Genomic DNA, 54986 nt, shown 5'->3' on the forward strand with positions numbered 1-54986 from the left:
CTCAGACATCACCTACGCAACGAACAACGAACTCGGCTTCGATTATCTGCGCGACAACATGAAGTACGAGCGCGGCCAGATGGTGCAGCGCGGCCACTTCTTCGCCATCGTCGACGAAGTGGACTCGATCCTCGTCGACGAGGCGCGCACGCCGCTGATCATTTCCGGCCCGCTCGACGATCGCTCCGACCTTTACACGACGATCGACGCCTTCATTCCCATGCTGGAGGAGGCGGACTACGAGATCGACGAGAAGCAGCGTTCGGCGAACTTCTCCGAAGTCGGCACGGAGAAGCTGGAAAACCTGCTGCGCCAGGCGGGGCTTCTCAAGGGCGAATCGCTCTACGACGTCGAGAACGTCGCGATCGTCCACCACATCAACAACGCGCTGAAGGCCCACAAGCTCTTCACCCGCGACAAGGACTACATCGTCCGCAACGACGAGATCGTCATCATCGACGAATTCACCGGCCGCATGATGCCGGGCCGGCGCTATTCGGAAGGCCAGCACCAGGCGCTGGAAGCCAAGGAAAAGGTCACGATCCAGCCGGAAAACCAGACGCTGGCCTCGATCACCTTCCAGAACTACTTCCGCATGTATTCCAAGCTCGGCGGCATGACCGGCACGGCGTCCACGGAAGCCGAGGAGTTCGGCAACATCTACGGCCTCGACGTCGTGGAAGTGCCGACCAACCTGCCGATCCAGCGCCTCGACGAGGACGACGAGGTCTACCGGACGGTCGAGGAGAAGTACAAGGCGATCATCCAGGAGATCAAGGACGCCAAGGAGAAGGGCCAGCCGGTTCTCGTCGGTACGACCTCGATCGAGAAGTCCGAGTATCTCGCCGAGCGGCTGAAGATGTCGGGCTTCAAGGATTTCCAGGTTCTCAACGCCCGTTACCACGAGCAGGAAGCCTATATCGTTTCGCAGGCCGGCGTGCCGGGTGCCGTGACGATCGCCACCAACATGGCCGGCCGCGGTACCGACATTCAGCTCGGCGGCAACCTCGAAATGCGCCTGGAGCGCGAGCTTGCCGAGATGGAGCCGGGTCCGGAGCGCGATGCCAAGCGCGATGCCATCGTCGCCGAGGTGAAGAAGCTGAAGGACCAGGCGCTCGCCGCCGGCGGCCTCTACGTCCTCGCCACCGAGCGCCACGAAAGCCGCCGCATCGACAACCAGCTGCGCGGCCGTTCCGGCCGCCAGGGCGACCCGGGCCGTTCGAAGTTCTTCCTGTCGCTGCAGGACGACCTGATGCGCATCTTCGGCTCCGAGCGCATGGATTCCATGCTGCAAAAGCTCGGTCTCAAGGAAGGCGAGGCGATCGTCCATCCCTGGATCAACAAGGCGCTGGAGCGCGCGCAGAAGAAGGTCGAGGCGCGCAACTTCGACATCCGCAAGAATCTGCTGAAATATGACGACGTGCTGAACGACCAGCGCAAGGTCATCTTCGAGCAGCGCATCGAGCTGATGGACGGCGAGAACCTCTCCGAAATCGTCGGCGACATGCGCCACGAAGTGGTGGAGAACCTCGTCCGCCTGCACATCCCGGAAAACGCCTATGCCGAACAGTGGGATGTCGCGGGCCTCAAGAAGGGCGTTCTCGAACAGCTCAATCTCGACCTGCCGATCGACGCCTGGGCAGCCGAGGAAGGCATCGACGAGAAGGACATCCTGGAGCGCCTGCACAAGGCGACCGACCAGGCTGCCGCCGATCGCGCGGAGCGTTTCGGCCCCGAGATCATGACCTATGTCGAGCGCTCCGTGCTGCTCCAGACGCTGGATCATCTCTGGCGCGAGCACATCGTCAACCTCGACCACCTGCGCTCCGTCATCGGCTTCCGCGGCTACGCCCAGCGCGATCCGCTGCAGGAATACAAGGCCGAGGCCTTCGAGCTCTTCCAGGCGCTGCTGGCGAACCTGCGCCAGACGGTCACCGCGCAGTTGATGCGCGTCGAACTGGTGCGCCAGGCCGCCGATGCTCCCGCGCCGGTTCCGCCGGAGATGGAGGGCCATCATATCGACGGCACCACCGGCGAGGACGATTTCGGCGACGGCAATGGCGGCGGCTTCATGGCCGTCGGCGTGTCGCCGGAAAATCGCGATCCGAACGATCCGGCGACCTGGGGCCGCGTGTCGCGCAACGAGGCCTGCCCCTGCGGCTCGGGCAAGAAATACAAGCATTGCCACGGCGCCTTCGAGCAGGCCTGACCGGCTGCGGGAGCAAGTGGCGCATAGGCTATGAACCGTCGCCCATCCTCCAACGTCATGCTCGGGTCAGGCCCGAGCATGACGGAAGAGAGGTATGCGGCTCTTGATTCGCTCCCTTTGAATGCCGCCCCCGGGCGGCATTTTCTTTAAGGGCGCGGCCCCCGCCATCCAACCGTTTGTTAACCCTGATCTGACAAGACTGATCCTCGTTCAGTTCTGCGTTGCATACGGGTTCCTGTGTTGATGGCGGTCATTCAGTCGGCGGAGAAATTGCTGCCATCGGCCCTGCGCGGCAAGGCGGAGCCGCTGGTGCGCGCGCTCGGAACGATCCTCGTCAGCGACGATCCCCGCAACCTTGCCCAGCGCATGGCGCTCATCACCTTCGCCATCCGCGTCATCAATGCGGCGATCGCCTTTCTCTCGCAGATCATCCTCGCCCGCATGATGGGCGAATTCGAATACGGCATCTTCGTCTTCGTCTGGGCGCTCGTCGTCATTTTCGGCGACATGTCCTGTCTCGGCATCCACACCACCGTCGTGCGCTTCCTGCCCGACTATGCGGGGCGCAGCGCGCATGCGGAAATCCGCGGCCTCACCTCGACGGCCCGTGTCTTCGCCATGCTGTCCTCGACGGCGCTGGCGGCCATCGGCCTCCTCGCCCTCTGGTTCTTCCATGACGGTTTCGCCGACTACTATGTGGTGCCGCTTTTCGTCGGTCTCTTCTGCATGCCGATGATCGCGCTCGGAGACGTGCTCGACAGCACGGCGCGCGCCCATAGCTGGGCGGTGGTGGCCCTCAGCCCGACCTATATCATCCGCCCGCTGCTGATCCTCGTCTTCATGGTGCTGGCGGTTTTCCTGGACGCGCCGCACACCGCGCTCACCGCCATGGTCGCCGCGCTCGCCGCCACCTACCTTACGACCGTCGTGCAGTTCTTCAACATCCTGCGACGGCTCAGCAAGCGCTACGTCAAGGGGCCGCGCAAGCTGGAATTCTCCCTGTGGATCAAGGCGGCGCTGCCGATCTTCCTGATCGAGGGCTTCGGCTTCCTGCTCACCAATTCCGACGTCATCGTCGTCGGCCTCTATCTCGACCCGGAAAGCGTCGCCATCTATTTCGCCGCGGCGAAGACCATGGCGCTGGTGCATTTCGTCTTCTTCTCGGTGAAGGCCGCGGCCGCACCGCGCTTTTCCGCGCTGTTTTCGGCCGGCGACCGGCTGGCGCTGGCGCGCTTTGCCGGCGAGACGGTGCGCTGGAGCTTCTGGCCGTCGCTGGCCGTCGGGCTCGGCGTGCTGGCGCTCGGCCATTTCCTGCTGTCGCTGTTCGGTGCCGCCTTCACGGCCGGCTACAGCCTGATGTTCATCCTCTTCGTCGGCATTCTCGCCAAGGCGCTGATCGGGCCGGGCGAGGTGCTGCTCACCATGGCCGGCCAGCAGAAACTCTGCGTCGTCGTCTATGCCGTGGCGCTGGCGGCGAATATCGGCTTCAACGTCACGCTCATTCCGCTTTTCGGCCTGACGGGCGCGGCGGCCGCCACCGCCGGCGCCATGATCGTCGAGGCGCTGCTGCTGCACCTCGTCGTGCGCCGGAAACTCTCCATCATTCTCTTCGCCTTCGCCAATCCGGTGCAGGCAAGCCTTGCCAACGGGATGGACCGCCATGACCGATAGCCACGGCTTCGACCACACGATCGCGGCAGGCCGCGCCCAGGCCGCCATTCCGCCCGCCCTGCCGCATGCCCCGCCGGCGGACCAGCGCCTCGCCGTCGGCCGCCCCGGCCGGTCGCTGGCGCTCTATCCGGCGACGGCCGGCTATGAGCTGCAGCAGGAACTCGATTTCCTGTCGAACCGCGTCATGGAGCCGAACGTCTTCTTCACCGGCCGCTTCCTCGCGCCCGCCATGCCGCGCCTGGAAGACCGCACCGTGCGCCTTTCCGTGCTGCGCGACGAGGGCGCCGGGCGCAGCCGCATGCGCTTCCTCATGCCCTTCTCCATCGAGAAGCCGGGCTTTTCCATCGGCTCCAGCATCCTGCGCGCCTGGTCGAACCCGTTCGGGCCGCTCGGCACGCCGCTCGTCGATGCCGAGGATGCCGCCGAGACGCTCGACAATGTGCTGGAAGCCCTCGGCGGCACCGGCAGCGGCCTGCCGGGCATCCTCGTCCTGCCGGACCTGCGCCTCAACGGCGCCTTCGCGCAACTGATGCGCGCCGTCGCCATCGGCCGGAACCTGCCGGTCACCGTCACCGATACCTATCGCCGGCCGATGCTGGAGAGCCTGCTCGACGGCCAGACCTATCTGCAGCAGGCCATCTCGCCGGAACATTTCCGCGAGTTGCGCCGGCAATGGCGCAAGCTCGACGCGATGGGCGCGCTTTTCTACAACGTCGCCCGCCAGCCCGCCGATATCCGGCTGCGCATGGAGGAGTTCCTGTTGCTCGAGGCTTCCGGCTGGAAGGGCCGCGGCCGCACGGCGATGATCAACGATCGCTACCGTGCCGCCTTCGCCCGCGAGGCGGTCAGCAACCTTGCCGAGACCGACGGCGTGCGCATCCACACGCTCGACCTCGACGGTCGCGCCATCGCCTCGATGATCGTCTTCATGATGGGCGGCGAGGCCTATACGTGGAAGACGGCCTATGACGAGGAATATGCAAAGTTCTCGCCCGGCAAGCTGCTGGTGGCGGAACTGACGGAGTGGCATCTCGACGACGCCAATATCACGCGGTCCGATTCCTGTGCGGTGCCGGATCATCCGGTCATGAGCCGCTTCTGGGAAGAGCGCGAGGACATGGGCACGCTCGTCGTCGGCCTGCAGCAGAACCGTGACCGCGACGTGCGCCAGGTGGCGACGCAGCTCCACCTCTATCGCAACACGCGCAATGTCGCGCGGCTGCTGCGCGAGAAGATCCGCGCGCTCGCGCGCCGCTGAGGCCATTCCGGCCCGGTTCAATATTCGAAAGCGCTAAGGAACTAGGCGGCGAACGGCGTTTCCTCCGCCGCCCGCTTGCGCAGGAGGTGGCGGATGACCTTGCCGGAGGTCGTCAGCGGCAAAGCATCGACGAAATCCACCTCGCGCGGATACTCGTGCATGGAGAGCCGCGACTTCACCCAGTCGCGGATATCGCTGGCCAGGGCGTCCGAGGGCGCGTTGCCGGGGCGCAGCACCACATAGGCCTTGACGATTTCCGTGCGCACCGGATCGGGCTTGCCCACGGCGGCGGCGAGCTGCACGGCTGGATGGCCGGCCAGGCAATCCTCGATCTCGCTCGGCCCGATGCGGTAGCCGGAGGAGGTGATGACGTCGTCGTCGCGGCCGAAGAAGGTGACGTAGCCCTCCTCGTCCATGCGGCCGAGATCGCCGGTCGTCATCCAGTCGCCAATGAATTTTTCCGCCGTTGCCTTCTCGTTCTTCCAGTAGCCGAGGAACATGACGGGATCGGGCCGTTTCACCGCGACCTGGCCGACGGTGCCGCGCGGCATTTCCCGGCCGTTCGCATCGATGATCGCCACCACATGGCCGGGCACCGGCTTGCCGATCGGCCCCGGTCGGGACACGCCGAGCTTGCCGATCGAGCCGAGCACGATGTTGCACTCGGTCTGGCCATAGAACTCGTTGATGGTGATGCCCAGCGTGTCGCGCACCCATTCCCACGTCTCGCGGCCGAGCGATTCGCCGGCCGAGCCGATGGTGCGCAGGTTGAGCCGGTATTTTTCACGGGGGTTCGCCACCGTTTTCATCAGCCGCAGCGCCGTCGGCGGGATGAAGGCGTTGCGCACGTCCATGTCCTGCATGATGCGATAGGCCATGTCGGGATCGAATTTCTGGCCCGGCGAGGAGACGACGGGCACGCCGAGCAGCAATGCCGGCAAGAGCACGTTGAGAAGCCCGCCCGCCCAGGCCCAGTCGGAGGGCGTCCAGATGCGGTCGCCCGGCTGCGGCAGGAATTCGTGATGCATCTGGAAGCCCGGCACATGGCCGAGCAGCACGCGATGGCCGTGCAGCGCGCCCTTCGGCGGGCCTGTCGTGCCCGATGTGTAGATCATCATGGCCGGATCGTCCGGGCCGCTGTCGACGGCCGCGAAGGGGCCGGCATGGCGGGCGACGAGGTCCTCGAAGGATTTTGCCGCGGCGTCTGTGCCCGGCTCGGTGGTGATCACCAGCGCAAGCGTCGGCAGCTCCGCCCGGATCGGCTGCAGGCGTTCCAGGCCGAAGCGATTGGTGACGATCGCCTTCGCCTCGGCATTCTTCAGCCGGAAGGAGAGCGCATCGGCGCCGAAGAGCAAAGCGAGCGGCAGGGCGATGGCGCCGAGCTTGTAGATGGCCAGATGGGATATGACCGTCTCGAAACCCTGCGGCAGCAGGATGGCGACGCGGTCGCCGGCCTTCACCCCTTCCGCAGCAAGCGCGGCGGCGAAGGCGTCCGACCGGGCCGCGAGCGCGCCATAGGTGAGGGAGAGCGGCGGGGCGTCCGGCCGGAAATGCTCAAGACAGATCCGGTCCGGCGCGCGTGCCGCCCAGGCATTGGAAACCGCGGTGCCGATGTTGAAGCGCTCGGGGATCTGCCAGTGGAAATCCCGATACAGCGCATCATAGGTCGATCTTTCGGCGAGCATCCGACGTCACTCCAGTTTGCTGCATTGCACCTAGCATTCCGGAGGGGCCGCCGGCAATGGCGGCTTTTCGCTGAAGTCAGAGCCAGGAGAGGCGGTTGTCCACCTCGCTGACTTCCTTGATCGCGGCGGCGACCGTCGTTGCCCGTTCCGCCTCCTCGGCGGAGCCGACGCTGCCGGAAAGGATGATCCGTGTGCCCTTGCAGGTCACGGTGATGTCGGAGGCGTCCACGTCGCCGGCGACGGACAATGCGTCCGCCACCTTCGTCTCCAGCCAGGCCGGGTGGGGTCCGTCGAAATGCTCGGGCGGTTCGCCCTTGAACGTACCTTCCTTGAAGACCATGTCGCACTCCTCTTGCTCGGCTTCCGCAGGGAAACGCAGGGTGAGCCTATTTGTTCTTTGTCGCTGAAGGAAGACGGGCGTCGCTCGACATCGACGGCCTTGCCCCCAAATGGTTGAGACCCAAGAGCGTGCACATCGCTCTCGGGTCCCCCTCCGCAACCACATCCGGGGGTGTCTGTCGTTGCATCGCGTAAATGCGGCCGTGCAAAATTTGTTCCTGCTAAAAAGCAAATTTTTTGAAGGGCTAGACGTGTTACAGGCAACCTTTGGCGGCCTCTCCTTCTTCAGTGCAGCGACGAATGCGGCAGATCGATCTCGCAGGACGTGCCCTTCCTCGTGCGACCTAAACGATGCTTCATTCTTGACTCTTTGAGGACGCGTGGCAGGTTGCCTGATGACGAAGAAACCAGAAAACCGCTACGACAGGCGTGAGGACGGCACGGGCATGAGCACTAAGGCCGACATCGACGCCCTCCAGCTTGAACTCTGGGCCACGCAATACTGGATGAAATACCTGTATGTCGCCCAGGCCAAAGGCGAGCGCATGCGGTCGGCCGACATTCTCGACCTCATCGAGGAATTGAAAGCGACCGCGCCGTCAGACGAGGCGGACCGCTTTCCGGTCTGTGAACGGGTGGGGCTGGAGATCGCCGCCCTGCTGAGAAAGGCGGGGAATTGAGAGCCTTCCACTCTTCTCCTCGCCGCTGGCTGGCCGTTGGTTTGCTGCTTGGTGCCATGCTCGCAATCGGTCTCTCGATTGGGTTGCCATGAGCCAAAGGATCGACTTCACCTTCAAGCTGTGCCGGGCCGCGGAGGCTATCTGACGTGTTGCGTAACCTCGACTTCAGTTCATGGCACAGCGTCCTTGTGACATTGATCGGGCTCGCTCTCTTCACCCTGATCAGCATAGGCATCCGCCTGATCATGATGTTCACCATCCAGCAGCGCAGGGAACGGGTGAACCGCCAGATCAACGAGCGCCTGAAAACCCTCATTGCCGCCTACAAGACGTTAGGCGGCTCATTCACGGGCAACCTTGCCGTCAATCCCACCCATCTGCGCGACCTGCGCCAGCGCTCGGCGCCGATGAGCGAGCCGGAAACTGCGGAATTTCCGGCCGAGGGCATAATCGCCAGTTCGGAACGTAGCCGCCGCATCAGGGATGATGTCGAGGCGGCTCTTTCCGATATCATGCTTCTTGGGACCGAAGAGCAGGTTAGACTTGCGGAAAAGGCGGCGCGAGAACTCGTTGCCGGCCGGCCAGTGCATACCCAAGATCTCGTCGTGTCACTTCGCGCCTTCATCCGTGAGGCGCTCGATCTCGATCCGGTTCCGGCCGACGTGGCCATCCCGATGCAAGGCCCTGCACGCCCCTCATCTGGGGGAGGCCGCGCCAAAGGGGAGCGCGGGAAGGAAGGGGGCCGCGGAGGCGGCGGCGGTATGGGAATGGGCGGTGGAACGGGAGGAGGATCTGGTATGGGTGGCGATGCCGACGATGATCACACGGCGCCAGGTCGGCATGGAGTAAGATGATGCGCGATCATATGGGAGAAGCGTGAACGCCGAACCCATCGCCAGACGGAAGAGGACGACGTATCGGAGCATTTCCGCTTTTCTTCGAGCCGCGAAAACGCTCTAATTTTTTGTTTTAACGCAATTCCAGACGCAGAACCGCTTCGCACTTTTGCTGGAATTGCTCCAGGGTAGCTGAACGTTGCGGATTTTCCTCGGGCTCATCGCCATCATCGTTGGTGCCATTGTGCTGGCCATCCTGACAGTCGATTCCTGGCTTGTGATCGGAGAGCGTGCCCAGGGCGGACACGCGCCCCGCACCGCTGCGGAACAGACTGCGGCGGAAGAGCGCGCCAAGGCCAGCCAAGCTGAGGCAATCAAGGCTGCGGACGAGGCAATGAATGCGATAGACGGTCACGTCGAAGACGGAATGGCCGGACGCAAGGGGACGGCGCATTGAGCGCTAAGCGGCGGGTCTCCCGCATTGCGGCGTTCATGGCGCCACCGGGCGTCGCTCACCGGCCACGTAACCTCAAAAGAAGCCATCCGCTACACGAAAGCAGCCGAGCAAAAACGACTCGCCAAGGCAGCAATAGACCTCATCGGCCGGCTAGACGAGGAGGATGCGGGTGAGGACGAAACCGAGAACAAAAGTGTCCAGAAATAAGGACTGTGCTTCCCTGACGGGCGAAGAAAGCCCAAAAAACAAGGAAAAACCACGCGGTTTTCGCTGTTGGTGCCCCATGCCGGAATCGAACCAGCACTCCTTTCGGAACTCGATTTTGAGTCGAGCGCGTCTACCAGTTCCGCCAATGGGGCACGGCACTTGCAGCCATCGCCGTTTACACGAAGCATCCGTGGGCGGCAACCGGCAAATCCCCCTTGCGTGGACGATCACTTGTTTGTGCGGGTGATTTACAACGCCGCCTCACCTGATAGAACTCGGCGCCGTTTCGTCGGCATCCTCGCCGGCCCGATTGGATGATGCTGATGACCGCACCTCTCGACCTTTCCCGCAGGATTTCCGCAGGTCTCCTGACGCTCGGCATGGCGGCGACCGTGGGTGGGGCGCTCGGCTTCGAGCATATCGGCGGCTACATTCCCTGCGCGCTCTGCCTGTTGCAGCGCGATCCCTATTATTACGGCATTCCGGTCGCGATCGCCGCGCTGCTGTCGGCGCTTTTCGGCGGCCCGGCCTGGCTGACGCGGCTGCTGCTCGCTGTCGCAGGCATCATGATGCTCGTCGGCGCCGGCATGGGCGTCTATCATGCGGGCGTGGAGTGGGGTTTCTGGGAGGGGCCTGCGACCTGCGCGACCTCGGCGCAGGGCGTCACGCAGAATGCCGGCGATCTCCTCGCCGACCTCAACGCCAAGCACGGGCCGTCCTGCACGCAAGCGTCCTTCCGTTTCCTCGGCCTGTCCTTCGCCGGCTGGAATGTGATCGCAAGCCTCATCCTCGCCGCGATCGCCTTCTCGGGCGTGCGGTCGGCGAAAGCCTGATATCCCCGCAACCCGGTCGCAAATGCCTATGGGTGCCGCAAAAACGCCTGGCGTTTCTGCGGTTCCGGCATCAGGGCTGCAGTTCGACGTCCCAGTAGAGATAGTCCATCCAGCTTTCGTGCAGATAGTTGGGTGGAAACAGTCGCCCGTTGTTGTGCAGATCCTGAACCGTCGGATGGTAGGGCTTCTGATGCGGGTGCATGCCCGCCTGCTTCGGCAGCTTGCTGCCTTTTCTCAAATTGCACGGGGAGCAGGCCGCGACCACGTTGCACCATGTCGTCTCGCCGCCATGGGCGCGCGGGATGACATGGTCGAAGGTCAGGTCGTCCGGCGACCCGCAGTACTGGCATTCGAACTTGTCGCGCAGGAACACGTTGAACCGGGTGAAGGCCGGGTGGCGTGACGGCTGCACGTATGTTTTCAGGCACACGACGCTCGGCAGGCGCATCGTGAAACTCGGGGACGATACCGAATGGTCGTATTCGGCGATGATGTTTACACGGTCTAGAAACACGGCCTTGATCGCGTCCTGCCAGGACCAGAGCGACAAGGGGTAATAACTCAGCGGCCTGTAGTCAGCATTCAGTACAAGGGCTGGCAGGGCCTGTGGTGAAACAGAAATCGTCAAGGGCTTCTCCTGATCGATTCGGCATCTGCCCTTCTATATTAGGCCCGTTGTTACAGCATTGTGAAGCGGGAAAGGAAAAGCGAAAACAAGCTATTTCGCGAAGGCTCAGCCTTCGAGCACCGGCGCCGCCTCGCGTCGCATCTCCCGCGAATAATAGGCCCAGAACAGCCGGGCCGAGACGCCGCGCCAGGGCGACCAGCCCTCCGCGATCCGGTCGAGTTCCTGCGGGCTCGGGCGCACGGCAAGGCCGAGCGCATGGGCGACCGCATTCTGCAGCGCGATATCGCCGGATGGGAAGATATCCGGATGGCCGCCGCAAAAGAGCAGGTAGACATCCGCCGTCCAGCGGCCGATGCCCTTGATGGCGGTCAGCCGCCGCGTGGCCGCCGCCGCTTCCATGCGGCAGACGGCGTCGAGGTCGAGTTCGCCGCGATCGACCACCTCGGCGGCGCGGCGCAGCGTCTCCGCCTTGGCGCGCGACAGACCCACCGTGCGACAGTCCTCGTCGGACAGGGCGAGGATGTGGTGGGGGGTGATGTCGCCGGCCGCCTCCTCGAGCCGGTGCCAGATGGCATCGGCGCTGGCGCGCGAGACCATCTGTGCGACGATGATGCCGGCAAGGCCGCGATAGCCGGGCGAAAGGCGCCGCAGCGGCACGGGGCCGGCCTTGTCGATGACGGTGAAAAGACGCGCGTCGAGCAGGGCGAGATCGACGAGACCCGCCGCGACATCCGCATCCGTCCTGATCATGTGCAACTGCATTTTCCCGAGTGGCCTCGACCCTTGCTGCCACGGCAACCCTTGCGCCTCAGGTCCCTGATTTTCCGCATGCCGTTGTCGCAAAACCGCTGCGCACCTTTGTGCGGCATGCTTTATTGGCGTAACGCGCCTCTTCATGCCAGAAGACCTCATGCACACCGCTTTGTCAAAAAATCGTGTCTTCCGGTTCGCACCCAGCCCGAATGGCCTCCTGCATCTCGGTCATGCGCTTTCGGCGATGCTCAACCACGAGCTTGCCGCGGCCTGCGGCGGGCGGTTCCTGCTGCGCATGGAAGACATCGACCCCGCCCGCTCGCGACCCGAATTCGAGCAGGCGATCTATCGCGATCTCGCCTGGCTGGGCCTTGACTGGGAAAAGCCGGTGCGGCGCCAGTCGGAGCATCTTGCCTTCTACGGCGCGGCGCTGGAGCGCCTCACGGCGATGGGCGTGCTCTATCCGGGTTTCCTCAGCCGCGGAGAGGTGAAGGCGCGGGTTCTGGCGCAGGAGGCTGCAGGTGGAACCTGGCTGCGTGATCCGGACGGGGCGCCGCTCTATCCGACGGAAGAGCGCTCGCTCGACCGGAACCTGGCGCTCGGCTGGATCGCGGCGGGGCGGCGGCATGCCTGGCGGCTCGACATGGAGAAGGCGCTGGCGCTCGTGCCGGAGGCGCTCACCTGGTCGGAGGCGGGCGAGGGGCCGGACGGTGAGACGGGCGCCGTCGTGGCGCGGCCGGAGCGCTGGGGCGACGTCATCCTGTCCCGCCCGGATGCGCCGGCGAGCTACCACCTTGCCGTGGTGCTCGACGATGCGGCACAGGGCATCACCGACGTGGTGCGCGGGCAGGATCTGTTTCATGCGACGGCCTTGCACCGCCTGCTGCAAAGCCTGCTCGGCCTGCCGGCGCCTTGCTATCGTCACCATGGGCTGGTGCCGGGGCCGGACGGGCGAAAGCTTTCCAAGAGCAACGAGGATACCGGCCTTGCCGCCTACCGGGAAAGGGGCGTGTCACCTGCCGGCATTCGCGCCCTGCTCGCGGGCTATGGCTTCGTCCTCCATTGAATCCTCCTCGGGTTGCGGCTGCTTGCGCACGCCGCGGATCCGGTCGAGGATCACGTGCTTCACCCGGTACTTCATCAGCGCCGCGTTGATTTCCGCGCCGATGATGAAGATCGCCCCGACGATGTAGAGAAAGACCAGCGCGATCATGATCGAGGCGAGGCCGGCATAGGTCGAGACGTAGTTGGCGAAGGTGGCGAGGTAGGAGGCGAAGGCATAGGCGCCGATGCCCCAGGCGATCAGCGTCACCAGGATGCCGGGCAGCACGTCGGCGATCTTGCGCCGGCCGGCGGGCAGCCAGAGATGGGCTATCAGGAGGCCGACGAGCAGCACCAGGACGGTGCCGAAGAGCCCCCAGCTTTCCACCCAGGAATAGACATAGGTGAGCCAGGGCAGCCAATCGCCCGTTGCCCGCACCGCAAGGGGCGCTGCCACGAGCACGATGCTGAGGATCGCCAGCGCCAGCACGCCGGCGATGACGAAGCCGAGGCTGGCAAGGCGCGTGACGTACCAGTAGCGTGTCTCGGCCACCCGGTAGGCGCGGTTGAGCGAGACGCGCAGCGCCTCCACGCCGTTCGAGGCGAAATAGGCGGCGGCGAGCACGGAGACCGTCAGCAGGCCGCCGCGCGGAATCGTGAGCACCGCCACCACCTCGCGCGAGATCGGCGCGGCGATCGATTCCGGCCAGGTATCGAAGATGAGGTGCACGGCGGTTTCGGCGAACTGGTCGGCGCCGAGGAAGGAGCCGAGCGCGGTGCCGAAGATCAGGAAGGGGAAGATGGCCAGCAGCGTCGACAGCGCGACATGGCTTGCCATCGCCCAGCCGTCGTCTTCGGAAAAGTGCCAGATCGCATCGAAGACGACCTTGTAGGCAAGGCGGATGGCGGTCGGCATCGGCAATCTCGTCCCTCGCGGCCGTCTCCGGCCGTCTCTTGCATTGTCTGCCCGGGTATAACCCCTTACATCGGGATCGGTTCAGGGGGGACCCGGATTCAATGGTCTGTCACGCGCCCGCGCATCGGGAACGACATGCGGCGCGCTGGTGGTGAATATGGGAAACACGAACGGATTTGTACAGGAAACCGCCATGCCTTCTTCAAATGCCACAACGCCGCCGAGCATCATCGTCACGGGATGCTCCTCGGGCATCGGCGCCCATTGCGCCCGGGCGCTGAAGGCGGAGGGCTGGCGGGTCTTCGCGACGGTGCGCCGGCAGGAGGATCTCGCGAGCCTTGAGGCCGACGGCATCGAGGCGCTTCTGATGGATTATACGAAGCCCGACACGATCGCCGCGCTTGTCGAGACGGTGCTGGCGCGCACTAGCGGCCGGCTGGATGCGCTCTTCAACAACGGCGCCTATGGCCAGGCCGGTGCCGTCGAGGACCTGCCGGTCGAGGCGCTGCGGATGCAGTTCGAGACCAATGTCTTCGGCTGGCACGACCTGACGCGGCGGGTGATCCCCGTCATGCGCCGGCAGGGTTCTGGGCGCATCGTGCAGTGCTCGTCGATCCTCGGCATCGTGCCCTATCGCTGGCGCGGCGCCTACAATGCCTCGAAATTCGCGCTCGAGGCCCTGTCGCTGACGTTGCGCATGGAGCTTGCGGGTTCGGGCATACATGTCAGTCTCATCGAGCCGGGGCCGATCGCCTCGCGCTTCACGGCCAATGCGCTGACGCATATCGAGCGGAACATCGACCTCGAAAATTCCGTGCATGCGGACGAGTATCGCCGCCAGTTGCAGCGGCTGCGCGGTGAGGCAAAGCCCGCGCGCGGAAAGCTCGGCCCCGAGGCGGTGCATGCGGTGCTGCGCCACGCGCTGACGGCGAAAACGCCCCGGCCGCACTATGTCGTGACGACGCCGGCCAAGCAGGGCGTGCTCCTGAAAAAGCTGCTGCCGGCGGCGCTCTTCTACCGGATCATCGGCAGGCTCGGCTGACGCGGCGCGGCGTCGCAGGGTTTCAGCCTGCAAAAAGCGTGCACTTTGCGCGAAATGCCCTATGTGAATAGGGCTGACGGAAATCAAATCGGATCGTTGCATGTCTTCCTTCCTCACCTTCATGACCCTGCTCGTCATGGGCCTCGTCGCCATCGTGCTGGTGCGCGGTCTCGTCAACATGGCCAGGGGCGGCAGCGGCAACACGTCGAACAAGCTGATGCAGCTTCGCGTGCTCTTGCAGGCGATCGCGATCGTCCTCATCATGCTGACGCTCTGGATCACGGGCGGCGGGCGCTGAGGGGAACATGGTCAAGCTCAACAAGATCTACACGCGCACGGGCGACGACGGCACGACCGGCCTCGTCGCCGGGCCGCGCCGCAAGAAGCATGACCTGCGCGTCGAATCCTATGGCGAGGTGGACGAGGCCAATTCCTGCATCGGCCTGGTGCGCCAGCATCTTGCCGATCATCCCGAACTCGACGCGATGCTGGTGCGCATCCAGAACGATCTCTTCGATCTCGGCGCGGACCTCGCGACGCCGGAGACCGGCAGGAAGCTCGACTACGAGCCTCTGCGTATCGCGCAGGTCCAGGTGGAGCGGCTGGAGCGGGAAATCGACCTGCTCAATGCCGATCTTCAGCCGCTGCGCTCCTTCGTCCTGCCGGGTGGCGTGCCCGCTGCGGCTGCGCTGCATCTTGCACGCACCGTCGCGCGCCGGGCGGAGCGGCGCATCGTCGCCCTGCAGGATATCGAGGGCGAAGCGGTCTCGGCTGCCGCCGCGGCCTATATCAACCGGCTCTCCGATTTCCTCTTCGTTGCCGCGCGCTGGGTCAACGACAAGGGGCGTACGGACATATTGTGGGTTCCGGGCAAGAACAGGTAAGCTCGCTTCCAGACGCCTTGGGGAAGGGGATTCATGTTCATACCGCTGCACGACGCGAACGCCCTCAAATACATCAAGGTGCAGTATGTCACGATCAGCCTGATCGCGATCAATGTCGCGGTCTGGCTGGTGACCGGACTTGCCTCGACGCAGGCCTTTTCCGATGCGACGGTGGTCGGCCTCGGCTATATCCCCGCGGTCGTCTTCGATTTCGCCGACCTGGAGCCGAGCCTCGTGCTGGTGCCGGAGGATGCGACCTATATCACCTATGCGTTCCTGCACGGCGATTTCATGCATCTCGCCTCGAACATGCTGTTCCTCTGGGTGTTCGGCGACAATGTCGAGGATGCGCTCGGCCATGTCCGCTTCCTCCTTTTCTACCTGCTCTGCGCGGCGGCCGGCGCGCTGGTGCACGGCCTCGTGCAGCCGGATTCGGAGGCGCCGCTGATCGGCGCCTCGGGGGCGATCTCCGGCGTGGTGGCGGCCTATTTCCTGCTGCATCCGAAGGTGCGCGTCTGGGTGCTGGTGTTCTTCCGCATTCCCCTGCCGCTGCCGGCGGTCATTCCGCTCGCCTTCTGGATCGCCCAGCAGTTCTACATGCTGGTGGTCGACAGCGACAGCGGCGTTTCCTGGGGTGCCCATGTCGGCGGCATCCTCGCGGGCGGGCTTCTCGTGCTCGTGCTGCGGCGGCGGGGCGTGCCGCTGTTCGACCGGACGATCGTCACGCCGAAGGCGGTGCGGCATGTCGAGGCGACGCCCGTCGCCACCGAGGAGACGGCCGCGCGCCCCTCCGCGCGGCCGACCCATTGGGGACGATGAGCGTGCCGTGATGGGAAAATTGACGTGAACGTAAAGGTAATTTATAACCTGCCCGTTTTCACGCCGGGAGGGGTCGTGGCGCATTGTAATTGGGAAAAAAACGCGTATCGATGTCGCCAACCGACAATCAGGGCGCCTTTGAAAGGCGCATTTTCCCTCGCGGGCATTTGAAGGAAGGAAGCCATGAAGATCCTGGTCCCTGTAAAGCGGGTCGTAGACTACAACGTTAAGATCCGCGTGAAGGCGGACGGCTCGGGCGTCGAGCTTGCCAACGTGAAGATGTCGATGAACCCGTTCGACGAAATCTCCGTGGAAGAGGCGCTGCGCCTGAAGGAAGCCGGCAAGGCCGAGGAGGTCGTCGTCGTCTCCATCGGTCCTGCGAAGGCCGAAGAGACGCTGCGCACCGCGCTCGCCATGGGCGCCGACCGCGCCGTGCTGGTCGAGACGGACGATGCCGTCGAGCCGCTCGCCGTCGCCAAGATCCTCAAGGGCGTCACCGAGGCCGAACAGCCCGGCCTCGTCATCGTCGGCAAGCAGGCGATCGACGACGACAGCAACCAGACCGGCCAGATGCTGTCGGCCCTGCTCGGCTGGGCGCAGGCGACCTTCGCCTCCAAGGTCGAGATCGGTAACGGCTCGGCCCAGGTCACCCGCGAAGTCGACGGCGGTCTCCAGACGATCGACGTGAAGCTTCCGGCCGTCGTCACGACCGATCTTCGCCTCAACGAACCGCGCTATGCCTCGCTGCCGAACATCATGAAGGCGAAGAAGAAGCCGCTCGACAAGAAGACGCCGGCCGACTTCGGCGTCGATACCGCCCCGCGCCTGAAAGTGCTGAAGACCGAGGAGCCGTCCGGCCGCAAGGCTGGCGTCAAGGTCAAGTCGGTCGCCGAGCTGGTCGAGAAGCTCAAGACCGAAGCCGGCGTGCTCTGAGAACGGAAAGGGAGAACTAAACCATGGCCATTCTTCTTCTGGCAGATCACGACAACGCCCACCTTTCCGACCAGACGGCAAAAGCGCTGACGGCGGCATCGAAGATCGGTTCCGACGTGCATGTGCTCGTCGCCGGCAGCAATGCCAAGGCTGCGGCCGAACAGGCGGCAAAGCTGTCGGGCGTATCCAAGGTGCTCGTCGCCGACGACGCCAGCCTTGCCAACAACCTTGCCGAGCCGCTGGCCGCCCTCATCGTCTCGCTTTCGGGCAACTACGATGCGATCGTCTCGGCTGCGACGTCGGTCGGCAAGAACGTGCTGCCGCGCGTCGCCGCCCTTCTCGACGTGGCGCAGGTCTCGGAAATCGTCGAGGTCGTCAGCCCTGACACGTTCAAGCGTCCGATCTATGCCGGCAATGCCATCCAGACGGTCCAGTCCACCGACGCCAGGAAGGTGATCACCGTGCGCACGGCCTCCTTCGCCGCTGCCCCCGAAGGCGGCAGCGCCTCGGTGGAGACCGTTCCGGCCGCTGCCGATCCGGGCCTCTCGACCCACGTCCAGGACGCGCTGTCGTCCTCCGATCGTCCGGAGCTGACGTCCGCGAAGATCATCATCTCGGGCGGCCGTGCGCTCGGCTCGTCGGAGAAGTTCCAGGAAGTCATCCTTCCGGTTGCCGACAAGCTGGGGGCGGCTGTCGGCGCAAGCCGCGCTGCCGTCGATGCGGGCTACGCGCCGAACGACTGGCAGGTCGGGCAGACGGGCAAGGTCGTCGCCCCGCAGCTCTACATCGCCTGCGGCATCTCGGGCGCGATCCAGCACCTTGCCGGCATGAAGGACTCGAAGGTGATCGTCGCGATCAACAAGGACGAGGAGGCGCCGATCTTCCAGGTCGCAGACTACGGCCTCGTCGCAGACCTCTTCGAGGCCCTCCCGGAACTCGAAAAGGCGCTTTGAGCCGGCTTCGGCCTGGTTTTTGCGACGATGATTTCACTGGAAAAATGCGTCGCGGCGCTTTATCACTTCACCGGGCCGGCTCGACCGGCCCGGTGTTTTTCTGCCTGCGCGTAGGGGCGCAGACGCTGTGATGGGGCGATTGGCGCTATGATCAAGAACGTCGGTATTGTCGGTGCGGGCCAGATGGGATGCGGGATCGCGCACGTCTCTGCCATGGCCGGATACAAGGTCCATATCTACGACCTGTCGCCGGAGCGCATCGAGACCGGGCTCGCCACGATCAACGGCAACCTCGCCCGCCAGGTTTCCTCCGGCAAGATGACCGACGAGGAGCGCAAGAGCGCGCTCGCCCTGATCAAGGGCTCCGCCGACATCAACGACCTCTCCGACGCCGATCTCGTCATCGAGGCGGCGACCGAGGACGAGACCGTCAAGCGCAAGATCTACGGCCAGGTCTGTTCCGTGCTGAAGCCGGAAGCGATCCTTGCGACCAACACGTCCTCGCTGTCGATCACGCGGCTTGCCTCCGCAACCGACCGGCCGGAGCGCTTCATGGGCATCCACTTCATGAACCCGGTCCCGGTCATGAAGCTGGTCGAGCTCGTGCGCGGCATCGCGACCGAGGAAGGCACGTTCGCCGCCGCCAAGGAATTCGTCGCCAAGCTCGACAAGACGATCACCGTCGCGGAGGATTTCCCGGCCTTCATCGTCAACCGCATCCTGCTGCCGATGATCAACGAGGCGATCTACACGCTCTATGAGGGCGTCGGCTCGGTGGAGGCCATCGATACCGCCATGAAGCTCGGCGCCAACCATCCGATGGGCCCGCTGCAGCTCGCCGATTTCATCGGCCTCGATACCTGCCTGTCGATCATGCAGGTCCTGCATGACGGGCTCGCCGACTCGAAATATCGTCCGTGCCCGCTGCTGGTGAAGTATGTCGAGGCCGGCTGGCTCGGCCGCAAGTCCGGCCGCGGCTTCTACGATTATCGCGGCGACGTCCCGGTCCCGACACGCTGAGCAGCGGGACATTCCCCGAGCCCGGCCTTTCAGGGAAAAATGTTTCGCCTGCCGCAGGCGCCGCGGCAGGCCATGCCTCGGATCGAGGCCGGCCGGTCGCTATTGTCTGCCCGAATTCAGGTTCCATTCGGGGTTTTTCAGATGAAACGTTTGCTCCTTCTCGGCGTGGCTCTCCTCGGCCTCGCCGCTCCGTTCTCCGCGCAGGCCGCCGACAAGCTGCTCAATGCCTCCTATGACGTGGCGCGCGAGCTTTTCGCCGCCGAGAACGAGGCCTTCGTGAAGGCGCATCCGGGCGTCACCGTCGACCAGTCGCATGGCGGCACCTCCAAGCAGGCGCGCGCCATCGTCGAGGGCCTCGAGGCCGACGTGGTCACCTTCAACCAGGTGACGGACATCGACTTCCTCGTGAAGAACGGCTTCGTTGCGGAAGACTGGCAGCAGAAGTTCCCGAACGGCGCCTCGCCCTTCTACTCCTTCCCGTCCTTCCTCGTTCGCGCCGGCAATCCGAAGAACATCAAGGACTGGTCCGACCTTGCCCGTGACGACGTGAAGGTCATCTTCCCGAACCCGAAGACCTCGGGCAACGCGCGCTACACCTATCTCGCCGCGACCGCCTATGCCAAGGAGGCGTTCGACAACGACCCGGTCAAGGTCGAGGCATTCGTCACCAAGATCTTCGACAACGTGCCGGTCTTCGACACGGGCGGGCGCGCGGCGACGACGACCTTCGTCGAGCGCGAGATCGGCGATGTCATCATCACCTTCGAGGCGGAGACCAAGTCGATCGCCAAGCAGTATGGCGAGGACAAGTTCGAGAACATCGTGCCCTCCGTCTCGCTGCTCGCCGAATTCCCGGTCGCCATCGTCGACAAGGTGGCCGACGCCAAGGGCAGCCGGGATCTTGCAAAGTCCTATCTCGACTTCCTCTATGCGCCGGAAGGCCAGAAGATCGCCGCCGAATTCGGCCACCGCGTCCTTGACGAGACGGTCGCCGCCGAGTTCAAGGACCAGTTCCCGCAGATCCGCCTCGTGAATGTCGACGATGTCTTCGGCGGCTGGAAGAAGATCTCCGAGGAGCACTTCGCCGAAGGCGGCACGCTGGACAAGATCTACGGCAGCCGCTGATCCATCGACCTTCGATTTATCGCAACCGGCGGCCGCAAGTCCGCCGGTTGTGGCATGAAAGGTGTCCGCGCGGTTCCCGGCGGAAACAGCGTTTCACGCTTTTCATGACATTGCCTGAGAAAGGAAGCGCCTCTTGAGACGGCGTGTACTGCCCGGATTGCCGCTCGCACTCGGCATCACCCTCGTCTATGTGGCGATCATCGTCGTGCTGCCGCTGGCCGCGCTCGTCTTCAAGGCGGCGAGCCTCGGGCCGGAGGATTACTGGCGCATCGTCTCGTCGGACCGCGCCGTCGCCAGTTACCGCGTCACGGTGCTCTGCGCGCTGGCGGCCACCGCGTTCAATCTCGTCTTCGGCCTGTCGCTCGCCTGGGTTCTGGTGCGCTACCGCTTTCCCGGCCGCCGGCTGGTCGATGCGCTTGTCGATCTGCCCTTCGCGCTGCCGACGGCCGTCGCGGGCATCGCGCTCACCACGCTTTTCGCCACCAACGGCTGGTTCGGCGGGCCGCTTTCGCTTCTCGGCATCAAGGTCGCCTATACGCCGCTCGGCATCATGGTCGCCATGAGCTTCACCAGCATCCCCTTCATCGTGCGCACGGTGCAGCCGGTGCTGGAGGAGCTGGATCCGGCGCTGGAAGAGGCGGGGCAGACGCTGGGGGCGAGCGACCTGTCGATCTTCACCGGCGTCATCCTGCCGCTCCTGGCGCCAGCGCTTCTGGCCGGTGTCTCGCTCTCCTTCGCCCGCAGCCTCGGCGAGTTCGGCGCCATCATCTTCATCGCAGGCAACCAGCCGTTCTCCACGGAGATCACGGCGCTGCTCGCCTTCATCCGGCTGGAGGAATACGACTACCCGGCCTCCGCCGCGATCGCCTCCGTCATGCTGCTGACGGCCTTCGTCATGCTGGCGGTCACCAATCTCATGCAGGCCCGGGCCCTGCGCTACACGGCAAGGGGCTGAGCATGGCGCATCCTGGAAAGGGCAAGCCGCCCCGCGTCGGCGACAATCCGGTCTTCCGCCGCACGCTTCTCGCCTTCGTGCTCGTGCTGGTCGCGCTGATGATCGTCGCGCCGCTCGTCGTCATCGCCGTCGAGGCCTTCTCGCGGGGCGTCGGCTATTTTGCCGCCTCGATCGCCGATCCGGATACGCGGCACGCGATCCTGCTGACGGTCGTCACGGCGCTGATCGCGGTGCCGGTCAACACGGCCTTCGGCGTTGCGGCGGCCTGGGCCATCACCAAGCACGATTTCCGGGGCAAGCGGCTGCTCACCGTCGTCATCGAGCTGCCGTTCTCCGTGTCGCCCATCGTGGCGGGCGTCTCCTATCTCTTCGTCTACGGCCTGCAGGGCCTGTTCGGCCCGGCGCTGCAATCGGCGGAGATCAAGATCCTCTTCGCGCTGCCGGGCATCGTGCTGGCCAGCATGTTCGTGACGGCGCCCTTCGTGGCGCGCGAACTGATCCCGCTGATGCAGGCGCAGGGGCGCGATCTGGAGGAGGCGGCGACGTCGCTGGGGGCGAGCGGCTGGCGCACCTTCGTCTCCGTCACGTTGCCGAACATCAAGTGGGCGCTGCTCTACGGCGTCGTGCTCTGCAATTCGCGCGTGATGGGCGAGTTCGGTGCCGTCTCCGTCGTCTCGGGCAATATCCGCGGTCAGACGAACACGCTGCCGCTGCATATCGAGCTGCTCTACCACGACTACAACGCGGCCGGCTCCTTTGCCGCCGCATCCATCCTCGCCGGCCTTGCCATCGTCACGCTCATCGCCAAGGTGGCGCTGGAGCGGCAGGGCGCGGGCCGCGTCCAGCGCCCCTCTCAACTGGCCGGCGCCGACAGCATCACTCCGGAGGTAAAGCCGTGAAGATCCGCCTCGACAATGTGGTCAAGGAGTTCCAGACCTTTCGCGCCGTGCACGGCGTGTCGCTCGATATCGAAAGCGGCGAGCTGGTCGCGCTGCTCGGCCCGTCCGGCTCCGGCAAGACGACGATCCTGCGCATGGTCGCCGGCCTCGAATATGCCGATGGCGGCGCGATCTATTTCGGCGAGGAGAATGCGACCGACATTCCGGTGCGCGAGCGCGGCGTCGGTTTCGTCTTCCAGCACTATGCCCTCTTCCCGCACATGACCGTCGGCGAGAACATCGCCTTCGGCATGAAGGTCTCCAAGGTCAGGCGTTCGCCCGAGGCGATCACCAGACGTGTTGCCGAACTGCTCGATCTCGTGCAGCTCGGCGGCCTCAAGGACCGCTTTCCCGGCCAGATCTCCGGCGGCCAGCGCCAGCGCGTGGCGCTCGCCCGGGCGCTCGCCGTCGATCCGCGCGTGCTGCTGCTCGACGAGCCTTTCGGCGCGCTCGACGCCAATGTGCGGCGGGACCTGCGCCGCTGGCTTCGGAAAATTCATGACGAACTGGGCATCACCACGCTCTTCGTCACGCACGACCAGGAGGAGGCGCTGGACCTTGCCGACCGGGTCGTCATCCTGAACAAGGGCAAGATCGTGCAGGAGGGCACGCCCGAGGCGGTGTGCCGCAATCCGGCCGATGCCTTCGTGATGAACTTCCTCGGCGATGCGAACCGGCTTGATGCCGATATCCGCGGTGGCAAGGCCTATGTCGGCGACGTGGCCTTCGAGGCGGGCGGCGTGGCGGATGGCAGCGGCCAGATCCTGTTCCGCCCGGCCGACGTCACCTGGCGCGAGGACGGGCACGGCATCGCCGCGAGGATCGTGCGGGTCATCGACCGGCCGGATTCGCGCCGCGTGCTGGCGCTGACGGGCAGCGGCCAGCCGGTCGAGTTCGACACGGCGCCGGAATTCCCCCACCGCAAGGGCGAAGCGGGGTTCCTCGACATCCGACGGCCGCGCGCCTATTCGGCGGCGTAACCCCCTTCTGCAATGCCGGCCATCTCCCTCTCAAGGGGGAATCGACAAGAGGCCCGCGCTTAAGTTCCCGGCGCCGCCAGCGCGGCGTTGATCAGCGCCTTGGCGTCGTCGCTGTCCCAGGCGGCGGGGCCGTTCATGGCCGAGATCAGGCAGCCCTTGTCGTCCATCAGCAGGGTGACGGGCAGGCCGAAGGCGAGGCCCTCCTTCTTCAGCGTGTTGAAGACGCCCATCGAGGCATCGCGGTAGTAGCCGAGTTCGTTGACGCCCGTCTCGGTGAGGAAGGCCTTCGGCTTCTCGTCGTCGCCGGTGTCGATGTTGATCGCCACGACCTCGAACCTGTCGCTGCCGAGCTCCTTTTCGAGCGCGTTGAGCGCCGGCATTTCCTCGCGGCAGGGCACGCACCAGGTGGCCCAGAGGTTGACGAGCAGCGTCTTGCCGGAAAAATCGGCGATCGTCTTCTTCTTGCCGTCGGGGCCGTCGAAGACGAGATCGGGCAGCGGGCGGTGCTCGTCCACCGTGCGCATGGCGGCGACCTGGCCCCTGGAAAAGGGCGTCAGGGCCTCGGCCTTCGCCGCGGCGGCCGCGCAGGCGGCGGGATCGGCGGAAGCGACCGCGCCATTGCCAGACAGGCTTTCCTTCACGTATATCGCAGCACCACCGGCGAGAAGTCCGGCGAGCCCGGCAATGGCGATGAGCTTTCCTGCCGGCAGGCCGAGTTTCTTCTTCACTGTCATTTCATTCTCCAGGACGGGACCCATGGCTGACGGCACTTCCGAGACGAAATCCTCGAACCAGATGTGGGGCGGCCGTTTCGCCTCGGGACCGGATGCGATCATGGAGGAGATAAATGCCTCCATCGGCTTCGACAAGAAGCTTTATGCCCAGGACATCCGCGGCTCAAAGGCGCATGCCGAGATGCTCGCCCATCAGGGCATTATTTCGGCGGACGATAAGGAAAAGATCGTTCACGGTCTCGACACGATCCTGTCGGAGATCGAAAGCGGCAGTTTCGAGTTCTCCCGCCGGCTGGAAGACATCCACATGAATGTCGAGGCGCGGCTGGCGACGCTGATCGGCCCCGCGGCCGGCCGCCTGCACACCGCCCGCTCGCGCAACGACCAGGTGGCGCTCGACTTCCGCCTCTGGGTGAAGGAAGAGCTGCAGAAGACGGAGACGGCGCTGGCGGGTCTCATCGCGGCCTTCCTCGATCGTGCCGAGGAGCACGCCGAGACCGTCATGCCGGGCTTCACCCACCTGCAGACCGCTCAGCCGGTGACCTTCGGCCACCATTGCATGGCCTATGTCGAGATGTTCGGCCGCGACCGCCAGCGCGTGCGCCACGCCATCGAGCATCTAGACGAAAGCCCGATCGGTGCCGCCGCGCTCGCCGGCACGGGCTACAATATCGACCGGCACATGACGGCGAAGGCGCTCGGCTTCCGCGAGCCGACCCGCAACTCCATCGATACCGTGTCGGACCGCGATTTCGCCCTCGAATTCCTGTCGATCGCCGCGATCGCCGGCGTTCACCTGTCGCGCCTTGCCGAGGAGATCGTCATCTGGTCGACGCCGCAATTCGGCTTCATCCGCCTGTCGGATGCCTTCTCCACAGGCTCCTCCATCATGCCGCAGAAGAAGAACCCGGATGCCGCCGAGCTTGTGCGCGCCAAGACCGGCCGCATAAACGGCTCGCTGATCGCGCTCCTGACGGTCATGAAAGGCCTGCCGCTCGCCTATTCCAAGGACATGCAGGAAGACAAGGAACAGGTCTTCGACGCGGCCGAGAGCATCGAGCTGGCGATTGCCGCGATGACCGGCATGGTGCGTGACATGACGATCCGCACCGACAGGATGAAGGCGGCGGCCGGGTCCGGCTATTCCACCGCCACCGACCTTGCCGACTGGCTGGTGCGCGAGGCGGGGCTTCCCTTCCGCGACGCCCACCATGTGACGGGCCGCGCCGTGGCGCTGGCCGAGAGCAAGGGCTGCGACCTCGCCGACCTGTCACTTGAGGAGCTGCAGGCGATCCACGCTGCCATCACCGCCGACATCTTCAACGTCCTGACGGTCGAGGCCTCGGTTGCGAGCCGCAAGAGTTTCGGGGGCACCGCGCCCCTGGAGGTGCGCAAGCAGATCGCCTGGTGGCGGCAGCGGAACTGATCCGGCCGCTTGCAGGACTCATGAACAGAATCAGGGTGCACAAGGGCGGGCGAATTCGCTAAGGATGGTGCCCACTCGATCACCGGCATTTCCAGGGAACGCTTATGACACGCATCGATATCGGCAGGCTGGCTTTCGTGCTCGGCCTTTCGGCAGCGGTTCTTGCCGGCTGCGGCCGCAAGGGCGATCTCGACCTGCCGGGCGGCGCGCAGCCGGTCTACAAAACCGTCGACGGCAAGAAGGTCGAGCAGGTCGAAGACAAGCCCTTCATTCTCGACCCCCTTCTCTGAAGGATCAGCACTGTGAACCATTTCGAGCATCGCGACGGCATCCTCCATGCGGAGGACGTGCCGATTCCCGAAATCGCCAAGGCCGTCGGCACGCCCTTCTACGTCTATTCGACGGCGACGCTGGAGCGCCACTACAAGGTCTTCTCCAAGGCCTTCGACGGCGTCGATGCCATGGTGTGCTATGCCATGAAGGCGAATTCGAACCAGGCGGTGCTGAAGACGCTCGCCCGGCTCGGCGCCGGCATCGACGTGGTCTCGGAGGGCGAGCTGCGCCGGGCGCTGGCCGCCGGTGTTCCCGCCTCGCGCATCATGTTCTCCGGCGTCGGCAAGACGCCGCGCGAGATGGATCTGGCGCTTGAGGCCGGCATCTACTGCTTCAACGTCGAATCCGAGCCGGAACTGGAGGTGCTGAACGCGCGCGCCGTGAAGGCCGGCAAGGTGGCGCACGTCTCCTTCCGCATCAATCCCGACGTCGATGCCCGCACGCATGCCAAGATCTCGACGGGCAAGAAGGAAAACAAGTTCGGCATCTCCTGGGAGCGCGCCCGCGCCGTCTATGCCCGTGCCGCCAGCCTGCCGGGCATCAAGGTGACCGGCATCGACATGCATATCGGCAGCCAGATCACCGAGCTGCAGCCCTTCGAGGACGCCTTCAAGCTCTTGCGCGAACTCGTCGACACGCTGCGCGCCGACGGTCACACCATCGATCACGTCGATGTCGGCGGCGGGCTCGGCATTCCCTACAAGACGGACAATGCGCCGCCGCCGTTGCCGGATGCCTATGCCGAGATCGTCAAGAACCAGCTCAAGGGGCTGGACTGCAAGATCGTCACCGAGCCCGGCCGGCTGATCGTCGGCAATGCCGGCATCCTCGTCACCGAGGTCATCTATGTGAAGGATGGCGGTGAAAAAACCTTCGTCATCGTCGATGCGGCGATGAACGATCTCATCCGCCCGACGCTCTACGAGGCCTGGCACGAGATCCAGCCGGTCGTCATCTCCGCCGCCAGTGCGCCGCGCATCCGGGCGGACGTGGTAGGCCCGGTCTGCGAGACCGGCGACTATCTGGCGCAGGACCGCGAAATGGCGCAGCCGAAGCCCGGCGACCTCATCGCCGTCGGCTCCGCCGGCGCCTATGGCGCCGTGCAGGCCGGCACCTACAACAGCCGCCTGCTTGTGCCGGAAGTGCTGGTCAACGGGTCCCGGTTCCACGTCGTGCGGCCGCGGCTTACCTATGATGACCTGATCGGTCTCGATTCGGTGCCGGACTGGCTCGTCTGACCCCGGAAGCGCTAAAACCGGCCGCCCGCGCGATCACGATTTTGCGCGTGCCCTCGTCTTCGCCACAAAGCATGTTATCTTTTAGCGGTGACAACCTGCAGCGGAGAGCGGCAACCGATGGCGATTGACACGCGAGGACAACGCGAGAAGGAGGCGACCGGCAATCCGGTGGCCCGCCGGCTTGCGGGAAAACGCCTTGCCGCCCAGGCCATTCTCTATCTGGAAGCGCTCGCCCCGCGGGTGCTGCCGATCCTGCTTCTTGTCGCCGCTTTCCTGGCGCTCACCTGGTTCGGCTATTTCCGCCATGTGCCGGCCTGGCTGCATCTTGCGACGCTCGCCGCCTTCGCGCTCGGCCTTGTCGGCCTGCTCGTCCGCCTGCGCGGCATCGACTGGCCGTCGACCGACAGGGCCTATCGCATGCTGGAGGCGCGCAATGCGCTCGCCCACCAGGCGATCCGCGTGCAGGACGACCGGCCGGCCGGCGGCGGTGCCGTTGCCGAAGCGCTGTGGCACGAGCACCAGGCGCGCATGGCGCGGATGATCGGCGCGCTGAGGACGGGCACGCCGGAGCCGGACATCGCCCGCCATGACCGCCATGCCTTGCGTGCCGTGCCGCTCCTCCTCGTCGCCATCGCCTTTGCCTTCTCCTATTCCAACCGCGGCGGGCTTCTGACGGATGTGGTTACCGTTCGCGCACCCGCCGAAACCGCGCCGGACGTGCGCATCGATGCCTGGGTGACGCCGCCGGCGCATACCGCGCGCGCGCCCGTCTTCCTCACCGGCAACACGCAGGGCCAGCCGGGCGAGGCCGACAAGGACGAGATCCGCATTCCGCAGTTCAGCGAATTGACCGTGCGCGTCACCGGCGGCAGCGGCGATGAACCGGTGAGCTATCAGGTGACCGGGGAAGCCGCGGCCACGGCCATCCGCCCCGAGGCGGACAAGCCGAAGGACGAGAAGGCCGAGGGTGCGAAGGCCGAAGCCAGGGTGCCGGTCGCGGTGGCCAATGGCGCCAAGACCATGCGCTACAAGATCCTGAAGGACGGCACGCTCTCGGTCGCGGGCCAGACCTGGACCTTTGCGGTCATTCCGGATCGCGTGCCGGAGATCGCCTTCGACGGCATCCCGAAGAAGACCGTCGCCTCGGCGCTGGAGATCAGCTTCATCGCCAAGGACGATTACGGCATCCAGGAAGCCCATGCGGAGATCGTGCCGGTCGAACAGCCGAAGGATGCGCGCCCGCTCTATCCGCTGCCGGAATATAGGCTCGACCTGCCGCGCCGCGCCGCGCGCGATGCCAAGGGCACGACGAGCCGCAACCTCTCCGAACACCCGCTTGCCGGCAAGCGGGTGAAGATCACGCTCGTCGCCAAGGATGCCGCCGGGCAGGAGGGGCGCAGCCAGCCGGTCGAGATGATCCTGCCGGCCAAGACCTTCTTCGAGCCGCTCGCCGCGGCCGTCGCAGAGCAGCGGCAGGTCTTCGCGCTCGATGCCAACCAGCTTCCGCATGCGATTGCGCTCAATGAGGCGCTGACGATCCGGCCGGAAGAGACGATCCCCAACCTCACGCATTACCTGCTGCTGCAATCGGCCAATGCGCGCATGAAGCTTTCCCGCTCGGATGACCAGATGCGCGAGACGGCGGACTATCTCTGGGAAATCGCCCTCGGCATCGAGGACGGCAACCTGTCGCTGGCCGACCGCCGGCTGCGCGAGGCGCAGAAGGCGCTCTCCGAGGCGCTGGAGCGCAACGCCTCCGACGAGGAGATCGCCGCGCTCATGAAGGAGCTGCGGGAGGCGATGCAGGCCTATATGGAGGAGCTTGCGCGCCAGGCGGCCAAGAATGGCCAGATGCAGCAGAACGCCCAGCAGCAGGGCCAGATCCTGCGCCAGCAGGATTTGCAGCGCATGATGGACCAGATCGAGAATCTCGCCCGCTCCGGCGCGCGTGACCAGGCCCAGCAGATGCTCTCCGAACTGCAGCGCCTGATGAACAACCTTCAGGCCGGCCGGCCGCAGCAGGGGCAGCAAGGCCAGCAGAACGACGCGATGCGCCAGCAGATGGACAAGCTCGGCCAGTTGATGCAGCAGCAGCAGAAGCTGATGGAGCAGACCTTCCAGTTCGACCAGGCGCTGCGCGACCGCCAGCAGCGCGGCGATCCGATGCCGGGCGAGGAGGGCGAACAGCAGCCGGGCGACAACGGCGCCGGCCAGCGGCCCACAGACCAGATGACGGCCGATGAGCTTCGCGAGGCGCTGAAGAAGCTTCAGGAGCAGCAGGACGCGCTGGGCAAGCAACTCGGCGAGATCCAGGAAGCGCTGAAGGGCATGGGGCTGGAGCCCGGCGAAGGCTTTGGCCAGGCCGGCCGCGAGATGAAGGGCGCTTCGGAAGCGCTCGGCGAGGGCCAGGGCGATTCGGCCGTCGGCAGCCAGGGCCGCGCGCTGGAAGCGCTGCGCCAGGGCGCGCAGAACATGATGAGCCAGATGCAGGCCATGATGGGGCAGGGCCAGGGACCCGGCGAAGGCATGCCGCAGGCCGGCCGCAACGGCCGCGATCCGCTGGGCCGCGAGCGCACCCTCAACGGGCAAGGCCCGGATTTCGGCGGGCCGACCAAGGTTCCGGAAGAGATCGATATCCAGCGGGCGCGCGAAATCCTGGAAGAGATCCGCCGCCGTCTCGGCACCGGGTCGGCGCCGGGCTTCGAACGGGATTATCTGGAGCGGCTGCTCGGGATCCGCTGAGGCGCGGTCAGGCCGCCAGCGCCGTCGCCACGGCGCGGCGGATGTCCGGCAGGCTGAAGGGCTTGCTCACCACGTCGACGATCTTCGAGGCGAGGTCGTCGGCCCGCTCGCGCTGCTCGGCATAACCGGTCATCAGCAGGATCTTCAGCGCCGGATGGGCGGCGGACGCCTTGTGGGCAAGCTCGATGCCGTCCATCACGGGCATGCGGATGTCGGACAGGAGGAGATCGAAGCCGCCCTCCGTCAGGGCATCGAGCCCGGCGGCACCGTCCGGCGCCTCGACGGTCTCGTGGCCGTCCATGCGCAGCGCCCGCGCCACGAAGGTGCGGAGCGAATCCTCGTCCTCGGTGATCAGGATCTTGGCCATCGGTTCCCCTTTCGGTCCGTTCATCCGGCCTTGTTCCAAAGCGCTGCCGATTGAGGGCAATGGAACAGGAAGCCGAGCGGCAGACCGATTCTCCGGTGCCGCTCCGTGAACGAAAAGACCAGACTTTCCTTGTCGATCGGTAAACGACCGATGGGGGAATCTGCGGTCAGGGCGGTGTCAGGCGTCCGCGTCGCCCGTCACGACGCCGACGAAGGGCAGTTCGCGGAAGGCATAGGCGACGTCCATGCCGTAGCCGACGACGAAATGATCCGGGCATTCGAAGCCGACATAGTCGGCCTCCAGATCGGTCTTGCGCTTCTCGCGCTTGTCGAGCAGCACGGCGATCGTGACGTTGCGGGCGCCGCGCTCATACATCAGCTCCTTGGCGAAGCTGAGCGTGCGGCCGGATTCGAGGATGTCGTCGATCAGCAGGATATCGCGGCCGTGCACGTCGCTGTCGATGTCCTTGATGACCTTCACGCCCTGCGAGACGGTGCCCGCGCCATAGCTCGACAGCGTGATGAACTCGACTTCCGGGGCAAGGCCGGCCGCATGGAGAGCGCGGGTGAGGTCGGCTGCGAAGATGAACGAGCCCTTGAGCACGGCGATGACGAGAAGGTCCTTCGTCGGGCCGCTGGCGATATCGGCCGCCAGTTCTTCGTTGCGCTTGGCGATCGTAGCGGCGTCGTAGAGCGTTTCGATCTTCTTTCCGCGGACAATCTGCATCGCGAGGCGGCTCCTTGGTCGTGGGCAAGTCCGGCAAATCTCTTGGTTCTGCGTGCGGAATTGCGGGAAACAAAGGAGCCGATTAGCACAGTCAGCGGGCGGGCGCACCCTCGGCGGCGAGCGAAACCGAGACTTTCGGCACTTTTCCGCCGCTGTGCGGAATGCGCAACGCGAAGGTCTCGCTGGCCCCCGGGGCGAGCGTCGCGGTTTCGAGCGCAAGACGATGACGGAGCGTCTTGTCCGCGCCTTCGAAGACGATGTCGACCGGCGGGACGGCGGCAACGGCGTCGCCGCCATTGGTGAGGCGGCCATAGACGGCGAGCACCTTCATGCCGTTGCGGTCGTCGACCGTGGTGATGACATCGGCGATGCGCAGTGTCTCGCCCGGTTCGCCCGTGGGAAGCGCCGCCTTGAGGGCGGAAAGGCCGCCGGCATAGGCGAAGACGACGATGAACGCTGCCGTGACGAGGCCGGCGAAGGCGCGGCCCGGAAGCAGTTGCAGGCCGGCCTCGCAGAGCCGGGCGCCGGCTGCGGCGATGCGAAGCGGCAGAGGATGCGGCTGTGCCTCGGCCGGCTTGGGCCGGATGGGACGATGATTGTCGTTGGAGGTGCGGGCGGCGGTGCTGCGGATGACGACGAAATCGGCGTCGACCACTTCGAGGCGCGCCGGGAACGGCCTTGCGCTCCTGCGGGCCGGCGTCTTCGGTTCCGGCGGCAGAAGGTCGATCCGGCCTTTCGCCTCGCGTCTTGCTCTGAAGGCGTTCATCGCGACCTCCTCGCTTTACCAGCGCCCTTCCGCGCAAATCATCGGCGAAAAGTCGGGCATTGAATGAAATCCTTACCAAACGTAAACCATACTGGTTAATGCTTCGGAAACCCGACCGTGAAAGAGCCGTTTTCCTGTGCGACCTCGCCAGCGGACCTGCTTCGGCGGGCAAGGGTAACCCGCTTCTAGAACCGGATTGATCATTGATTCACTTCGAGAATGTCGGACTGCGTTATGGGATGGGCCCGGAGATTCTCCGCGACCTGACCTTCGATATTCCGCGCCGGTCCTTCCAGTTCCTGACCGGGCCGTCCGGCGCCGGCAAGACGACGCTGCTGCGCCTGCTCTTCCTCTCCCTGCAGCCGACGCGCGGCATCATCCGCACCTTCGACCGCGAAATCTCGGCCATCCCGCGCGACGAGCTGCCGATGCTGCGTCGGCGCATCGGCATCGTCTTCCAGGATTTCCGCCTGCTCGATCACCTGACGACCTATGAGAACGTCGCCCTGCCGCTGCGCGTGCGCGGCAAGGAGGAATCGAGCTATCGCGCCGACGTGCTCGAACTCCTGAAATGGGTCGGGCTGGGGGAGCGAATCAACGTCCTGCCCCCGGTGCTGTCGGGCGGGGAGAAGCAGCGTGCGGCCATTGCCCGCGCCCTCATCGACCGGCCGGAACTGCTGCTCGCCGACGAGCCGACCGGCAATGTCGATCCGCCGATGGCACGGCGGCTGCTCAGCCTCTTTCTCGAACTGAACCGGCTCGGCACCGCCGTGGTGATCGCCACGCACGACCTCTCGCTGATGGACCAGGTGGAGGCGCGACGCATGATCCTCTCGCAGGGGCGGCTCGACATCTATGACTGACGCGCCCCGTGAGACCACCCAGGAGGCCCAGCCCGCCCGCCGGCCGGAAATGAAGGTGCGCCCGACGGCGCCCATCGTGCCGCCGGCAAACGTCTCCGGCAATGCGCTGATGCTCGTCATCGCCATCATGGCCTTCCTCGCCTGCCTCACCTTCGGCGCCGTCAGCATGGTGCGGGCGACGGCGGCGAGCTGGCAGAGCCAGATCTCCCGCGAGATCACCATCCAGATCAAGCCGGACGACGATCTCGACATGGAGAAGGCGCTCACGGAGGCGCGCGACCTCGCGCTCACCTTCTCCGGCACGCGCGACGGCACGATCGTCGACAAGGCGGCGACGGCAAGGCTGCTCGAACCCTGGCTCGGCGAGGGGCTGAACATCGATGAATTGCCGGTGCCCCGCCTCGTCATCGTCACCATCGACGAGCAGGCCCCGCCCGATTTTTCGGCGATGCGGGCGGCGCTGGCCGAGAAGATCCCGACGGCCTTCCTCGACGATCATCGTACCTGGGTCGACCGTCTCGTTGCCATGGCGCGCACGACGGCCTTCATCGGCACGGGCGTGCTGGTGCTGGTCTTTTCCGCCATGGTGCTGACCGTCATCTTCGCGACGCGCGGCGCGCTTTCCGGCAACCGGCACATCGTCGAGGTGCTGCATTTCGTCGGCGCCGAGGCCAGTTTCGTCGCCTCCGAATTCCAGAAGCATTTTCTGAAGATCAGCCTGAAGGGCTCGGTGGCCGGCGGGTTCCTGGCGGCGCTGTTCTTCGCCGTTGCCGGTTTCTGGCAGGGGCGCTCCATCGCGACGCCCCAGAGCGACCAGGCGACGGCGCTGTTCGGCACCTTCTCCATGGGGGCCACGGGCTATCTCGGCATTGCCGGAACCATCGTCGTCATCGCGCTCCTGACCACGCTGACGGCCCGTTTCACCGTCATGCGGACCATCCACGAGATCGACCAGATCCGTTCCGATCCATCGCGTACCGACCAGTTGCCCGACCCATGACGTGGGCCGGACGAACCGTCGCAGCGAAACGGACTATCCGTTGCCGCAATCGCGTTTTATGGACGGAATCATGAACGCGCTTGAACGGGGAAAGCCGGATGTGCCGCAGGGCGCCCGGTCTGACGGGGCAGGGCGGCGGCGCAAGGGCCCCGTCCGCCTCGCCGTGCGCGTGGTTCTCGCGCTCCTCCTGCTAGCCGCCGTGGCAGGCACGGGCGGCTTCCTCTATTTCGCCGAAACCGTCGCCGCGCTCGAAGCGCCGAGCGATCCGAAGGCCGATGCCATCGTGGTCCTGACCGGCGGCTACCAGCGCATCGACCGGGCGATCGACCTTCTCAAGCAGGGGGCCGGCGAGCGGCTGCTGATCTCGGGCGTCAACCCGGCGACGAGCGGCAACCAGCTTCGCAAGCTCACGCAGAGTTCCTCCACGCTTTTCGAATGCTGCGTCGACATGGGCTACGAGGCGGTGGACACGATCGGCAATGCCAACGAGACGGCGCGCTGGATCAGTGATCACCAGTTCCGCCGCGTGCTCGTCGTCACCAACAATTACCACATGCCGCGCAGCCTGCTGGAGCTGAAGGTCAGCGATCCCAGGACTGAGTTCATCGCCTATCCCGTCGTCAATTCGGACCTGAAGAACGGCAACTGGCTACGCCAGCCGGGCATCATGAAGGCGATGCTGTCGGAATATATCAAATACAGCTTTGCGCATATCCGCGCCTTTGCCGGCGCACGCAGCTGGTCCGGCCTTCGTGGCGACATGGCAGGCCTTTCCGGCGGTTGAGCACCGCGGCGGGAGTCTCCTTTCAGGCCCTTTATTTTCCGCATCTCGTCATTGCAAAACCGCACACACTTTTGCGCGACACGGTTTTGAATATCGTGTAGGGCGAAGAAACGCGTCCCGCTGACAGGCTGCCCGATGATCGTTTTCCGTTCCGTGCTTTTCAATGCCCTCTTCTACTTCAATCTCATCGTGCAGATGATCGTCATGACGCCGGCCTATTTCCTGCTGCCGCGCAAGAAGGCCTACGGCATCGCAAAGAACTGGGTGAGGAGCAACCATTGGCTCTTCGAGGTGATCGTCGGCACGACCTTCGAGATCGAAGGGCTGGAGAACATCCCGAAGGGCGGCTACATCTTCGCGCCGAAGCACCAGTCCTTCTGGGATGCCTATGCACTGCTGCCCTGGCTGGACGATCCCTTCTACATCCTCAAGCGCGAACTCACCTGGATCCCGCTCTTCGGCTGGTATCTGAAGAAGCAGCGCATGGTGCCGGTCGACCGCAGCGCGCGCGGCAAGGTCATGGCCGCGGTCATGCAGCGCACCAAGGACGAGATGAATTCCGGCCGCCAGCTCATCATCTATCCCGAGGGCACGCGCCGCCCGCCGGGCGCCACGCCGGAATACAAATACGGCATCGCCCGGCTCTATCGCGATCTGCAGGTGCCGGTCGTGCCCGTCGTCATGCATCCGGGCCTGTTCTGGCCGCGGCGCAAGTTCATCCGCTATCCCGGGCACTTCAAGGTGCGCATCCTGCCGGCGATCGAGCCGGGCATGGATCCCGACGCCTTCCTCGCCCATCTCGTCGAGGTGATGGAAACGGCGAGCGACCGGCTGCTGGTGGAAACCGCGGCGGCGAACCCGAACCTGCCTTTGCCGCCGACGGCCGAGCGGCGGCTGGCGGAGCTGAAGGCGCATGCCGCCTGATCAGGCGGAGCTTCGTGCGTGGAGGTTTTCCGCGGTGCGGCCGACATCCTCCAGCCAATGGTCGCGGATGCCCATTTCGCGCAGATGCGCCAGCGTGTTGCGCACATAGTCGATATTGTGGCCGGACTTGCCGACGGCGGTGCTGACGGTCGCGGCCGCCTCCTCGATGGAGAGCGCGCCGGCGAACTGGTGGTGGGCGCGGTCGCAGATATAGGCGAGCGTCGAGACCCGGCGGCCGTCGCCGAGCGTCGCGGCGAGCGTGCGTTCCTTGTAGACATGGGTCACCAGCTCCCGCTCGCGCAGGTAATCGACCACCGCCTCCCGGCTTGCGGGCGCGATGCGGAAGGCGACGCCGCGGCAGGAGCCGCCGCGATCGAGGCCCAGCACGAGGCCGGGTCTCGCCTCCGTGCCGCGATGGACCCAGGAGCGCACGCAGAGCGAACGGCGGAAGCCGAAGAGATGGGCCGGCTGCTGTTCCTCGAATTCGAAGCCCGGATTCCACATCAGCGAACCGTAGCCAAAAACCCAGAATTCGTTCATATCCACCGTCACCTGGACCATCTCTCAAAAAGCCGCCGCAATTGCCGGCTTTGACGCGCTTGCGGGCAAATCATGTCCGCCACCATTGGAGAACAACATGGCATCGTCAAGCCGCGCCGGCACGTCCGGCGTCACGCGCAAACTCGTCCGGCTCGCCGTTGCCGTCGTTCTCGTCGCCGTGCTCTATACGGGCGGATGGTTCTATGCCGCAAGCTGGCTGAAGGACACGCTGGACCGGCAGCTCGCCGCGTCCGCGCAAAGCCTGCATTCGGCCTCGTGCCGCAACCTTTCCGTCCGCGGCTTCCCGTTCCGCATCGGCCTTTTCTGCGATGCGGTCGACATCGACGACCGCCCGACGGGCCTGTCGGCGACCTTCGGGGCGCTGCGCTCGGCCGCGCAGGTCTATCGACCGGGTCATGCGGTGATCGAACTCGACGGGCCGGCGCAGGTGCGCGTGACGCCCGATCTCGTCTTCGATGCCGACTGGGACCTCCTGCGGGCGAGCGGCACTGCCTGGACGAACGGGCTCGACCGTGCCTCTGTCGCCTATGACGGGTTGAAGGGTCGGCTCAACGTGCCCTCGGAAGCCGTTTCGCTCGGTCTGACCGCTGCCCATGGCGAAAAGCATATCCGCCAGTCCGGCGACGCGCTCGATGTCGCCGCTTCCTTCGACGCGCTATCGCTCGATCTTGGCGACCGGGTGCTGCCACCGCTTAACGTTTCGGCCGACATGACGATTGCCGATGCGGCGACGTGGATTTCCGCCGAGGGCCCGCCGGCCGGTGCGCCGCTTGGCGCAAATGTGGAACTGCGCCGTCTGTCGCTCGATCTCGGCGACGGCAAGGTGGCGACCCTTTCCGGTCCGCTCAAGGTGGGCGACGACGGTTATCTCTCTGGCACGCTCGATCTCGACATTGCCGGCATCACGGTGTGGCGCGACCGGATCTCCGAGGCATTCCCGGAAATCGCGGCGACGGCGGCGCAGGTCGCGCAGGCGGTCGAGGGCCTGTCGAAGGGCGGCGACCGGGCGGTGGTGAAGCTCAACGTCCAGGACGGGACGGTCTATCTCGGCCTCTTCCCGATCGCGTTCATCCCGCCGATCTGATCTCAGTTCTTCCTGTCGGCGACCGGCCGGCCGAAGTTCGGCGCGGACGTGTCCTGGCCCGCATCGATGATCGAGCGACGGATGGCGCGGGTGCGCGTGAAGAGGTCGAAGAGCTTCTCGCCGTCGCCCCAGCGGATGGCGCGCTGCAGATAGGCGAGGTCCTCGGAAAAGCGCGCCAGCATCTCGAGGATCGCATCCTTGTTGTGCAGGCAGACGTCCCGCCACATGGTCGGGTCCGAGGCGGCGAGGCGGGTGAAATCGCGGAAACCCGAGGCGGAATATTTGATGACTTCGGATTCCGTCACGGTCTCCAAGTCGTCGGCCGTGCCGACGATGTTGTAGGCGATGATGTGCGGCAGGTGCGAGACGATGGCGAGCACCTTGTCGTGGTGTTCCGTATCCATCTCGTCGACCTTGGAGCCGAGCGCCTCCCAGAAGGCGGCGAGCCGGCGCTTGGCCTCCTTGTCCGTGCCGTGCACGGGGGTGAGGATGCACCAGCGGTTCTGGAACAGCTCGGCGAAGCCGGCGTCCGGGCCGGAATGCTCGGTGCCCGCCAGCGGGTGGCCGGGGATGAAATGCACGGTCTTCGGCATGTGCGGCAGCATCTGCGCGACGACCGAGGCCTTGGTGGAGCCGACATCGGTGACGATGGCGCCGGGCTTCAGATGCGGGGCGATGTCCTCCGCCACCTTGCCGGAGGCGCCGACGGGCACCGAGACGATGACGAGATCGGCGCCCTCGACCGCCTTGCCGGCGTCATGGACGTAATCGGTGCCGAGCTCGAGTTCGCGGGCACGGTCGAGCGTCTCCTGGCTGCGGCTCGAAATGGTGACGGCCTTGGCAAGGCCCTTCGCCTTGACGGCGCGGGCGATGGAGGAGCCGATGAGCCCGATGCCGATCAGCGCGATCTTGTCGAAATGTCCGTCCGTCATGCCCTTCGCCCTTCGTTTCCGCTTGGGCCCGCTCTAGCGGGCGGGCCGGCATTTGTCGAGGGGATCAGCGCGGGGCGCGCTCGCGCGTCGTCGGCACGCCGTGCGGGGCGAGCACCGGCACGAAGACGCGGCGCGAGGCGCGGGCGGCGACGGGCAGGCCTTGGTAGAGCCGCTTCTGCGCCTCCACGATGATGACGCCGGAGAACATCGGCCAGAGCGTGCGCCCCAGCCGCTCGAAGGCGCCGCGCAGTTTCTGCACGCTGCGCAGCTTGGAGGGCGGGAAGAACAGCGCTTCGGCCGAGGCGCCGGGCGTGAAGTTGGTCTCGCGCAACAGCGCTGTCAACTGGCCGCGCGAATAGGGCCGGCCGGAGCCGAAGGGCGTGTGCTCCATGCGCGCCCAGACGCCGCGCCGGTTCGGCACGACGATGACGAGCCGCCCGCCCGGGGCCAGAACGCGCCAGAGTTCTTTCATCGTCTCGCGCGGGTTTTCCGCAAATTCCAGCGAATGCACCATCAGCACGCGGTCGACCGAGGCATCCGGCAGCGGCAGTTCCTCGTCGAAGACGAGGGCCGTGGAGGAGAGCTCGCCCGGCGGCCAGTTCACCGCACCCTGGCCGGCCGGCATGAAGGCGAAGGTGCGCTCCGTATCGACGCGGAACCGTTCCAGATAGGGCACGGCATAGCCGAGCCCGACCAGCCGCTCGTCCGGCAGGCGTGCCCAGAGCGAGGCGAGCGCCATGGCGATCGAATGGTCGGCGAGGCGCCCGAGCGGCGAGTGATAGAATTCACGAAGGTCGACGATATCGGCATGCATGACCTGAATGTGCGCGACGGGCCGGTGGACTTCAAGGCCGATTGCCTTACATTCCCGCCGACCGCCCGCCAATGCGATGAGGAATGCGCCATGACCCCGCTGGAAATAGACCTCTTTCCCTGCCGCAGCGACAATTTCGGCGTGCTGCTGCACGATCCTGTGACGGGGGCGACCGCGAGCATCGATGCACCGGAGGAAAAGCCGATCCGCGATGCACTCGCCCGTCGCGGCTGGACGCTCAGCCATATCTTCACGACGCATCACCACAACGACCATGTCGAGGCCAATCTCGCGCTGAAGGACCGCTTCGGCGTCACGATCATCGGGCCGGCGCGTGAGACGATCCCGGGTATCGACCGCAAGGTGGATGGCGGCGACAGTTTCGACTTTGCCGGCAGGCCTGTCGAGGTCATCCTGACGCCGGGGCATACGGCGGGACATATCTGCTTCCATCTGCCCGGGGAAAGGCTGCTCTTTGCGGCCGATACGCTCTTTGCGCTCGGCTGCGGCCGGCTCTTCGAGGGCACGCCGGCGCAGATGTGGCAATCGCTCGAAAAGCTCGCCGCGCTGCCGGAGGAGACGATCGTCTATTTCGGCCATGAATACACGCTCTCCAATGCGCGCTTCGCCATAACCGTCGATCCGGACAATGCCGCGCTCGCAAGCCGCGTGGCGGAGATCGAGTCGCTTCGGGCGGCAGGCGCGTTCACCGCGCCGACGACCATCGGCCTCGAAAAGGCGACCAACCCCTTCCTGCGCGCTGCCGATCCGGCGATCCGCCGTCATCTTCGCATGGAAAAGGCGAGCGACGCCGAGGTCTTTGCGGAAATTCGTGCGCGCAAGGACCGGTTCTGATGACGCCGCAGGATATCATCGCCCGGCTCGGCATGGAGCGGCATCCGGAAGGCGGCTGGTATGTGCAGACCTTTCGCGACACGGCGGGCGGGACGCGGGGGCATTCGACGGCGATCTTTTATCTGCTGGAGCGGGGCGAGCGCTCGCACTGGCATCGGGTGAGGGATGCCGTCGAGGTCTGGCATCATTATGCCGGTGGGCCGCTGGCGCTGTCGGTGAGCGATGGTGCGGAGCGGGCGGCGGTGCAGGTGCTGGGGCCGGATCTTGCGGCGGGCGAACGGCCGCAGGTAATCGTGCCGGCGAACTGGTGGCAATCGGCCGAACCGCTCGGCGCCTGGACGCTGGTCGGATGCACGGTCTCGCCGGGCTTCCTCTTCTCCTCCTTCGAGATGGCGCCGCCCGGCTGGGAACCGGGCGCCTGATCAGGCCGGGCTTGTCGCCGCCTTGCGCAAGATCATGTCCTTGGCGGCGAGGATGGCCCCGCCCGTGACCAGCAGGCAGGCAAGGCCGATGCGCCAGGACGGTTCGGCAAAGCCGGAGAGAATCAGCACGAGCGTCGAGAGCAGCGGTGCGGCATAGCTGGCCGCCCCGAGGATCTGGATGTCGCCGTTCTTGACGCCGAAATCCCAGGCATAGAAGGCCGCGCCGACGGGCAGGAGGCCAAGGCCGGCGACGGCGAACCATTCGAAGCCCGTTTGCGGCCAGACCGTGGTTTCCAGCATCAGGTGGCAGGCAAGCGAGAGGAGGGCGGTGGCGAGGCAGAAGCCGGTCACCACATCCGTCGAGACCGCCTCGAAGCGGCGGGTGAGCAGCGAATAGCCCGACCAGGTGAAGGCGCAGAGGAAGGCCGCGCCATAGCCGAGGAGATAGGCATCGTCGAAGGCGAAGCCGTTGCGGCCGACGATGAGCACCGTGCCGCCGAGGCCGAGGAACGCGCCGACGACATGGTTCCATTTCAGCCGCTCGCCCGGCAGCAGCGCCGAGCCGACGACGATGAGCAGCGGCCAGAGATAGGCGATGAGGCCGGCTTCCACGGCCGGCGCGTTGCGCAGCGCGGTGAAATAGAGGAAGTGGTAGCCGAAGAGGCCGAGAATGCCGGTGAGCCAGACCTTGGCCGGCTGCCGCAGCAGCCTGGTGCGCTCGGGCCGGGCGAGGAGCACGAGGATGCCGGGCAGGCTGCCGATCAGGAAGCAGACGGCGGAGAGCTGGAAGGGCGGCATCTTGCCGGAGGCCGCGGTAAAGAGCGCGAGCAGCGACCACATCAGGATCGCCGAAAAGCCAATCAGGGTCGCACGCGTCTTCAAGGCCGATCACTCCCGCCGGTCTGCCGACGGGCCGGGCGCGTCAGCCGCCGAAGCGCGTGGCCGAGACGGTGACAGGGCCGAGCTTGGTCGGAATCTGTACATAGACCGGAGCATATACCTTCGCGCCCTCGGCCTTGGCAAACCAGATTTCCATCGTCTGCAGCTTGCGCAGATATTCCACGTCGTCGCGGCCCTTGCGATAGCCGGATTTCGGCACGAAGCGGATGCCGCAGACGACGACCTCGCCCTCGAAACCCTTGGTGGAATAGGGCTTGGTGCCCTTGGAGCTCAGCTTCAGGTCGAGGCGGCTCTCGCCGTCGAAGATCGGCAGCGTCTTCGGGCAGACGCGGCTTCCCTCCGGGATGATGAGGCCGGAAATCGGGTCGAGCACGGCGCGCATGTCGGCGGTGGAGACGGGCACCCAGTTCTTCGGCTTGCGCCGCGGTGGCGTCATGCTGGCGGTGATGACATTGCCGTTGTGGAAGGTGACGTCGATGGCGCGGCTGCGCTTGCCGCTCTTGTAGTTCACCGAATAGTTGGTGGCGTGCAGCCGGCCGCGGCTCACGGTGCCGGAGACCGAGGTCGTGCCCTTGGTGCTCGAGAAGATATCGGCAAGGCCGGCCGATTGCAGGCTGCCGGAAATCGTGTAGCGGTTGCCGTTGAAGGCCGAGCGGAAGGTGGCGGTGGCCACCGGCAGGCCGGACAGGCGGATGCTGTAATCCGTGCGATGCTCGATTTCCGCCGACGAAAGCGGCGTTGCGCCACCCGCAAGGGCAAGCGACATGACAGCGCCAGCAACCCAAACCCGCCTGCTCATCTTCACGACTCCCATTGAGACGCTCCGCCTAGTCTGCCATTGCGGCGATTCTACGCCGCGGCAAAAGTCCGTTCCACTTGCTCTTGCCTGCAAATCATGGCCTTTGGCAACTGAATTCAGGGTGAACGGCAGGTTTGGCTTGACGTCGGCGCCGCCTGTGACTATAGAACCGCGACTTTCCAAAAAGGCCAGACGGACTGCGGCCGGTTTCGGTGCCGGAAACGTATTGTCCTGAACCAAGAAAAATAGGTGTACCATGTCCCGTAGTTGCGAATTGACCGGCAAGGGCGTCCAGTCGGGCAACAATGTGAGCCACGCAAACAACAAGACGAAGCGCAAGTTCCTGCCGAACCTGTGCAATGTCACGCTGATTTCCGACGCCCTCGGCCAGCGTTTCCGTCTTCGCGTTTCCGCTGCTGCCCTCCGCTCGGTCGAGCACCGCGGTGGCCTCGACGCCTTCCTGCTGAAGGCCGAAGAGAACGAACTGTCGATGCGCGCTCGCCTGCTGCGCCGCCAGATCGCCAAGAAGACCGCTGCAGCCGCCTGATCCAAGGCGTCACGTCAGACCGTTTCATTGAGGCTTGACCGGGTCCCGGGCAGGCCTCAATGCTTTGCGCTAAAACGCAATTCCTGCGGAAAGCCGCTTTTCCCGGAATCGCCTCATCCCTCCAACTGGTGGCATCACCCAGGATAAAAAAATGCTCGCGAACCGCATTACCCTTCTCTATGTCCTCCTGATGACGGCCGTGGTCGTCGCCTCCAACGTGCTGGTGCAGTATCCGCTTTCGGGCGTGCTGCTGGGCATCAACCTCGGCGACCTCCTGACCTATGGCGCCTTCACCTATCCGGTCGCCTTCCTCATCACCGACCTCACCAACCGCCAGTTCGGCCCGCGTGTCGCGCGCCGCGTCGTCGCCGCCGGTTTCGTCGTGGCGGTGGCCTTCTCCTTCGCCGTCGCCTCGCCGCGCATCGCGATCGCATCCGGCTCGGCGTTCCTCTTCGGCCAGTTGCTCGACATCTCGGTCTTCAACACGCTCCGCCGGCAGGCCTGGTGGCGCGCGCCGCTGATCGCCTCGCTGATCGGCTCGCTGCTGGATACGATCCTGTTCTTCTCCTTCGCCTTCGCGCCGGCCTTTTCCGTCTTCGGCCCGAACGATGCCTTCGCGATCGAATGGGCGCCGATCCTGGGCGTTCTTGCCGCGGAAGCCCCGCGCTGGATCTCCTGGGCGCTCGGCGACTTTTCGGTGAAGGTTCTGGTCGGCTTCGTCATGCTGCTGCCCTATGGTGCGCTGATGAGCAAGCTGAAGCCGATGCCGGGCGTCGAAAAGCTGGCCTGAGAAGAAAAGGCACGGCCGGCAGGCGGTTCAGGTTGACGCCTCGCCCCACCCGCCGCCGTCACCCCTCGGCCTTGAGCCGAGGGGCCTATCGCCGCCTCCGGAACGCGAATACCCAGGCTCAGGGCCAGGCTTATGACGGAGGGGTGGCGGTGGTCCTACTTTCCCGGTGGCAGGCGGAATTCGAGCATCAGGTTGCGCTGGAGAATCGAGTGGTTGTCGTCGGAGACGACGATCAGTCGGATATCGTCCTCACCCATCACCACGACGTCCAGCCCCTCCATATTGTCGATCTGGTGGCTGAGGTCGACGTCGATCAGCACCTCGCCATCGACCACCGCGCCGGGGCGGATACTCTCGCCGTCGATGCGGCGGATGCGCATGCCGACGCCGTCGGAGAGCCGGAAGCGGCGTTCCAGCAGCAGGAGGTCGCCATTCGGCAGGAAGGCACCGTCGGTGATGTCCCAGGGGTCGTTGCGCGTGACAGCGAAGGTGCCGGCGCGCGGGCCGCCGAGCACGGCGGCGAAGACGTTGCCGTCGGGATCGAGGCTGCGTTCCGTGACGGTGACCGGCACGGCGCCGAGCGGCCCCGCCTCCGGTGACATCGCCAGCGTCTCCATGCCGCGGTTGCTGCGCAGCTCGCGCCGGGGGAAGGGGAGCGGCAATTGGCGCGCGGGCCTTGCGTCCATGAAGCCGGGGTCGGGATAGGCGTCGATGCGGTGGACGTTCTCGAAGCTCACCAGAACCTCGCCCTCGCCGAGGGCAAGGCCCTCCGCATCCATCTGGTACTTGACGTTCTCGTCCTGGCCTTCCTCGTTGAGCATCGAGCGTATGTTGAGATCGGCAAGGCCGCTCAGGCGGCCTTCGGCGTCCCGCTCGATGCGGCCGGTCAGCCAGTGGCCGGTATCGAGCACGGCGACGAAATCCTGCCGGTCGGCGCGGAAACGGATCGCCGAGACGGCGCCGAGCAGGGGATTGCTGGACGAATAGCTGATGCCGCCGAGGAATTCGAGCTTGCCGAAGATGCGCTGGTCGGAGCCGAAGGTGAAGTGCGTGATGGCGCGGCTGGTGACGGGAAGCGCGACGCCCTCCGCCGTCGCAGACCCCGGCAATGGCAGCGAAAGCGCTATGGTGACGGCGAGAAGAGGGAGGCCTCGCAGAAGGCTCCCTATGCGCCGGCGTCGCGCCGGCTCAGCCGGCACGGCGTCGGCCGGCGGGGCGTCGGCTGGTGGCCTCGTCGGCGAAGAGCGAGGCGAGCTGTTCCGTCATCGCGCCGGCCAGTTCGTCGGCGTCGACGATCGTCACGGCGCGGCGGTAGTAGCGGGTGACGTCATGGCCGATGCCGATGGCGAGAAGTTCGACCGGCGACTTCGTCTCGATCTGCTCGATGACGGCGCGCAGGTGCCGTTCCAGATAGTTGCCGGGGTTCACCGAAAGCGTCGAATCATCGACCGGCGCGCCATCCGAGATCATCATCAGGATGCGGCGCTGCTCAGGGCGGGCCAAGAGGCGGTTGTGCGCCCAGATCAGCGCCTCGCCGTCGATGTTTTCCTTGAGCAGGCCCTCGCGCATCATCAGGCCGAGATTGCGCCTCGCGCGCCGCCAGGGGGCGTCCGCGCCCTTGTAGACGATGTGGCGGAGGTCGTTGAGGCGGCCGGGGGATTGCGGCTTGCCGCTGCCGAGCCATTTCTCGCGCGACTGGCCGCCCTTCCATGCCTTGGTGGTGAAGCCGAGGATCTCGACCTTCACGCCGCAGCGCTCCAGCGTGCGCGCGAGAATATCGGCGCAGGTAGCGGCGACGGTGATCGGCCGGCCGCGCATGGAGCCGGAATTGTCGATCAGGAGCGTCACGACCGTATCGCGGAAGGTCGTGTCCTTCTCGCGCTTGAAGGAGAGCGGCTGCATCGGGTCGATGATGATGCGCTGCAGGCGGGCGCTGTCGAGATAGCCCTCTTCGAGGTCGAATTCCCAGGCGCGGTTCTGCTGCGCCATCAGGCGGCGCTGCAGGCGGTTCGCCAGGCGGCCGACGGCGCCCTGCAGATGGGCGAGTTGCTTGTCGAGGAAGGCGCGCAGGCGATCAAGCTCCGCCTCGTCGCACAGCTCTTCCGCCGTGATCATCTCGTCGAATTCCTCGGTGAAGACCGTGTAGTCGACCTTCTCGTTGAAATCGCTGAAGGGATGGTTCGGGCGGCGGACCTCGCCGGGCGTCTCGCTGTCATCGCCGTCGTCGTCGACGAGATCGTCGTCGGAGATTTCCGCGCCGTCCATCTCGCCTTCGTCCATCTGCTCGTCGGACGTCTCGTTCTCGTCGTCGGGCGCCGCGTCGTCGCCGGCGTCCTCCTGGCTCTCGTTGTCTTCCTGCTCGTCGCTGCGCGGCTGGTCCTCGTCCTCGGGCGTCTCCGAATCATCCGGTTCGGTTTCGTCCTCGCCATACTGTTCGGCGACGTTCATCGAGGCGAGCATGTTGCGCACGACGCGGGAGAAGGCCTGCTGGTCGTTGATGGCGGCCGAAAGCCCGTCCATGTCCTTGCCGGCCTTGTCGGTGATGAAGTCGCGCCAGAGATCAAGCACCTTGCCGGCGGAGGCCGGTGGGGCCTGGCCCGTCAGCTTCTCGCGCACGATGAGGGCAACGGCCTCTTCGAGCGGCGCATCGGCCTGGCGGGTGATCGCGCCGAAATTCGCCTTGGCGTATTTCTCCGTCAGCATGGTGGTGAGGTTCTGCGCCATGCCCGGCATGCGGTTGGAGCCGATGGCCTCGACGCGTGCCTGCTCGACCGCGTCGAAGATCGCGCGGGCGTCGGCCCCCTGCGGCGACATGGTCGCATGGATGCGGGCATCATGGCAGGCCTTGCGCAGCGCCATCGAATCGCCGAGGCCGCGGGTGATCGCGACTTCGGTGGGCGAGGGGCGCTTCGTCAGTTCCGGCAGGCGGATGCGCTCGCCGGTCATGCCGGGGCGCTCGTTGGCGAAGGAAACCTCCACCTCCGCATCGCCGGCGACGGCGCGCACGCAGCCCGTCACCGCGCGGCGGAAGGGCTCCATGTCGACCACGCCGCCGGGCCTCGGCTTCGAATTGTCTCCGCGAGCTGCCATGCGCTTTTCCCGGGCCTCAGGCCGTCGCCTCCAGCACGATGTTGGCGGCGCTTTCCTTCAGCTCGACGCCGAAGGCGCGCTGGTAGAGTTCCGCGACCAGCGTGCGTTCCAGCTCATCGCACTTGTTGAGGAAGGTGACGCGGAAGGCGAAGGCGAGATCGCCGAAGATCTCGGCGTTTTCGCCCCAGGTGATGACGGTGCGCGGGCTCATCACGGTGGAGAGGTCGCCGTTGATGAAGGCGGCGCGGGTGAGATCGGCGACGCGGACCATGCGCGAGATCGTGTCGCGGCCGTCCTTGCCGGCGGCAAGGCGTTTCACCTTGGCGGCGACGATGCTGACTTCGTTGTCGTGCGGCAGGTAGTTCAGCGTGGTGACGATCGACCAGCGGTCCATCTGCGCCTGGTTGATCTGCTGCGTGCCATGGTAGAGGCCCGTCGTATCGCCGAGGCCGACCGTGTTGGCGGTGGCGAACAGGCGGAAGGCGGGGTGCGGGCGGATGACGCGGCTCTGGTCGAGCAGCGTCAGGCGGCCGGAGGATTCCAAGACGCGCTGGATGACGAACATCACGTCCGGGCGGCCGGCGTCGTATTCGTCGAAGACGAGCGCGACATTGTGCTGGTAGGCCCAGGGCAGGATGCCGTCCTTGAATTCTGTGACCTGCAGGCCGTCCTTGACGACGATGGCGTCCTTGCCGACGAGGTCGATACGGCTGACATGGCTGTCGAGGTTGACGCGAACGCACGGCCAGTTGAGGCGGGCCGCGACCTGCTCGATATGGGTCGACTTGCCCGTGCCGTGATAGCCGGAGACCATGACGCGGCGGTTATGCGCGAAGCCCGCGAGGATGGCGAGGGTGGTTTCCCGGTCGAACAGGTAGTCCGGGTCGAGGTCCGGCACATAGGCGTCCGCCTTGGAATAGGCCGGAACCTTGAGGTCCGTATCAATGCCGAAAACCTCCCGGACGGATACCGTGGTATCGGGGAGGTTGGAAATATCGAGATCCATCTTGCTCATCACGTCTCCGCGGGCGGCGGGTTCTTCGCCTCCACCCCAATATCCTAGTGCACGCCGACTGCGCCCTTTGCCTGATAGCATCGTGCGAAACCGGGCGATTCCGTCCGGCCGCAAAATGCTCTAGCAGAAGCCGGCCTGCTTTAACAATTGATATGCTTGGATGACCGCGCGAAAACGCTCTTCCGAGCCTCTATCTCCGCCATTTGCATCGGGGTGATGCTTTTTGACAAGGGCTTTGTAGGCGGTCTTGATGTCCTGGGCCGTTGCGGTGGCGGCAAGGCCGAGCGTGTCGTAGGCCTTCGCCTCCAGCGTTTTCAGCTTCCTGGCGCGCGGCTCCATCTGCGGCCTTCGGCCTTTCCCCTCGGCGAAGAAGCCGAAGGGATCGCGGATGCGCTGATTTGCCCCGGCCGTGCCGGAGCGCGCCGTGCCCTGCGTCGGGCCGTTCTTCGCGGCCTTGTTCACGCCGATCGTCCAGGTCGGGCGGTGGCCGGTGATCGCCTCCTTCTGGTAGCGGGCGATCTCGCCGTCGGAGAGGCCGGAGAAGTAGTTGTAGCCCTTGTTGTATTCCTTGACGTGCTCGAAGCAGAACATGAAATACTGGCCTTCGGCATTGCGGCCGACGGGCGCGCGATGCACGGCGTTCTCCTCGCAGCCATCCCACTGACAGGTCGGCGCGGAGCGTTCGGGACGCTCCACGCGCCGCTTCGTGCGGATGCGGTCGAAGTATTTGGAATCGAGTTTCATGGCCCCATTATGGGGTTCCGGAGGGCCCGCAACAAGAATTGACAAAGCGGATTGTTGCTGGCTTTGTGGAACCATTTTGTGCATCGCGGCGCACGGTTTCCGCCGCCGAAGGTCTGCCATGTCCATGAAGTCCAGCATCAGCGAAAAATTGACCGCCGCCTTCGCGCCGGAACGGCTCGATGTCATCAACGAGAGCCATCTGCATGCCGGCCACCAACCGGATTTCAACGGCGCGGGGGAGACGCATATGCGTGTGCGCATCGTCGCTGCCGCCTTTGCCGGCATGAGCCGCGTGGCGCGCCACCGGGCGATCAACGACCTGGTGAAGGCGGAGTTCGATGCGGGGCTGCATGCGCTGGCCGTCGAGGCGGCCGCGCCCGGCGAGGCGACGCGCTGGTAATCAGGTTCGCGGCGTTTCCGGCTCGACGGGGCGGACGCGCAGCTTGGTGATGCGGTTCTTCACCCGCTTCATCACGATGAAGCGCTTGCCGTAGAAGGTGAAGGCCTGGCGCTCTTCCGGGATCGATTTCGATTCGTGGATGACGAGGCCGGCAATGGTCGTCGCCTCCTCGTCGGGAAGATTCCAGTCGAAGGCGCGGTTGAGGTCGCGGATCGTCACGCCGCCGTCGACGACGAGCGAACCGTCCGCCTCCTGCCGCACGCCCTGCATGTCGACGGCCTTCTCGTCGGAGATGTCGCCGACGATCTCCTTCAGGATGTCCTGCAGGGTGACGAGGCCCTGCACCTCGCCATATTCGTCGACCACGGTCGCGAAATGCTCCTTGCGGCGCAGGAAGGCGGCGAGCTGCTCCTTGAGTGTCGTCGTATCGGGCACGAACCAGGGTTTTTGCGCCACCCTGGTGATGTCGAGGTTCTTCGGCTCGGTGCCCGGCTCCGCCAGCGCGCGCAAGAGATCCTTGGCGTGCACGACGCCGACGATGTTGTCGACGGAACCCGCCCAGAGCGGCATGCGCGTATAGGGGCTTTCGAGCACGGCCTTGACGATCTCCTCCGGCGGGTCGCCGGCATTGAGCGCCCGCATGGTCGTGCGGTGGATCATGATGTCGGAGACTTCGAGGGCATCGAGGTCGAGCATGCCGGAAGATTTTTCGCGATCGGATCTTGCCGCCGCGCCGTCGCGGGGGGATTGGCCGCCCCGGCGATCGACGTCCGCCTCGCGCGTCTCCCGGTGCGCGTGCCAGCGCGCGGCGATCGATCTGCGCCGGCGAAAGAGAACGGCGGCGAGAACGATCAGGCCGAGGAGGACAATAATCAGCGGCCAGGGGAGGGGAGCGAGCGCGGCGGGCGTGTCGCTGTTCATTTCGGCAGCTTTTCCTTGAGGAAAGCGACGACTTCGGATTGCGGCACGTCATCGGCGACGAAGGACTGGCCGACGCCGCGCGTCAGGATGAAGGTGAGCTTGCCGCCCTTGACCTTCTTGTCCTGGGCGATGGCATCCATCAGCACCTCCGCCGGCGGCAGGCCGCCCGGGATCTGGTCCATGGCGGTCGGCAGGCCGACTTCGCGCAGATGCGCTTCGACGCGCTTGCCGTCGTCGGGGCTGGCCAGGTTCATGCGGGCGGAAAACTGGTGGGCGAGCACCATGCCGATCGAGACGCCCTCGCCATGCACGAGGCGGGCGCTATCATAGTGTGTCGCCGCCTCCAGCGCATGGCCGAAGGTGTGGCCGAGATTGAGCAGGGCGCGCTGGCCGTTCTCCCGCTCGTCGGCGGCAACGACGTCGGCTTTCGCCTGGCAGCTCGTGGCGATCGCCTCGATGCGGGCCTCGCCGCCGGCAAAGACGGCGCGCCAGTTCTTTTCCAGCCAGGCGAAGAAGTCCGGCTTGTCGATCAGGCCGTATTTGGCGACTTCGGCATAGCCGGCGCGGAATTCGCGCGGGGAAAGCGTGTCGAGCACGTCCGTATCGGCGAGCACCAGGTCCGGTTGGTGGAAGACGCCGATGAGGTTCTTGCCGTGCGAAGAGTTGATGCCGGTCTTGCCGCCGACGGAAGAATCGACCTGCGCGAGCAGCGAGGTCGGCACCTGGATGAAGCGTGAGCCGCGGCGCGCGATGCCGGCGGCAAAGCCGGTGAGGTCGCCAATGACCCCGCCGCCGAGCGCCACGACCGCGTCGTTGCGCTCGATGCGGGCGGCGAGCACGCTGTCGCAGACGCTGATCAGATGTTCGAAGCTCTTCGTCTTCTCGCCGGCCGGCAGCACGAGCGAGACGGCCTCGATGCCTTCCGCCTTCAGCGCGGCCATGAAATCGTCGAGATAGAGGGGGGCGACATGCGCGTCGGTGATGACGGCGATCTTGCGGCCCTTGAGGCGGCTGGCGATCTCCCGGCCGGCGGCGGGTATGAGGCCCGGGCCGATCAGGATGTCATAGGAACGGTCGCCGAGGTCTACCCGTACGGTGCGGCGGGCGGTGGCAGGTGCAGTCATCGTCATCTCGTCAGGCTTTCTTGGTGGCGGCGGTAATCGCGGTGAGCACCTCCTCCACCATGGTTTCCTTCTTCACGTCACGCGACAGGACCGTGAGATCGGCCTGCGCATAGATCGGATAGCGGGCGTTCATGAGGTTTTCGAGCGTCTGGCGCGGGTTCTCCGTCTTCAGCAGCGGGCGGGTGTCGCGCTTGTTGACGCGCTCCCACAGGACATCGAGGTCGGCCTTCAGCCAGACCGACAGTCCGCCGCGCTTGATGTGCTTGCGGGTGTTCTCATTGATATAGGCGCCGCCGCCGGTCGACACGACCCGCGGGCCGGATCGCAGCAGGCGCTTGATGACGCGGGTCTCCAGCGCGCGGAACTCGGCCTCGCCATAGGCCGCGAACAGGTCGGTGATCGACATGCGCGAGACGCGCTCGATCTCATGGTCGGAATCGATGAAGGGAATGCCGAGCGCCTGCGCGGTCATGCGGCCGATCGCCGATTTGCCGGCGCCCATCAGGCCGATCAGCACGAGGTTGCGCTTGCCGAGCGCGGCGCGGGCCTCAGCGGCAAGCGTGAGAGGGGCCTGATCGGTCAGCTCGGTCATGCGTGTTTTCCGGGGTTTCGTCCCTTTCCGTATCGACAAAAGCGCCGGAAGCGTCAAGCCTTGGTGCCGATCCATCGTTCGCGTCGACCCGTGGCCGGCCTTGCGCTCGGCGGATGGCGGGGCGATATAGGGACCATCGCCCCGGAGAGCGCCATGCCGACCCTGTTCCGATTCCTGTTCTTCTGCGCCGTGATCGCCGGTTCGATCTACGGCACGATGGTGGCGCTGGTGACCTTCGTGGAGCCGACGGAGCGCGAGGTGACGATCCGCATTCCTTCCGAGCGGGTGAATCCGCAACAATGAGGGATCCATCCGCCCTTCAGGTCGAATCCTTTCTCGAAATGATGAGCGCCGAGCGCGGCGCGGCGACGAACACGCTGCAATCCTACGAGCGGGACCTCGCGGATGCGCGCTCCTTCCTCAACGAGCGGAGCGTGCGCCTGGTGGAGGCGACGGCGGACGACCTGCGCGCCTATCTCGCCCATCTCGCCCGGCAGGGCTTTGCCGCCTCCTCGCAGGCCCGCCGGCTTTCGGCGCTGCGGCAGTTCTTCAAGTTCCTCTATGGCGAGGGGCTGCGCGGCGACGACCCGACCGGCATTCTCGATGCTCCCCGCAAGGGCCGGCCGCTGCCGAAGACGCTGAGCGTCGAGGATGTCGGCCGCCTGATCGACCGGGCGGAGACGGAGGCGGCGGAACCGGGCGACACGCTCCTCCAGCGCCGCCGCATGCATCTCCTGGTGGAGCTTCTCTATGCGACGGGCTTGCGCGTCAGCGAACTGGTCTCGCTGCCGGCGAGCGTGCTGGCGCAGACGGGTCGCTTCCTCGTCGTGAAGGGCAAGGGCAACAAGGAGCGACTGGTGCCGCTGTCGCGCGCCGCCGTCGCGGCCCTCGAAACCTATGGCGAGGCGCTGGCGGCCGATATCGGCGACGATCCGGCGGCGGGCGCCTTCCTGTTTCCGGCGAAGAGCAAGGAGGGCCATCTGCCGCGCCAGGTGTTCGCGCGCGACCTGAAGGCGCTGGCGGGGCGAGCGGGAATCCGCGCCTCGACGCTCTCGCCGCATGTGCTGCGCCATGCTTTCGCCAGCCATCTCCTGCAGAACGGCGCGGACCTGCGCGCGGTGCAGGAACTGCTCGGCCATCAGGACATTTCGACGACACAAATCTATACGCATGTGCTGGAAGAACGGCTCCACCAGCTCGTTCAGACCCATCACCCCCTTGCCAAACAGGCAAAAAAACCGGATTAGGACCCCTCTTCATGCCGCTGGTCCCGGCCGACGGCATCCTGACGCGGTTTGAGCAAACGATCGGAAACGCATCTCATGCACAACTACCTCGATTTCGAAAAGCCCATCTCGGATCTTGAAGGCAAGATCCACGAGCTCCGCAAGCTCGCCGAGGAAGATGAGAGCATCGACACGACGGATGAGGTCGGCCGGCTGGAAGTGCGCGCCCGCGAGGCGATGGCCGATATCTACGCCAAGCTGACGCCCTGGCAGAAGACGCAGGTCGCGCGCCATCCGCAACGCCCGCATTTCCTCGATTTCGCCGGCCAGCTTTTCGACGAGTTCACCCCGCTTGCCGGCGACCGCAAGTTCGCCGAGGACGAGGCGATCCAGGCCGGCCTCGGCCGCTTCAACGGCGAGCCCGTCGCCATCATCGGCCAGGAGAAGGGCAACGACACCAAGTCGCGCCTGAAACACAATTTCGGCAGTGCCCGGCCGGAAGGCTACCGCAAGGCGATCCGCGTCATGGAAATGGCCGACCGCTTCGGCCTGCCGATCATCACGCTTATCGATACGGCCGGCGCCTATCCCGGCATCGGTGCGGAAGAGCGCGGCCAGGCGGAAGCCATCGCCCGGTCGACCGAGATGTGCCTCAACGTCCGCGTGCCGATCGTTTCCGTGGTGCTCGGCGAGGGCGGCTCGGGCGGCGCCATCGCGATCGCCACCGGCGACCGCGTCTACATGCTCGAACACGCGATCTACAGCGTGATCTCGCCGGAAGGCGCCGCCTCCATCCTCTGGCGCGATTCCACCCGCGCCAAGGAAGCGGCCAGCAACATGAAGATCACGGCCGAGGACCTGAAGGCCTTCGGCATCATCGACGGCATCATCCAGGAGCCGGTCGGCGGCGCGCATCGCGATCCGCAGGCCGTCATCGCGCGCACCGGCGACGTCATCGCGGACGCGCTCAGGGAGCTTTCCGCCAAGCCCGGCGACCTGTTGCGCAAGGATCGCCGCCAGCGCTATCTCAATATCGGCCGCCAGCTCTGAGTGGATTCGTGCCGATCGGCGTCCCTTGGCCACCTTCTGCCCCATCTCGGCCATAATCCTTGTGTCTGAAACGATGCGGCGTGCCGGCAGCCTCGCGAAAGAATTTCCGGTTAACACTTTATGAAGTATAAGCCGGTTACCACTGCGCGTCCGCCCGCCGGCGCGACGGCTTGCGATCTGACGATTGTTGACGGACTTCTGGAATGCGCCTGACTGTTCTTGCCGCCGTATCGCTTCTTGCTGTGGCAGCCGCCGGCTGCACCAACGAGACGCTCGACTCGTTCGACAAGGTCGACGTCGACATCAGCAAGGTTTCCAAGAAGACCGACTACCAGCTTTCCTCGGCGGTGCTCGGCAAGCTTTCCTCGATGAACATCGACCGCTCCTCGCCGATGATGCTGCGCATCTTCAAGGAAGAGGGCCGGCTGGAGCTTTGGAAGGCCGACCGCTCGAACCGTTACCAGTTGGTGCGCAACTACAAGATCTGCGCCTGGTCGGGCAAGCTCGGCCCGAAGATGAAGGAAGGCGACCGCCAGGCGCCGGAAGGGTTCTATCCGCTGTCCAGGGCGCATATGAATCCGAATTCGAGCTACTTCCTGGCGATCAATACCGGTTTTCCGAACGCCTATGACCGCGCCAACAAGGCGAGCGGCAGCCATCTGATGATCCATGGTGCCTGTTCGTCGTCCGGCTGTTATTCGATGACCGACGAGCAGATGGTGGAAATCTTCGCCTTCGCGCGCGACGCCTTCAACGGCGGCCAGTCGACGATCCAGCTCCAGGCCTTCCCCTTCCGCATGACCGCGGAAAACATGGCGCGCCACCGCGACAATCCGAACATCGAATTCTGGAGGATGCTGAAGGTCGGCTACGACCATTTCGAGCTGACCAAGCGTCCGCCGGAGGTCAATGTCTGCGAGAAGAAATATGTCTTCAACCAGCAGGCCGACAAACCCTTCTCGCCGACGGGTGCCTGCCCGGCGATGACGACGCCCGCCGCCCTCGAAGTGGCGCTCGGCAGCTACAACAAGACCTATGCCGCAGCCTATGCCAAGGCGATGCAGAAATATGACGGCACGGTCTGGGTCGAGCCTTCGGAGGCCCAGCGCAAGGCGATCGTCGCCGACCAGCGCAAGGGGCGCGAGCTCGCCTATGCGCCGACCGGAAATTCGCTGGACGCCGGCAAGCTGATGACCGCCCGGGAGATCGCCGAGCAGAAGCGCAAGGCGGAGGAGGCCGAAAGGCGCAAGGTCGAGGCGGCCGAACGCGCGGTGCGCGAGGCCGAAGAGGCAAAGCTTGCGGCCGAGCAGGCGAAGATCAAGCAAGCGGAAGCCTTCGCTGCCGACGTCGCCGCCGAGAAGGTGCAGAAGCAGGCGCGCGGCGCAGGCGCCCTGCCGGTGCCGGAGGAAAATCCGGGCGTCGCGGTCGTCGAGAAGAAGGAAGAAAAGCCCTTCTGGAAATTCTGGAACAGCAAGACCGCGCCGCGCAAGGCGGAACCCGTCGCCGGCATGACGCAGCAGAGCCAGCAAGATGCCGGCCGGCAGGCGGCGCAGACAACGCAGACCACCGCCGTCGCAACCACCGGCCAGCGTGTCGAAAAGCCGGCCGCGGGCGCCGATGCCCTGCCGGTGCCGGAGGAAAATCCGAGCGTCCAGGTCGTCGAGAAGACGGCGGAAAAGCCGTTCTGGAAGTTCTGGCAGAAATGACCGCGACGGCGGCCCGCGACGACGCCGAGGTCTACGACCTGCGCGGCCTGAAATGCCCGCTGCCGGTGATGAAGACGCGCAAGCGCCTTTCGACGATGGATGCCGGCAGCACGCTCTGGGTGGAAACCACCGACCCGCTCGCCGTCATCGACATTCCCCACTTCTGCCACGAGGACGGCCACGCGCTCGAAGCGAGCGAGCGCGTCGAGGCGGGGCATCGTTTCCTGATCCGCAAGAAGGCGTGAACCTGCGGGGACGCGTTTTTTCCTCGATTGATCTGATTGCGAACGACGGTGCCGCTCGCCCGCGCATCGCGGCCTTCGGGATTTCCCGCAGCCTCAACGCGTCT

At 65.5% G+C, this 54986-nt stretch carries 59 protein-coding genes, 1 tRNA gene and 1 pseudogene (2 of these 61 only partly in view); 38 read left to right on the forward strand and 23 right to left on the reverse strand.

The window, feature by feature from the left end:
- The 3 genes from secA to EV665_RS14180 form a co-directional block, all read left to right on the forward strand.
- Window positions 1-2209: the 3' portion of a preprotein translocase subunit SecA gene (gene secA, locus EV665_RS14170; RefSeq protein WP_064331706.1), read on the forward strand. 518 nt of this gene lie to the left of the window's left edge; the window shows 2209 of its 2727 coding nt (coding positions 519-2727); the start codon falls outside the window, past its left edge; it ends in the stop codon at window positions 2207-2209.
- Window positions 2210-2452: 243 nt separating this feature from the next.
- Window positions 2453-3880 (forward strand): lipopolysaccharide biosynthesis protein, encoded by a 1428-nt coding sequence (locus EV665_RS14175; protein ID WP_133034567.1) that lies wholly within the window; start codon window positions 2453-2455, stop codon window positions 3878-3880.
- Window positions 3870-5138 (forward strand): GNAT family N-acetyltransferase, encoded by a 1269-nt coding sequence (locus tag EV665_RS14180; RefSeq protein WP_084438152.1) that lies wholly within the window; start codon window positions 3870-3872, stop codon window positions 5136-5138. The genes EV665_RS14175 and EV665_RS14180 overlap by 11 nt, the downstream gene beginning before the upstream one ends.
- 41 nt (window positions 5139-5179) lie before the next feature.
- Here EV665_RS14180 and EV665_RS14185 read toward each other — a convergent pair whose 3' ends face one another.
- Both EV665_RS14185 and EV665_RS14190 read right to left on the reverse strand, forming a co-directional pair.
- Window positions 5180-6823 (reverse strand): AMP-binding protein, encoded by a 1644-nt coding sequence (locus EV665_RS14185; RefSeq protein WP_133034568.1) that lies wholly within the window; start codon window positions 6821-6823, stop codon window positions 5180-5182.
- 76 nt (window positions 6824-6899) lie between these two features.
- Entirely contained in the window at window positions 6900-7163 is a 264-nt protein-coding gene (locus EV665_RS14190; RefSeq protein ID WP_064331703.1) for a BON domain-containing protein, read from the reverse strand.
- Between the two features lie 394 nt (window positions 7164-7557).
- On the opposite strand from EV665_RS14190, the gene EV665_RS14195 reads away from it, so the two are divergent.
- The 3 genes from EV665_RS14195 to EV665_RS14205 all read left to right on the forward strand — a co-directional run bounded on the left by EV665_RS14195 (window position 7558) and on the right by EV665_RS14205 (window position 9135).
- On the forward strand, window positions 7558-7842 hold the full coding sequence (locus tag EV665_RS14195; RefSeq protein ID WP_064331702.1) for a hypothetical protein: 285 nt from the start codon (window positions 7558-7560) through the stop codon (window positions 7840-7842).
- Between the two features lie 146 nt (window positions 7843-7988).
- Window positions 7989-8696 carry a hypothetical protein gene (locus tag EV665_RS14200; protein ID WP_210234634.1) on the forward strand — a complete coding sequence of 236 codons (708 nt, stop codon included), beginning with the start codon at window positions 7989-7991 and terminating at the stop codon, window positions 8694-8696.
- A gap of 181 nt (window positions 8697-8877) precedes the next feature.
- A complete protein-coding gene (locus EV665_RS14205; protein ID WP_133034570.1) occupies window positions 8878-9135 on the forward strand; it encodes a hypothetical protein in 258 nt (85 codons plus the stop codon).
- Window positions 9136-9409: 274 nt separating this feature from the next.
- On the opposite strand, the gene EV665_RS14210 is transcribed toward EV665_RS14205, so the two are convergent.
- A tRNA-Leu gene (locus EV665_RS14210) sits at window positions 9410-9494 on the reverse strand.
- Between the two features lie 165 nt (window positions 9495-9659).
- Here EV665_RS14210 and EV665_RS14215 point away from each other — a divergent pair.
- Window positions 9660-10175: a disulfide bond formation protein B gene (locus EV665_RS14215; RefSeq protein ID WP_380686154.1), complete on the forward strand. Its 516-nt coding sequence runs from the start codon at window positions 9660-9662 to the stop codon at window positions 10173-10175.
- Window positions 10176-10245: 70 nt separating this feature from the next.
- Here the strand turns inward: EV665_RS14215 and EV665_RS14220 are convergent, their stop codons facing one another.
- Both EV665_RS14220 and EV665_RS14225 read right to left on the reverse strand, forming a co-directional pair.
- Window positions 10246-10803: an HNH endonuclease gene (locus EV665_RS14220; protein ID WP_064331603.1), complete on the reverse strand. Its 558-nt coding sequence runs from the start codon at window positions 10801-10803 to the stop codon at window positions 10246-10248.
- A gap of 105 nt (window positions 10804-10908) precedes the next feature.
- On the reverse strand, window positions 10909-11559 hold the full coding sequence (locus EV665_RS14225) for a DNA-3-methyladenine glycosylase family protein (RefSeq protein ID WP_064331602.1): 651 nt from the start codon (window positions 11557-11559) through the stop codon (window positions 10909-10911).
- Window positions 11560-11713: 154 nt separating this feature from the next.
- Here EV665_RS14225 and gluQRS point away from each other — a divergent pair, with 154 nt between their 5' ends.
- A complete protein-coding gene (gluQRS, locus tag EV665_RS14230) occupies window positions 11714-12622 on the forward strand; it encodes a tRNA glutamyl-Q(34) synthetase GluQRS (protein WP_245507717.1) in 909 nt (302 codons plus the stop codon).
- On the opposite strand, the gene EV665_RS14235 is transcribed toward gluQRS, so the two are convergent.
- Entirely contained in the window at window positions 12569-13513 is a 945-nt protein-coding gene (locus EV665_RS14235; protein ID WP_064331600.1) for a YihY/virulence factor BrkB family protein, read from the reverse strand. The genes gluQRS and EV665_RS14235 overlap by 54 nt on opposite strands.
- A 193-nt stretch (window positions 13514-13706) precedes the next feature.
- Here EV665_RS14235 and EV665_RS14240 point away from each other — a divergent pair, with 193 nt between their 5' ends.
- From EV665_RS14240 to EV665_RS14290, 11 genes are all read left to right on the forward strand, one after another.
- Complete coding sequence (locus EV665_RS14240) at window positions 13707-14555, forward strand: SDR family oxidoreductase (RefSeq protein ID WP_133034573.1); 849 nt, start codon at window positions 13707-13709, stop codon at window positions 14553-14555.
- Window positions 14556-14655: 100 nt separating this feature from the next.
- Window positions 14656-14853: a twin transmembrane helix small protein gene (locus EV665_RS14245; RefSeq protein WP_064331598.1), complete on the forward strand. Its 198-nt coding sequence runs from the start codon at window positions 14656-14658 to the stop codon at window positions 14851-14853.
- A 7-nt stretch (window positions 14854-14860) separates the two neighbouring features.
- Entirely contained in the window at window positions 14861-15439 is a 579-nt protein-coding gene (locus EV665_RS14250; protein WP_133034574.1) for a cob(I)yrinic acid a,c-diamide adenosyltransferase, read from the forward strand.
- Window positions 15440-15472: 33 nt separating this feature from the next.
- On the forward strand, window positions 15473-16258 hold the full coding sequence (locus EV665_RS14255; protein WP_133034575.1) for a rhomboid family intramembrane serine protease: 786 nt from the start codon (window positions 15473-15475) through the stop codon (window positions 16256-16258).
- A gap of 183 nt (window positions 16259-16441) precedes the next feature.
- Window positions 16442-17191: an electron transfer flavoprotein subunit beta/FixA family protein gene (locus EV665_RS14260; protein ID WP_133034576.1), complete on the forward strand. Its 750-nt coding sequence runs from the start codon at window positions 16442-16444 to the stop codon at window positions 17189-17191.
- A 23-nt stretch (window positions 17192-17214) separates the two neighbouring features.
- Window positions 17215-18144, forward strand: coding sequence for an electron transfer flavoprotein subunit alpha/FixB family protein (locus EV665_RS14265; protein ID WP_133034577.1), 930 nt, complete (start codon window positions 17215-17217; stop codon window positions 18142-18144).
- Window positions 18145-18291: 147 nt separating this feature from the next.
- Window positions 18292-19164: a 3-hydroxybutyryl-CoA dehydrogenase gene (locus EV665_RS14270; RefSeq protein WP_064331594.1), complete on the forward strand. Its 873-nt coding sequence runs from the start codon at window positions 18292-18294 to the stop codon at window positions 19162-19164.
- A gap of 141 nt (window positions 19165-19305) precedes the next feature.
- Window positions 19306-20289 carry a thiosulfate ABC transporter substrate-binding protein CysP gene (cysP, locus tag EV665_RS14275; protein ID WP_064331593.1) on the forward strand — a complete coding sequence of 328 codons (984 nt, stop codon included), beginning with the start codon at window positions 19306-19308 and terminating at the stop codon, window positions 20287-20289.
- A gap of 133 nt (window positions 20290-20422) precedes the next feature.
- On the forward strand, window positions 20423-21244 hold the full coding sequence (gene cysT, locus EV665_RS14280; RefSeq protein ID WP_064331592.1) for a sulfate ABC transporter permease subunit CysT: 822 nt from the start codon (window positions 20423-20425) through the stop codon (window positions 21242-21244).
- Window positions 21245-21246: 2 nt separating this feature from the next.
- Window positions 21247-22143, forward strand: coding sequence for a sulfate ABC transporter permease subunit CysW (cysW, locus tag EV665_RS14285; protein ID WP_064331591.1), 897 nt, complete (start codon window positions 21247-21249; stop codon window positions 22141-22143).
- On the forward strand, window positions 22140-23162 hold the full coding sequence (locus EV665_RS14290; RefSeq protein WP_133034578.1) for a sulfate/molybdate ABC transporter ATP-binding protein: 1023 nt from the start codon (window positions 22140-22142) through the stop codon (window positions 23160-23162). Before cysW ends, EV665_RS14290 begins: the two co-directional genes overlap by 4 nt.
- Before the next feature lie 59 nt (window positions 23163-23221).
- On the opposite strand, the gene tlpA is transcribed toward EV665_RS14290, so the two are convergent.
- On the reverse strand, window positions 23222-23896 hold the full coding sequence (gene tlpA / locus EV665_RS14295) for a thiol:disulfide interchange protein TlpA (protein WP_064331589.1): 675 nt from the start codon (window positions 23894-23896) through the stop codon (window positions 23222-23224).
- 22 nt (window positions 23897-23918) lie between these two features.
- Here tlpA and argH point away from each other — a divergent pair, with 22 nt between their 5' ends.
- The 4 genes from argH (at window position 23919) to EV665_RS14315 (ending at window position 29635) form a co-directional block, all read left to right on the forward strand.
- Window positions 23919-25322, forward strand: a complete 1404-nt coding sequence (argH, locus tag EV665_RS14300) for an argininosuccinate lyase (protein WP_133034579.1) — start codon at window positions 23919-23921, stop codon at window positions 25320-25322.
- Window positions 25323-25426: 104 nt separating this feature from the next.
- Entirely contained in the window at window positions 25427-25612 is a 186-nt protein-coding gene (gene lptM, locus EV665_RS14305) for an LPS translocon maturation chaperone LptM (protein WP_064331587.1), read from the forward strand.
- A 12-nt stretch (window positions 25613-25624) separates the two neighbouring features.
- A complete protein-coding gene (gene lysA / locus EV665_RS14310; protein ID WP_064331586.1) occupies window positions 25625-26893 on the forward strand; it encodes a diaminopimelate decarboxylase in 1269 nt (422 codons plus the stop codon).
- Window positions 26894-27010: 117 nt separating this feature from the next.
- Window positions 27011-29635, forward strand: coding sequence for a TIGR02302 family protein (locus tag EV665_RS14315; protein WP_133034580.1), 2625 nt, complete (start codon window positions 27011-27013; stop codon window positions 29633-29635).
- Window positions 29636-29642: 7 nt separating this feature from the next.
- On the opposite strand, the gene EV665_RS14320 is transcribed toward EV665_RS14315, so the two are convergent.
- From EV665_RS14320 to EV665_RS14330, 3 genes are all read right to left on the reverse strand, one after another.
- The gene (locus tag EV665_RS14320) at window positions 29643-30002 is read right to left on the reverse strand and encodes a response regulator (protein ID WP_064331584.1); all 360 of its coding nucleotides are present in this window, start codon (window positions 30000-30002) and stop codon (window positions 29643-29645) included.
- Window positions 30003-30179: 177 nt separating this feature from the next.
- The gene (hpt, locus tag EV665_RS14325) at window positions 30180-30728 is read right to left on the reverse strand and encodes a hypoxanthine phosphoribosyltransferase (RefSeq protein ID WP_133034581.1); all 549 of its coding nucleotides are present in this window, start codon (window positions 30726-30728) and stop codon (window positions 30180-30182) included.
- Window positions 30729-30819: 91 nt separating this feature from the next.
- Window positions 30820-31494 carry a hypothetical protein gene (locus EV665_RS14330; RefSeq protein ID WP_133034582.1) on the reverse strand — a complete coding sequence of 225 codons (675 nt, stop codon included), beginning with the start codon at window positions 31492-31494 and terminating at the stop codon, window positions 30820-30822.
- Between the two features lie 203 nt (window positions 31495-31697).
- Between EV665_RS14330 and ftsE the strand changes: the two genes are divergently transcribed.
- From ftsE to EV665_RS14350, 4 genes are all read left to right on the forward strand, one after another.
- A complete protein-coding gene (ftsE, locus tag EV665_RS14335; protein WP_064331581.1) occupies window positions 31698-32357 on the forward strand; it encodes a cell division ATP-binding protein FtsE in 660 nt (219 codons plus the stop codon).
- Window positions 32350-33357, forward strand: a complete 1008-nt coding sequence (locus EV665_RS14340) for a cell division protein FtsX (protein ID WP_133034583.1) — start codon at window positions 32350-32352, stop codon at window positions 33355-33357. Before ftsE ends, EV665_RS14340 begins: the two co-directional genes overlap by 8 nt.
- 70 nt (window positions 33358-33427) lie before the next feature.
- The gene (locus EV665_RS14345) at window positions 33428-34141 is read left to right on the forward strand and encodes a YdcF family protein (RefSeq protein WP_064332684.1); all 714 of its coding nucleotides are present in this window, start codon (window positions 33428-33430) and stop codon (window positions 34139-34141) included.
- A 135-nt stretch (window positions 34142-34276) separates the two neighbouring features.
- The gene (locus tag EV665_RS14350) at window positions 34277-35065 is read left to right on the forward strand and encodes a lysophospholipid acyltransferase family protein (protein ID WP_064331579.1); all 789 of its coding nucleotides are present in this window, start codon (window positions 34277-34279) and stop codon (window positions 35063-35065) included.
- On the opposite strand, the gene EV665_RS14355 is transcribed toward EV665_RS14350, so the two are convergent.
- Window positions 35066-35617, reverse strand: coding sequence for a gamma-glutamylcyclotransferase (locus tag EV665_RS14355; RefSeq protein WP_133034584.1), 552 nt, complete (start codon window positions 35615-35617; stop codon window positions 35066-35068).
- 85 nt (window positions 35618-35702) lie between these two features.
- Between EV665_RS14355 and EV665_RS14360 the strand changes: the two genes are divergently transcribed.
- The gene (locus EV665_RS14360; RefSeq protein ID WP_133034585.1) at window positions 35703-36710 is read left to right on the forward strand and encodes a DUF2125 domain-containing protein; all 1008 of its coding nucleotides are present in this window, start codon (window positions 35703-35705) and stop codon (window positions 36708-36710) included.
- A 2-nt stretch (window positions 36711-36712) separates the two neighbouring features.
- On the opposite strand, the gene EV665_RS14365 is transcribed toward EV665_RS14360, so the two are convergent.
- Together EV665_RS14365 and EV665_RS14370 are read right to left on the reverse strand one after the other, a co-directional pair.
- A complete protein-coding gene (locus tag EV665_RS14365; RefSeq protein WP_133034586.1) occupies window positions 36713-37642 on the reverse strand; it encodes a prephenate/arogenate dehydrogenase family protein in 930 nt (309 codons plus the stop codon).
- 64 nt (window positions 37643-37706) lie between these two features.
- Window positions 37707-38456 (reverse strand): class I SAM-dependent methyltransferase, encoded by a 750-nt coding sequence (locus EV665_RS14370; protein ID WP_133034587.1) that lies wholly within the window; start codon window positions 38454-38456, stop codon window positions 37707-37709.
- Between the two features lie 90 nt (window positions 38457-38546).
- Between EV665_RS14370 and gloB the strand changes: the two genes are divergently transcribed.
- Both gloB and EV665_RS14380 read left to right on the forward strand, forming a co-directional pair.
- Complete coding sequence (gloB, locus tag EV665_RS14375) at window positions 38547-39311, forward strand: hydroxyacylglutathione hydrolase (protein WP_133034606.1); 765 nt, start codon at window positions 38547-38549, stop codon at window positions 39309-39311.
- Window positions 39311-39733, forward strand: a complete 423-nt coding sequence (locus EV665_RS14380) for a cupin domain-containing protein (RefSeq protein ID WP_133034588.1) — start codon at window positions 39311-39313, stop codon at window positions 39731-39733. The genes gloB and EV665_RS14380 overlap by 1 nt, the downstream gene beginning before the upstream one ends.
- Here the strand turns inward: EV665_RS14380 and yddG are convergent, their stop codons facing one another.
- Together yddG and EV665_RS14390 are read right to left on the reverse strand one after the other, a co-directional pair.
- Window positions 39734-40615, reverse strand: a complete 882-nt coding sequence (gene yddG / locus EV665_RS14385; protein ID WP_133034589.1) for an aromatic amino acid exporter YddG — start codon at window positions 40613-40615, stop codon at window positions 39734-39736.
- A 40-nt stretch (window positions 40616-40655) separates the two neighbouring features.
- Complete coding sequence (locus tag EV665_RS14390; RefSeq protein ID WP_371328569.1) at window positions 40656-41447, reverse strand: DUF3108 domain-containing protein; 792 nt, start codon at window positions 41445-41447, stop codon at window positions 40656-40658.
- A 241-nt stretch (window positions 41448-41688) separates the two neighbouring features.
- Between EV665_RS14390 and rpmB the strand changes: the two genes are divergently transcribed.
- Window positions 41689-41979 (forward strand): 50S ribosomal protein L28, encoded by a 291-nt coding sequence (gene rpmB / locus EV665_RS14395; protein WP_064331573.1) that lies wholly within the window; start codon window positions 41689-41691, stop codon window positions 41977-41979.
- A 151-nt stretch (window positions 41980-42130) separates the two neighbouring features.
- Window positions 42131-42769 (forward strand): VUT family protein, encoded by a 639-nt coding sequence (locus tag EV665_RS14400; RefSeq protein ID WP_064331572.1) that lies wholly within the window; start codon window positions 42131-42133, stop codon window positions 42767-42769.
- 155 nt (window positions 42770-42924) lie between these two features.
- On the opposite strand, the gene EV665_RS14405 is transcribed toward EV665_RS14400, so the two are convergent.
- From EV665_RS14405 to EV665_RS14420, 4 genes are all read right to left on the reverse strand, one after another.
- The gene (locus tag EV665_RS14405; RefSeq protein ID WP_162853061.1) at window positions 42925-43926 is read right to left on the reverse strand and encodes an esterase-like activity of phytase family protein; all 1002 of its coding nucleotides are present in this window, start codon (window positions 43924-43926) and stop codon (window positions 42925-42927) included.
- A 31-nt stretch (window positions 43927-43957) separates the two neighbouring features.
- Window positions 43958-45859, reverse strand: a complete 1902-nt coding sequence (gene cobT / locus EV665_RS14410; protein ID WP_133034590.1) for a cobaltochelatase subunit CobT — start codon at window positions 45857-45859, stop codon at window positions 43958-43960.
- Window positions 45860-45875: 16 nt separating this feature from the next.
- Entirely contained in the window at window positions 45876-46874 is a 999-nt protein-coding gene (gene cobS / locus EV665_RS14415) for a cobaltochelatase subunit CobS (RefSeq protein WP_064331569.1), read from the reverse strand.
- Between the two features lie 120 nt (window positions 46875-46994).
- Window positions 46995-47618, reverse strand: coding sequence for a J domain-containing protein (locus EV665_RS14420; RefSeq protein WP_064331568.1), 624 nt, complete (start codon window positions 47616-47618; stop codon window positions 46995-46997).
- 118 nt (window positions 47619-47736) lie between these two features.
- Here EV665_RS14420 and EV665_RS14425 point away from each other — a divergent pair, with 118 nt between their 5' ends.
- Window positions 47737-48018, forward strand: a complete 282-nt coding sequence (locus EV665_RS14425; protein WP_064331567.1) for a BolA family protein — start codon at window positions 47737-47739, stop codon at window positions 48016-48018.
- Here the strand turns inward: EV665_RS14425 and EV665_RS14430 are convergent.
- The 3 genes and pseudogenes from EV665_RS14430 to EV665_RS14440 all read right to left on the reverse strand — a co-directional run.
- Window positions 48019-48717 (reverse strand): annotated as a pseudogene (locus tag EV665_RS14430) (transporter associated domain-containing protein); the annotation flags it as partial.
- 218 nt (window positions 48718-48935) lie between these two features.
- A complete protein-coding gene (gene aroB / locus EV665_RS14435; protein ID WP_133034592.1) occupies window positions 48936-50063 on the reverse strand; it encodes a 3-dehydroquinate synthase in 1128 nt (375 codons plus the stop codon).
- A 10-nt stretch (window positions 50064-50073) separates the two neighbouring features.
- Entirely contained in the window at window positions 50074-50655 is a 582-nt protein-coding gene (locus EV665_RS14440) for a shikimate kinase (RefSeq protein ID WP_064331565.1), read from the reverse strand.
- Between the two features lie 153 nt (window positions 50656-50808).
- On the opposite strand from EV665_RS14440, the gene EV665_RS14445 reads away from it, so the two are divergent.
- The 5 genes from EV665_RS14445 to EV665_RS14465 all read left to right on the forward strand — a co-directional run bounded on the left by EV665_RS14445 (window position 50809) and on the right by EV665_RS14465 (window position 54882).
- Window positions 50809-50958 carry a hypothetical protein gene (locus EV665_RS14445; protein ID WP_133034593.1) on the forward strand — a complete coding sequence of 50 codons (150 nt, stop codon included), beginning with the start codon at window positions 50809-50811 and terminating at the stop codon, window positions 50956-50958.
- Window positions 50955-51902, forward strand: a complete 948-nt coding sequence (locus tag EV665_RS14450; RefSeq protein WP_064331564.1) for a site-specific tyrosine recombinase XerD — start codon at window positions 50955-50957, stop codon at window positions 51900-51902. The genes EV665_RS14445 and EV665_RS14450 overlap by 4 nt, the downstream gene beginning before the upstream one ends.
- A gap of 75 nt (window positions 51903-51977) precedes the next feature.
- Entirely contained in the window at window positions 51978-52931 is a 954-nt protein-coding gene (locus EV665_RS14455; protein WP_133034594.1) for an acetyl-CoA carboxylase carboxyltransferase subunit alpha, read from the forward strand.
- A 203-nt stretch (window positions 52932-53134) separates the two neighbouring features.
- The gene (locus tag EV665_RS14460) at window positions 53135-54637 is read left to right on the forward strand and encodes a L,D-transpeptidase family protein (RefSeq protein ID WP_133034595.1); all 1503 of its coding nucleotides are present in this window, start codon (window positions 53135-53137) and stop codon (window positions 54635-54637) included.
- Complete coding sequence (locus EV665_RS14465) at window positions 54634-54882, forward strand: sulfurtransferase TusA family protein (RefSeq protein WP_064331561.1); 249 nt, start codon at window positions 54634-54636, stop codon at window positions 54880-54882. Before EV665_RS14460 ends, EV665_RS14465 begins: the two co-directional genes overlap by 4 nt.
- Window positions 54883-54975: 93 nt before the next feature.
- Here EV665_RS14465 and EV665_RS14470 read toward each other — a convergent pair whose 3' ends face one another.
- Window positions 54976-54986, reverse strand: the end of a protein-coding gene (locus EV665_RS14470) for a M23 family metallopeptidase (RefSeq protein ID WP_064331560.1). Its footprint extends 1945 nt past the window's final position; the window shows 11 of its 1956 coding nt (coding positions 1946-1956); the start codon falls outside the window, past its right edge; the stop codon is at window positions 54976-54978.

The sequence above is a fragment of the Shinella granuli genome (assembly GCF_004341885.1).
Classification (GTDB): domain Bacteria; phylum Pseudomonadota; class Alphaproteobacteria; order Rhizobiales; family Rhizobiaceae; genus Shinella; species Shinella granuli.

Bases quoted from the DNA above. Each gene is read 5' to 3' on its own strand.
- EV665_RS14175 (WP_133034567.1), top strand. From the start codon at position 2,453: ATGGCGGTCATTCAGTCGGCGGAGAAATTGCTGCCATCGGCCCTGCGC.
- EV665_RS14180 (WP_084438152.1), top strand. From the start codon at position 3,870: ATGACCGATAGCCACGGCTTCGACCACACGATCGCGGCAGGCCGCGCC.
- EV665_RS14185 (WP_133034568.1), bottom strand. From the start codon at position 6,823: ATGCTCGCCGAAAGATCGACCTATGATGCGCTGTATCGGGATTTCCAC.
- EV665_RS14190 (WP_064331703.1), bottom strand. From the start codon at position 7,163: ATGGTCTTCAAGGAAGGTACGTTCAAGGGCGAACCGCCCGAGCATTTC.
- EV665_RS14195 (WP_064331702.1), top strand. From the start codon at position 7,558: ATGACGAAGAAACCAGAAAACCGCTACGACAGGCGTGAGGACGGCACG.
- EV665_RS14215 (WP_380686154.1), top strand. From the start codon at position 9,660: ATGCTGATGACCGCACCTCTCGACCTTTCCCGCAGGATTTCCGCAGGT.
- gluQRS (WP_245507717.1), top strand. From the start codon at position 11,714: ATGCACACCGCTTTGTCAAAAAATCGTGTCTTCCGGTTCGCACCCAGC.
- EV665_RS14235 (WP_064331600.1), bottom strand. From the start codon at position 13,513: ATGCCGACCGCCATCCGCCTTGCCTACAAGGTCGTCTTCGATGCGATC.
- EV665_RS14240 (WP_133034573.1), top strand. From the start codon at position 13,707: ATGCCTTCTTCAAATGCCACAACGCCGCCGAGCATCATCGTCACGGGA.
- EV665_RS14245 (WP_064331598.1), top strand. From the start codon at position 14,656: ATGTCTTCCTTCCTCACCTTCATGACCCTGCTCGTCATGGGCCTCGTC.
- EV665_RS14250 (WP_133034574.1), top strand. From the start codon at position 14,861: ATGGTCAAGCTCAACAAGATCTACACGCGCACGGGCGACGACGGCACG.
- EV665_RS14255 (WP_133034575.1), top strand. From the start codon at position 15,473: ATGTTCATACCGCTGCACGACGCGAACGCCCTCAAATACATCAAGGTG.
- EV665_RS14260 (WP_133034576.1), top strand. From the start codon at position 16,442: ATGAAGATCCTGGTCCCTGTAAAGCGGGTCGTAGACTACAACGTTAAG.
- EV665_RS14265 (WP_133034577.1), top strand. From the start codon at position 17,215: ATGGCCATTCTTCTTCTGGCAGATCACGACAACGCCCACCTTTCCGAC.
- EV665_RS14270 (WP_064331594.1), top strand. From the start codon at position 18,292: ATGATCAAGAACGTCGGTATTGTCGGTGCGGGCCAGATGGGATGCGGG.
- cysP (WP_064331593.1), top strand. From the start codon at position 19,306: ATGAAACGTTTGCTCCTTCTCGGCGTGGCTCTCCTCGGCCTCGCCGCT.
- cysW (WP_064331591.1), top strand. From the start codon at position 21,247: ATGGCGCATCCTGGAAAGGGCAAGCCGCCCCGCGTCGGCGACAATCCG.
- tlpA (WP_064331589.1), bottom strand. From the start codon at position 23,896: ATGACAGTGAAGAAGAAACTCGGCCTGCCGGCAGGAAAGCTCATCGCC.
- argH (WP_133034579.1), top strand. From the start codon at position 23,919: ATGGCTGACGGCACTTCCGAGACGAAATCCTCGAACCAGATGTGGGGC.
- lptM (WP_064331587.1), top strand. From the start codon at position 25,427: ATGACACGCATCGATATCGGCAGGCTGGCTTTCGTGCTCGGCCTTTCG.
- EV665_RS14315 (WP_133034580.1), top strand. From the start codon at position 27,011: ATGGCGATTGACACGCGAGGACAACGCGAGAAGGAGGCGACCGGCAAT.
- EV665_RS14320 (WP_064331584.1), bottom strand. From the start codon at position 30,002: ATGGCCAAGATCCTGATCACCGAGGACGAGGATTCGCTCCGCACCTTC.
- hpt (WP_133034581.1), bottom strand. From the start codon at position 30,728: ATGCAGATTGTCCGCGGAAAGAAGATCGAAACGCTCTACGACGCCGCT.
- EV665_RS14330 (WP_133034582.1), bottom strand. From the start codon at position 31,494: ATGAACGCCTTCAGAGCAAGACGCGAGGCGAAAGGCCGGATCGACCTT.
- EV665_RS14340 (WP_133034583.1), top strand. From the start codon at position 32,350: ATGACTGACGCGCCCCGTGAGACCACCCAGGAGGCCCAGCCCGCCCGC.
- EV665_RS14345 (WP_064332684.1), top strand. From the start codon at position 33,428: ATGAACGCGCTTGAACGGGGAAAGCCGGATGTGCCGCAGGGCGCCCGG.
- EV665_RS14350 (WP_064331579.1), top strand. From the start codon at position 34,277: ATGATCGTTTTCCGTTCCGTGCTTTTCAATGCCCTCTTCTACTTCAAT.
- EV665_RS14360 (WP_133034585.1), top strand. From the start codon at position 35,703: ATGGCATCGTCAAGCCGCGCCGGCACGTCCGGCGTCACGCGCAAACTC.
- EV665_RS14365 (WP_133034586.1), bottom strand. From the start codon at position 37,642: ATGACGGACGGACATTTCGACAAGATCGCGCTGATCGGCATCGGGCTC.
- EV665_RS14370 (WP_133034587.1), bottom strand. From the start codon at position 38,456: ATGCATGCCGATATCGTCGACCTTCGTGAATTCTATCACTCGCCGCTC.
- gloB (WP_133034606.1), top strand. From the start codon at position 38,547: ATGACCCCGCTGGAAATAGACCTCTTTCCCTGCCGCAGCGACAATTTC.
- EV665_RS14380 (WP_133034588.1), top strand. From the start codon at position 39,311: ATGACGCCGCAGGATATCATCGCCCGGCTCGGCATGGAGCGGCATCCG.
- EV665_RS14390 (WP_371328569.1), bottom strand. From the start codon at position 41,447: ATGGGAGTCGTGAAGATGAGCAGGCGGGTTTGGGTTGCTGGCGCTGTC.
- rpmB (WP_064331573.1), top strand. From the start codon at position 41,689: ATGTCCCGTAGTTGCGAATTGACCGGCAAGGGCGTCCAGTCGGGCAAC.
- EV665_RS14400 (WP_064331572.1), top strand. From the start codon at position 42,131: ATGCTCGCGAACCGCATTACCCTTCTCTATGTCCTCCTGATGACGGCC.
- cobT (WP_133034590.1), bottom strand. From the start codon at position 45,859: ATGGCAGCTCGCGGAGACAATTCGAAGCCGAGGCCCGGCGGCGTGGTC.
- cobS (WP_064331569.1), bottom strand. From the start codon at position 46,874: ATGAGCAAGATGGATCTCGATATTTCCAACCTCCCCGATACCACGGTA.
- EV665_RS14420 (WP_064331568.1), bottom strand. From the start codon at position 47,618: ATGAAACTCGATTCCAAATACTTCGACCGCATCCGCACGAAGCGGCGC.
- EV665_RS14425 (WP_064331567.1), top strand. From the start codon at position 47,737: ATGTCCATGAAGTCCAGCATCAGCGAAAAATTGACCGCCGCCTTCGCG.
- aroB (WP_133034592.1), bottom strand. From the start codon at position 50,063: ATGACTGCACCTGCCACCGCCCGCCGCACCGTACGGGTAGACCTCGGC.
- EV665_RS14440 (WP_064331565.1), bottom strand. From the start codon at position 50,655: ATGACCGAGCTGACCGATCAGGCCCCTCTCACGCTTGCCGCTGAGGCC.
- EV665_RS14445 (WP_133034593.1), top strand. From the start codon at position 50,809: ATGCCGACCCTGTTCCGATTCCTGTTCTTCTGCGCCGTGATCGCCGGT.
- EV665_RS14450 (WP_064331564.1), top strand. From the start codon at position 50,955: ATGAGGGATCCATCCGCCCTTCAGGTCGAATCCTTTCTCGAAATGATG.
- EV665_RS14455 (WP_133034594.1), top strand. From the start codon at position 51,978: ATGCACAACTACCTCGATTTCGAAAAGCCCATCTCGGATCTTGAAGGC.
- EV665_RS14460 (WP_133034595.1), top strand. From the start codon at position 53,135: ATGCGCCTGACTGTTCTTGCCGCCGTATCGCTTCTTGCTGTGGCAGCC.
- EV665_RS14465 (WP_064331561.1), top strand. From the start codon at position 54,634: ATGACCGCGACGGCGGCCCGCGACGACGCCGAGGTCTACGACCTGCGC.